The organism is Caballeronia sp. LZ001 (assembly GCF_031450875.1).
Taxonomy (GTDB): domain Bacteria; phylum Pseudomonadota; class Gammaproteobacteria; order Burkholderiales; family Burkholderiaceae; genus Caballeronia.
This window is the reverse complement of the sequence record NZ_JARTVX010000004.1, coordinates 4,792,259-4,845,896: the sequence shown is the minus strand read 5'-3', so window position 1 is coordinate 4,845,896 and position 53,638 is coordinate 4,792,259. Positions and strand designations below refer to the sequence as shown.

Sequence of the window (53,638 nt, the reverse complement as noted above, 5' to 3'; positions counted from 1 at the left end):
GAACTCCATCTGGACCCTGGTCAAAAACCTGCCGCTGATCCTGCTCGCATTTCTCGCGAAGGCGCTCGCGGTCATCGCGATCGCGCTGATGACGATGATCTTTGTGGTGGTCGTGCAGTTCGGCTCGTTTCTGCTCGACATTGCCTTCTGTCTTGGGCCGGTGCTGATTCCGTGGTATGTCCTGCCCGCCAGCGATTTCCTCTTTGATGGCTGGCTTCGTTTCACGATTTCCGCAGGACTCTTCAAGGTCGTCGCGTGGCTCATGATGGCGATCGTCGACAGCGGTGTATTGCCGGGTATCCAGAGCCTCGTGCAGCAGGCTGCAGCACAAAACGGCACGAACAGCGACGCCTATTACGCGACGAACTACCTCGCGATGCTCGCGCTCGCGCTGGTCTGCGGCGTCGGGGCCTTCATGATGTGGCAGGTGCCTGACATAGCTAAAGGACTTGTGTCCGGCGGCGGGGGTGCGGGATTGGGCAATTTTGGCAAGGGCGCGATTGGGCGTCGCGTAACGCCCAATGCCTTTAAATGATATCGGGATCAGCGATGGTGACGATGCTTATTCGCTTGCTGAATCGAATAGAACGTGTTCCAGTCGTCAGTCGATCTACGTCGCTGCAAATCGTCCGCGAGCCACGACTCTTCCCGCTCTTTCGGTGTGGTACTGATCCACGACCAGGCGATGAATGCGATTGCGCCCGCGAGCATCATCGCGACGCCAAAATGCTGTGCGCCGACCTGATACAGGACGAACGCCGCGAAAAGCAGGATCGGCAGCACGAAATACAGCAGGATGATCTTGAACTTTGCCATGGCTGCCCCTTCGCAGCAGGTGAACTGGATCCCAGTGTAGCACTGCGGGCACGCCCGTGCCGGAGGGACTAGGCGATGCGCAAACGCGTGCAGCCCTCTTCGGGCACCGGGATATCGGGTACCGATCTCCCGCCTCCACCGAATACGGGTGAGGCGGTCTCAGCCTGGTTTGCGGCATTCCAGCGTCCCATCTGGGAAAAGCGGCTCGCGATCAAGGTAGCTGTCGCGTTCGCGCTGATTGCCGCCGGCGAATCTGCCGCGCTGATCGTGCAGAGCGCACATAGCGGTCCCCGCCCCTATTTTGTTGAGCACGACGAGAAAAGCGGCGCAGTGTGGGTGTCGGACCGCTATGCGGAAACGTATTCGGTCACCGCGGCGAACAAGCGTTATTTCCTCGTGAAGTGGGCCTCGCGCGTGTTCACGATCGAGGCGGACAGCCAGGACACCCTCACCCGTCAGATACCGGCAGCGTTTGGCTGGACGTCGGGTGCCGCGACGCAGGAACTCGAAACGTACATCACCGCAACCGATCCGGTCGCGCAGCGCGTCGTGCAGACGCCGGGGCTCACGCGCGAATTCGTAGAGAACTCGACGTCGTTCTCGCCGGACGGTCAGGTCGCTTACCTGATCTTCACGCTGATCGAGAGCGTGAACGGCAAACCATCCCGACCGAAACAGATGCTGCTCACGGCCAGCTTCCTGCTCGCGCCCGAGACGCTGAAACCCGGCGAAGAAAAGGACAACCCGATCGGGCTACGCATCACCCACTTCAGCCTCACGCCCTATGTGGGCGTCAATCCGGGAGCCACGCAATGAATCCTGTTGTCTATGCTGCGTGCGCCGCAGCGTTGTTCACCGCAGGTATCTGCCCAGCCTCGGCGCAGGTCGCAGCGTCAGAATCAACACCCCCCGCGCCGCTTCCCGCGAGTGCGGCGCCAGCGATTGCACCGCAGCCGACGTTGGATACGGGGCACGCGTCCGCGCCGCGTCTACGAGCCCCGAGCCCGTCGACATCCCGCTCATCTGCGTCCCGGGCCCATATCAATGGCCCGTACCCTGCCCCCGACGATTCGTCGCTGGTGGTCTATGACTATGATCCGGACTACCGGTATCCGGTCCTCGTACGAACGAACGAAGAGACCCATCTGGTTTTCGGTCCCGACGAAGAAATCGTTGGCGTCTACCTGTCCGACACTGGCAAGCGCTGGCTCGAACATACCGCCCTCACGAAGCGCGACGTATTCATCGAAGCGCGCCTGCCCTCACTCGACAATGCAGCGACGGTCATCACGACGCGGCGGCGCTACGAACTGGACCTCCGTTCGTCGGACCATGACGCCGCGTATCAGCGCGTCTCCTGGCACTATCTGGATACCGACGCGCAGATGACCGCGGGACAGGTCTCGCCCTTCGGCATCGAATACCCGGCCAACGTTCCCGGCGCGAATACCATAACGCAGGCAGATGGCGGCGCACCGGCGGACTCACCCGTGTCAGGTGACGTGCGCGCGGCCGGTCCACGTATCCCCCTCGATCACGCAAACTTCGACTATCGAGTCGAGGGCAGTGCGCCGTTTGCTCCGGTGACCGTGTTCGACGACGGGCGCTTCACCTACCTGCAGTTTCCTCACCACGCCGAGCTGCCCGCCATCCTCGTTATGGATGAAAAAGGCCAGGCCGAAATCGCGAGCTTCATCCCGCTCGGGGACGACTTCTTTGAAGTGCAGCAGATCACAACGTACGGTCTGCTGCTCAAACGCGGCAAGGAGGAAGTCCGGGTCTTCAACGGTCGCGGTCACGGCTGTGGCCTGTTCGGCTGTGACTCGGCCCGCATGAAGAACGTCTACGGGAAGTCGTGACCATGGCCGCTCCCGAAAACAGCAGCGCCCCGCTGACGCAGGAGCCGGCGAAGCTCACGCGTATTCGCCGCAATCTCGCGAAAACGCTGCTGGTTGTCCTGTGCTCGGCGCTGCTCGCGATCGTGCTCGTCCATGCGCTGTCCCATCCCCACGAGACCGCGGCCGAACGGCGCGAGCGTGAACAGATCGAGGCGGACGCCCGGCAGCCCAAGGCTTCGCCCGATGCGATCCGCAAGCGCCTCGAGGACCAGCGCAACCTGGCACTGGCTCGTGCGGGTGATGCGGCATCGGGCGCGAGCGCCCCGCTGGGCGGCACGCCACTCGACGGCATCCCCAAAGGCGCGCCCGGAGACGATAGCGGCCCACTCCCCCGCAACTACCGGAATGGTGGGGAAGCATCGGGAACGGGCGACGCCGATCGTCTCGCCTTGCAGCGGCAGATCGAAGCCATGCAGAGCCAGTCGCTCGTCGCCTACGAAGACACTGGCGGCGGCTCCGCCAACGCGCCCGCCGGCAACGTCTCGCCGCTCGATCGCGTCGCGGACAACCTGTCGCAACACCTGGACCAGCAGACGGCGGCGGCCCGCGCCGCTACGAGCGGCGGCGAATCGCCCTCATCGGGACCGTCCTCCGTGAGCGTATCCAGTGCGACCGATCATCGGAACGCCGACTGGATCAGGCAGCAGGGCGAAGGAAACGACGACAGTGCCCCGCTGGTCCCGGTCCCTGTCGGTTCACCCTACATGGTGATGGGCGGTACACCGATTCCCACCGTGATCCTGCAGGGCGCGAAGAGCGATATGCCCGGTACTTTCCGCGCGATGGTCGATCGCGACATCTACGACAGCATCGACGGAAGCTGCCTGCTGATTCCGAAGGGCACCCGGATCCTGGGTCGCACGAATAACGATGTGGCGATCGGTCAGGACCTGATGCTGATGGCCGCCACGCGGATGATCTTCCGCCACGCCTCGATGCGGCTCGACGGCCTGACCGGCAACGACCCCGATGGTGAAGCCGGTGTCAGCGCCGACGTCAACAATCACTTCTTCAGGATCTTCGGATCGACGTTCCTGATTGCAGGCGTCGCGGCCTGGATCGGCCACAACCAGAGCCAGTCGAACGGCACGACGATCAACATCAACGGCGGCGTGTCGACCGATCTGTCGGAGGCAGCCGCGCAATCGCTGTCCCAGACCACGCAGACGATCCTTCAACGCAACATGAACATCCAGCCAACGCTGCGGCTGGAACCGGGTCAGCACATCACGTTCATCACGCAGCGCGACATGCTGCTGCCGCCCGGCACCACCGACGGGAGTTGTCACCAATGAAACCGTTCACTGCCCTGTGTTCTGCAACCGTGCTGCTCACGGCCTGTCTGCTTCAGTCAGCCTGCGCTGAACCACCGACCGCAGCGGGTCTGGTCTACCATTTCGACTGGGATCTGGGCGGTGACACCGCAGTCCGGCCATATCAGGTATTCGACGACGGCCAGCGGATCTACCTGCAGTTTGACGATCCGAAGCGCGTGCCCGCCATCCTGGCGGATACGCCGGGCGGACCAGTGCTTCTGCGTTGGCGCCCTGACCCGCCCTACGTTGTGGTCGACCACATGGAACCCGCACTCCTGTTCCGGGAAGAAAACCGGACAGCGCATGCTGTGTGCGCAATGTCCAATGGACCGCCTGCCAGCGCGCATTTCGGCGCAGCGTTACCTGCGTCGGCAACAACGTCGGGTTCGCCCCGCCGCCTCCACGATTCACCGGACAAGTGATACCGATGTCGGCCGGATACGCAGGGCGAAATTTTTGGCGCGAGAGAAAGAGACTGCGTCCTGCCCGACGATCGTGATATTCAGCCGAGCGTGGCCAGCGCAGACTTCAGGACGGCACTTTTGAATTCCCTGGGGCGCCGCGTCAACGATGAGAAGGGCCTCAGTACATGGCTATAGGCGACGGTTTTGCTGATGCCGTTTGCCAGCAACATGAACATGATCTCAGGATCCTGTTGCGGAACCTCGCCTGCATCAATGGCATCGATGAGCAAGGGTACAAACACGTCATGAAACGGCCGGACCACCCGTTCGATCAACAGGTCGAGGCGCTCCCCGGTTTCGGTAGCGGCGGTCGAAAAAAACATGCCGACGTCGGGCGTCAAAAACACCTGGTCAATCAGGATCGATACCGCGGTCTCCACTCGCGCGCGCGGTCCGAGCCCGGCTGTCTGACGCAGGTCTGCGGTCTTCGCGATCATGGGCGCCGCCTCATCAGCGATCTGATCCACCACCGCAATCCACAATGCGGCCTTCGAGCCAAAATGATGCGCGACAAGTGCAGGATCGACACCGGATTCCCTCGCAATTTCGCGCACGCTGGTCGCGTCGTACCCGCTCCTTGCGAACGCGCTGCGAGCACTCCGAAGCAATGCCTCCGCGCCGCCCGCGTCGCTATACGCAGGTCGACCACGCGCGCGGCGCGGGGCGATGAATGCAGTAGCAGGGGCAGCGTTGTCGGTCGGATGTTTCATCAGCAGCGACGGATTTCAGTGAGAGTGAGTTGAAAGTTTAACCGGTACCCTCGCGCACGTGCCACCCAGTGCCACGTTTGACATGTTTCTGACAGCGCCGTAGTATCGCTCTAATTCATCACTCGTAGAATATTTGATAATGGGTCAAGTCCCCCGGATCGTCATCGTGGGTGGCGGCATCGCCGGTCTCCTGCTGGCAACACGCCTGGGCGATACGCTCGGCCACGACGGCCGCGCCCGCATCACCCTGATCGACAGGAGCGCGACGCACGTCTGGAAGCCCATGTTGCACACCATCGCGGCTGGCACGCGCGACGTCCGGCAACAGCAGGTCATCTACCTTGCGCACGCCCGGGAGCATGATTTCGACTATGAGCCTGGCGAGATGCATGACCTGGATCGGGACACCCGCGAGGTGAAGCTGGCCGAACTCAGGGCGCCCTCGGGCGAAGTCGTGATCGGTCCACGCGCGGTCGGCTACGACGTGCTGATTCTCGCCTTGGGCAGCCGCGCCAACGATTTCGGCACACCCGGCGTACTGGACCATTGCCATTTCATCGACAGCCAGGCGCAGGCCGAAGCCTTCAACGAAAACCTGCGCGTCCGCGTCTTCCAGAGCGTGGTGGCCAATCGCGCGCTTCGCGTATCGATTGTGGGGCCGGCGCGACCGGTGTCGAACTCGCGGCGGAGCTGAGTCGCCTGCTCGAAGTTGCTGCAGGTTATGGCGATCCTGATATTCGCTCGCGGCTCGATCTCACGCTTTACGAAAGCGCGCCTCGGATACTGGCGGCATTTCCACCGGCCGTCTCCGAATCCAGCGAGGCACAGCTGCGCGATATCGGCTTCACCGTGCGAACCGGCACACGCGTCACCTCCGCGGAGGCGGATGGACTCCAGCTTGAGGACGGCAGCAGGCAGCCGACCGATCTGATGGTATGGGCGGCAGGCGTCAAGGCGCCAGATTTTCTTGGCAGGCTGAAGGGAGTCACAGTGAACCGTTCAAACCAGATCAGCGTCCGGCCTACGCTGCAGGCACTGGACGACGACCGCATTTTTGTTCTTGGCGACTGTTCAACGCTGACGCCCGCAGGTCACGAACGACCTCTTGCCCCAACCGCACAGGTCGCGACACAGCAGGCGGAATTTCTTGTGAAACACTTGCCGGAATGGCTGGCGGCCCGGGCAGCACTGCCAGACTTTGCGTTCAGGGACCTGGGTGCACTCGTGTCACTGAGCGATTACAACGCTTTCGGCACGCTCGGCCAGTTCGGATTCTTTCGTGGCGGATTCATCAAGGGACGGTTCGCACAACTGAGCCATGCCATGCTCTACCGCCGGCATCAACAGGCGCTGCACGGTTTTCGTAAGGCCTCACTGCTGTGGACAGCAGAACGGCTCAACGGCATGGTGCAGCCCAAAATACGATTGAGTTGAAGATTCATGTCGTCGTTGACAGGAGTACACATTTGGACCGGAACACGACGGAGGGAACCGCATGGCAGCGCGCCATTGGTCAACTTGATGCCGGACACGTGCATCAACTCGCGAATAGCGTGGCGCATTCAATCGATTCGCATGTAAGTCAGGTGTCGAACACCAACAGAGCCATTGCGATCGCCTTGCTCGATCGGATCAGTCCGCGAACGGCGACGGTCTCATGGAGCGATCCGCAGGGCTGTAAGTACGGCGAGCAGGTATGGCGGCTCGCCACCGCCAGACGAACGGGCGTATGCGCACTATGTGGACAACGAATCACCGCAGGCGATGCGATCTATCGTCCCGCGAAGACGAAGCCGCCTCCCGCTAACGCCGCAGCGATGATGCTTGCGATCGCGGTCGATCTCGCCCTGGCTGAACCATGTGGCTAACACTTGTGGACACGAAATAGTCCGGGTTCATCCGTTGAAATGATGCGCCATGTGCGGGCTTGCACTGTCGTCCTGCGCCGCGTGCGATAGGCCGGCATCTGTAGCAAAGCCGTGCTCCCGTCTGCATCGGGCAAACACCCGGTAACAGAAACGCCGTCGCTGAACTCCACCAGCATTTCATCGCCCGACGACAGCGGTGCATAACCTGGCGATTCCAGGCTGTGCAGAAGTGCCCCAGGGTAGAGGTGCGTGTGACGGGGTAGTGAAACGCCAGAGCATAAGCAAGTCTCCGTTGTGCCCAGCGATGATTGGGACGGATCGGGCCATCTGGAGCCTACGTCAGCGACTTTCATGAAGTTATAACCGTAAGCGCGGATCAGACGCTCACGCGGGCAATGACCGTCGGCCATAGGGCTGCCAATGGGACTTCTGATGGCAGCTTCCCGATCCACGTCCTTTGCATGCTCCTGCCTGTTGGGATAGTCCGGTCACACGGTATAGCTTCCACGCGACGATTTTACCTGGGAGGCCGCACGATGCACACGCCAGTGAGCTGGCGCGACGTCTGAAGACGCTAGAAGGCTGGACCCTCGGGCGGCTGTTCCCGTACCGCAACGGCTATTGAGCTGGCAACAATCAGCACGACCCCGATGAGGGCAAACATCCCCAGCGTCTCACCCCATACGATATACCCGAACAGCGTCGCCCAGATGATGCTGGTGTATGTGTACGGAGCAAGGGTTGCCGCGGCAGCCTGACGTACAGCTACGGTGAATAGCAGTTGCCCTGCCGTCGCAAAGACGCCAAGCAATGCCATGACGGCCAGGTCCGTCGCGGACGGCGTGCGCCATGCAACAACCAGCGTAACCCCGGTTATCAGGGTGCCGAGGCACGTGAAGAAGAGAACTGTCGTGCCCGAGTCATCGCTCTTGCGAATGCGTCGTATCTGGATCATCGACAGCGCACCGAATACGGCGCTGGACACCAAAAACAGCGGACCGATCCAGCTTGCCTGACTGCTGTCAGGTCGGACGACCAGCAACACTCCGACAAAGCCAACCAGCGCAGCAATAGCATTTGTGGCAGACAGCCGCTCCTTGAGCAGGACAGGCGCCAGAACGATGACAAACAGCGCCTCCGAATAGACGATAGCCACCGCTTCGCTCAACGGGACATACGGCAAACCGGCGAAGAACAGTCCGGATGCGCCGAGCAGCGTCAACGCTCGAACCGTCTGGCCGCGAACGTCCATAGACCTCAGGCGCGCAAGGACGGATCCGGACCGTAGATATACGGCAAGCGCGGGCACGATACCGAAGAGCATGCGGAAGAACGTGACCTCGTTCGGAGGATATCGCAGCGCGACAGCCTTGCCGAGCGCATCGACAACCGCAAAGCAGAACATCGATATCACTACGAGGCCGATGCTGTGAATTGCTGTCTGTCTTTTTTCCTTGATCGAGACAAAGCACATACGCCCTCTTCTGTTTCTACATCAAAATGCAAAAAGGGGATTTTCGCATACGCGCATATGTGTCGGCGCGAGGACACCGCAGTGCTGTACCACGGCAGGCTCCGCCGCGTACGGAAATCGCTCCCGCGCTTCAGGCAGGTACCGGATCGCATCCTGTTGCTCTGCTACAGATCGGCTGAATACAATATTCCCTTGCTGGCAGTCTTGAACTTCAGTTAAAAACCCCGCGGACTACAAATATGCTTCCCTCGCTCGAAGACAGGACAGGAACCTCACGAAAGCCGCGGATTCTCGTTCTGGAGGTTCGGGCACGAGAAAAGCCTGATGGTCCAGTTATCGTCCGTCTCCTCGTCGAACGCCTGGAACAGTACGAACGATATCCAGACGGCACGCTACGCCAGGCGGATCTAGAGATCGCATACCGGGCGCTCGACAGGCAGGTCCATACGGCGAATGGGCGTGGAGAATTTCGGGCGAGCTTTTCAACGTTCGACGCGCGTGCGTCTGTCACGCGCCACGGCGTCTGGGAGCATGGTTTCGTTACGCTCGATTTGCCGGGCCTTGAGGGAAACCGGATCGGGTCCTACCTGATGGATGAAATTGTTGCCTGGCTCGGGCAGTGGCCTGACGCAGACGTCAACGATATCGAGTTGCTTAAGGCGCAGGGATCCGGGACCAACAGGGCCCGCCGCAACCGGTTCTACGAGCGATACGGCTTCGTCTTCGATTACGATGATCCCGAGCAAAGGAGCGGCCGTTCCCAGCCACTGAAAGTCCGTGACCTGCACGCTGTCGAAAGCTGGAAGAAGAACATCAGGGAACGACAGCTTCCCGAGTATATAAGCGAGCTGATGCAATCAGAGAATCAGGCCAGGGCAGAAATACGAAGGCTCTCCCGCGCCCTACGGGAAGAACTGGACCTGCGCAGAAACGCGGAAACCCATCCGATCCTCAGGGTCACGAAGCTGATCTGCCTTCGGCTCTTTCATGGCGGTCTGGGCTGGGTCCTTGGCGCATTGATTGCCTTCATCGCGCTGGCGGCTTATCGTTTTCGTGCCTGAAAATCGAGTCGGATACTGGCGCTATGGGCAGATTGAATGTCCATCAACGCAACGGCTCTTAAGTGTCATCGCCGAGCCTACCTGGAATATCCATCTGCTGATGCAGGATGCGGACTATATCGATCAACGCAGACGATTCCCGGAAAAACACGACATGCATTCCAACCAGTGCTTTCCTGTAGCCTTCGCGCACGTCTGCGGCGGACAGACTTGGCTGGCTGCCGTCGGCCAGAGCGACAATGGTGCTTTCGATGCTCAGGATGTAACGCTCCGCCTGCACCTCTCCCCATCGGGCGACCGTGTAATCCCAGATTTCATCAAGGTCGCGTTCGGCCGCCGGTGAGAGAACAAACGGCCTCATGCTGCCCGGTTCCGCTTACCCGCGACGAATTTGCGAAAATCAAACGGACGCGACGGCCCGGACTGCTCGCCCTCGATAAGGGCTTCTCGCAGCGCCTCCAGCCTTGTCTCCTCGGTCTCGAGCAGGCGCAAGCCGGCACGGACCACGTCGCTGGCTGTGCTGTAACGACCGCTGCGCACGCGGTCATCTACGAACTCCGAAAAATGCTCACCCAGCGTGAACGATGTGCTTTTGCTCATGACGCGCACCTCCTGCCCTCAAGAATACCAATTTCTGGTAGTCGCTACCAGCAATTCGGCCTTGCGAAGGCGGGTTCCTATAGTTCACGTATGATCAGACCCTTTTATCGTGTCTGCCCCATCTAAAAAGCACACGCTGAGAGGCTGCAAACCACACACTAAAGGACTGAGGTCCAAAGTTGCGGTTCAACCTGTCGCATCGTGCAGTGCACGGGCCTGAAGTCCAGCCAGTTGAGCAAGCGCATCATCAGCCCGGTCTGCTGGTACGAAAAGATGATCGTGAAAGGCCGCAGCAACGACGTTGCAACTGATCCTCGCCCTGGTCAGTGCCTCGGCCACTGCGGCAGTCAGTCCTACCGCCTGCAGGTCGGAGTGGACCGTCAACGTGATCCACGCCGCTCTGAATAGCACGGGCAATCCTTCGCGCAGCGCCGTAGGCTCATCGATGATGACCGTCAGACCCTCGCGCTCACGAAACGTTGCGATGGGCGCAAGGCTCGGGACATCCCTACCGGGCTGAACCGACGAAAAGACATAGGTACCTTCGTTCAGCTCTGGCTGCATCGAAGCCAGCAGCAATGCAAGATCCGAAACCGGTTGGCTCACGGGGTTTCCTGTCGGACAAGGTCAATCGGGGGACGTCAACCGGCGCCCAAGGCAAAGTAGTAGTCGAGCTATTGTGACTGACTCAGGAAATTGTCACTCATAGTACGTGCAATCATAGAGCGTGGCCTCAAACAGGTCAAATCCGTAGGCTTCGATATCTTCCTCACTGAGATGTCGATGCAGTACGACCCCCTTGCCCTGTTTGGGAAACGCCTGATTGCACTGCGCAAGGCGCGCGGCTGGTCACAGGAGCGTCTCGCGCTCGAAAGTGGCCTGGCCCGATCGTACATTGGTGGCATTGAGCGCGGTCAGCGCAACATCGCTCTGTATAACATCTGTGTGCTTGCCTCCACACTCGGCATCTCGCCTGCTTCCATGCTCGATTTTGATGAGAGTGCGTGACATCGCATTGTTGCCCTTTTCAGTTCACAGCGAACCGTCGACGCGGCGCACGTGTAACCGGCAGATGAGCGCCGGCGCGGGGTTGGCATTGAAGGTCTTCCCGAAGCGCTCTTCCGCAATGAAGCGTTCGGTCGCGTCCTGGACCACCCAGCACCAGGGACTGCGGTTCATCGGCCGCGTCCGTCAGCACGAGACTGCGAACCTGATGCACGCGCCGGAAATCCGCCTCCACGATCACGTCCTGGAAGGTTTCGCCTGCCAATACCCGTTCGGCCGGGTATTGCTCCGGAAGAAGCAGATGTGGATAGCGCCAAGCGGCATCGCCGGTCGGTTTACCGACCATCTTGGCCGGTCGAGCGGGTAATTGTCGTTCGCTATCGCTACCTGAAGGAACCCTCAACGGCGGCGCTCCCATCATTGATAATCGGTTGCAGACCCGACTGCCGGTTGTCGGCCACGCCAGTGGAGTGCCAGGTATCCATCCCACGACATCTACGCTACGATCAGGATGGCCTCACCGGTGTGCTGCACCGAGCGGTCAATTGCGGTCCTTCCCGCTCATGACAGTCTGCCGGTTTGTCGAGCGACGGGAGCAACGTGCGGTCTCGCCCTCTGTATCCCAAACTTATACTGTCCGGAAAGATAGCCTTGGCCATGAGTGCATGGCAGGAACAATGTGGATGAGTTGCCGATGGACAGCATGCTGATGGCCCCCAATCTTTCCGATGACGGGTCCGTGCTCACCTTCACTATCGTTTTCCGGGGGCGCGTTGTTCAGTGTGGCATTACCCGGGACGCACTGGTGCAGTACTTCCGGGTTCCGGCTGATGCCGTGGAACAGCGGTTTCTGCGGGCATATGAGAATGGCCGCCAACGGATCCATGCTATCGCCGAACGTAAAATCCGTGCGTCAATGCACGAGCCGGTAATCGTCTCGGTGTCGGATTTCGCGCACAGATAAGAAAAACCAGCTGCGGGCGGCGCTACCGTTGCCGAAGCCGCCCTCCGGATCGACGACATGACGGTCTCCGTACGCCGCTCCACTGGCGGCCGAGCCAACGCATGCGCATCTTTCGTGAAGCGAGCGGTGAAAGCGTCACCACTATCAGATGCGGCGGCGTGTCGAACGAGCGACAGCGCGCCGTCGCGTTCTGAAGCCACAAGCAAAAATGTCGACCTGGACAGCAGGAAACCGAAGGCGACATTGCCGACCTTTTTGCCGCGCGGGCCTACACGAGACCGCAACGCTCAGGCGCATCCGCCTGTCGAACTCACCAACTGACCGCTCGAACCCGCCACTTGAATTCACTCATGACCGTTACTATCTTGGCATCGTGGTCGACCTGGTCATCCCGGGTCGTGTTCTGTCCATACGCAGGCGACGGCTCGGCAGTCGCTCGCGTGCAGGGCTTCGCCTGCCTTTTAATGAGGTGAAAAAATGGACTTCAGGAATCTGATTCCCTGGAACCGCGATCGCAACGTACCGGTCGTGCGTCAACGCGAAGACGATCATCCGGTGTTCGCACTGCATCGCGAAATGAACCGTCTGTTCGACGACTTTTTCCGCGGATTCGATCTACCCGCCCGCTTCGGCTCGTCGTTCGGCGCATCGTCTGGCTGGCCGAACATCGAACTCAACGAAAGCGACAAGGAGATCAGGGTCGTTGCTGAACTGCCCGGTCTCGAACAGAAAGATGTCGACGTGTCACTCGATAATGACGTCCTTACCATTCGTGGCGAAAAGAAGGGATCGTCGACGGGCGCGGTCTACAGCGAGCGGTGGCAAGGTACCTTCCAGCGCTCCGTGCAATTGAGCCCCGACGCCGATCCAGAGAAGATCACAGCTGATTTTCGCAATGGTGTGCTAACCGTGACCATCGCGAAGCGACCCGATGCGCAGACCCGCGTGCGTCGCATTCCCGTCAACGGGTAAGCGGTAGGTGGCCGGCTCGGTCCCGCATTTACCGGGGCATGTGCCGGCCGCCCTGCACGTTGTCAAATTGCAGCATCGACGCAGTATGTCGGACGCGACAATTTGCGATGCGGACCCAGGCTGTGATGAAGCAGCCTGCAAAGCGCTGCGAGGGTGTTCTTTTGCTATCGGAGGCACTATGCAAACGGAAGACGTCATTTACCGCGGCTGCGTGATCCGTCCGCTCGTCACGACAGCGGAAAACGGCCGCTATACAGCCGCAGCGGCTGTCACGGACCGGGAGGGCGAAACGCGGACGCTTGGCGTCGAGGGCGATTTCGCCGAGCCGCAGGAAGCCAGGGACCAGGCAATGGAACTGGCAATTGCCTGGATCCATCGCCGTAATGTTGTCTCCGACCATTATGTCCGCCGCGGATAATATTCACGCGTCGTTCGGTAACGGCGAACCGAACGACGCATCTCCCGGCTTCCTTTCAGGCAACGGGTAATTTCACGCGGACGTCTGCCGTGAACACTTCTCCGGATGAAATGCATCGAGAAGCGACCGCCCCCGATCTGTCAGCTTCGCGCGACGATACCCTTCAGCGCAGCGCTCCAGCATGACAAGTTGTCGTTCGAGCAGTGCGTCAAGCTTTGCACGGTTCATGTCGATCTGGTCCGGCGCATGCCGGACCAGCATGAGGGTTGCAAATTCGTGTGGACTAAGCATTGTTGTCTCCCAGTAACAATCAGGCCGTAACCAGGGGCACGGTATTGAACGAAGGCCAGTCACGCCCGTATCGACTGGCCGAACCATCAGGCTGCAAGACCAACGACCGGGCCTGCCTCGCCAAGGCGCCCCGAATCGATCGCATGGACCGCATAGTCGAGTGACTCGCGGTGCGCTTCGTCGGCACTCGACCAGCGCTGTGCATTTTGCGGCAGATGCCAGTCAGCGACCGGCTCGCTTTCCCGTCCGATTCGCACGAGCGCAATGTACGTGGCGGGCAGGGCTCCCGGCATGCCACAGTGCCATACCGGGAACGCCCGCGTTTCGATCGTGAAGCCCTTCCAGCTTTGCTGCCGTATGTCACTCATTGCCATTCTCCGGAAACATGCGGGGCCGCCCGGTGTATAGCGCACCGATGTACGGTCCCGCAGAACCCGATACGTTTTCCCGGACGTCTTAACCGGTCGTCACCTCGATACGACGCGGCTTTGCTTCGTCTCGACGCGGAATCGTCAGCTTCAGCACACCGTCGCGCAACTGCGCATCGATGCGCGACGCGTCGAAGTCCGGGCTCAGCGTAAAGGCGCGTGCAAAGCGCGGTGCACGGATCTCCGCATGGTGTACGCGAAGCGCGTCCGGCATCGGCACGACGGCTTCACCTTCGATGTAAAGGCTGCCGTCCTGCACGCGCACGTCGAGCTTCTCGCGCGGCACACCGGGCAGGTCCGCATACAGTGTGATCTCCTGACGATTTTCGAATACGTCCACAGCTGGGGTGATGCGCGGCTGGCGGGCGTCGCCGTCGCCGCTGCGCGCAGCCTGCGGCGCGGTGACGGCAGTGCCCGATGCCGGAGCACGTTCGGCCAGTTCGGTACGGTCGCTCATGATGTTCTCCTTGATGGTGGTTGCCGGTTAGCGGAATGTCGCATCGCATCGCCGGTTACTGGATGGTGATCGCGCGCGGCTTCGATGCCTCGGAGCGGCCAACGCTGACCGTCAGGCAGCCGTTCACATAGCGGGCCTGCACCTTGTCCGGGGCCGCGTGACGTGGCAGCTCGATCACGCGACGGAACGCACCGGTAAAACGCTCCTGCGCATAGACGCGTGTGTCCTCGGCCGGGCCGGCATCCACTGCCTTGCGCTCGCCGCTGATCGTAAGCAGCCCCTTGTCGATCGATACATCGATCTTCGATGGATCGAGTCCCGGCGCGAATGCGACGATCTCGACCGAGTCGTCGGTGCTGCCGATGTTGATGGGTGGAAAAGCGCCGATGCGCGCGGCACGCAGGCTCGACGGTGAGCCGGTGAACAGGTTTGCCATCTGCCGTTGCAGACGGTCGATTTCGCCGAACAGGTCGGCATTGAAGAATGGATCGCTCATGATGGGCTCCTTGTGGGGCCCGCCCGAACGGCAAACCGGACTACGCGCTCCAGCCCGCCTGCCCGGGACGCACCCCTCGACAGACAAATCGAAACACGCAGCGCGCTTGCGAAGACAACTCGCGCGACTGCTCAGCGAAACCTAAAATAGGTCAGGCCAAAAGAATTTCAAGACCCCTGCTACACATCTTTCCGCATTCGACGAAAAGGAGGCTTCATGGATCTTTTCGACACGCTGCAACGGCAGATCGATGGGATGCGTCTACCGCTTTATGCGGTCACGGTGACTACGGTCGCGCGCGTCAACACCCCGCTCGTGGCAATCCTTCACTGGCATGGTTTCCGCCGCTCAACACCCTTGCGCTACCCCGCATCGAGTTGCCGCGACGCCCCGTGCCAGGCAGCGCGCTTCAGATCGACGAGCCGTGGTTCACGTTCGATCACGTCGAGTGGGCGCTACTCGACGCCGCGTGGCGCCTCGGCGCGTGGGATCTCGAACGGCTCGAACACCGCGCATGCAATCAGATCGGCGCATCGGTGCGCGAGGCCCTGGCGTGTCGCCAGGCCTTCGGCGACTACGGCGATCGCAATGAGCATGACCTGCACCTCGTCGATGGTGCGCCCGAGCGCGACGCACTGATGCGGCTTGCAGCCGACCGCGGTTATGTTCGCTGGCAGTTCCGTCCGGTCAAGGGCGGACTGTGGCGCACGCTCGAAGAGCCAGACGACACGCTCGACGCAGACGGCGGCCGCCGCCAGCCCTGCCCGGTTGGGCCCTTGCCGCGCCGGGCGGGACGTCACGGCCGCACCGTCTACCAGCTCGGCCGCGTCGGGCGAATTCTGCTCCCGTGAGTCCGGCTTCCGGCAAGCGTATTCGCGAAGAAGCGCAAGAAACAATTTGTTACAAGGTCAGTCCGGGATGGCTCTTGAAGCATTTTCAGGCCGCCACTATTTCGCTTTCCGCCAGTCATTGGCCCGGCTGTGCACGGGGCGATTCCCGTTGCCCGCAGACCTCCGCAGCCGGATTCCTTTTTGGTGATCTGTTATCGCTCAGGAGATGGAAATGCAGATTCGTCCCCTCGACGACCGGGTTATCGTCAAGCGGATCGAGCAGCAACGCACGACGGCGTCCGGCATCGTGATTCCCGACTCGGCTGCCGAGAAGCCCGAACAGGGTGAAGTCATTGCGGTCGGCAGTGGCCGCCTGCTCCAGGATGGCACGCAGCGACCGCTACAACTGAAAGTCGGTGACCAGGTTCTCTTCGGCAAATACTCAGGCCAGACCGTCAAGGTGGACGGCGAAGAACTGCTCGTGATGCGTGAAGAGGACGTGATGGGGGTGCTTGAGCCCGAAGCGGCCGCTACGAAGAAAGCAGCCTGATTCCGCTGGATCCCTGGTTCGTCCGCGAATCGCCAGTCGCGTTCTGGCGTTCGCGACGTCCCGTTCAACGACTTTTCCCGCAGCAACAACATGAGTGCGAAAGACGTAAAGTTTCATGACAGCGCCCGCAGCCGGATCGTCAAGGGCGTGAACGTGCTGGCCGATGCCGTGAAGGTGACGCTCGGCCCGAAGGGCCGCAACGTGCTGATCGAGCGCAGCTTTGGCGCGCCGACCATTACGAAGGATGGTGTGTCGGTCGCGAAGGAAATCGAGCTGAAGGACCGCTTCGAAAACATGGGGGCGCAGGTGGTCAAGCAGGTCGCGTCGAAGACGGCTGATGTCGCCGGCGATGGCACCACGACCGCTACCGTGCTCGCGCAGGCAATCGTGCAGGAAGGCATGAAGCATGTCGCGGCTGGCATGAATCCGATGGACCTCAAGCGCGGCATCGACAAGGCGGTGACCGCCGTGCTTGACGAACTGCGCGGCCTGTCAAAGCCGATCTCGACTAACAGGGAAATTGCGCAGGTCGCGTCGATTTCGGCGAACGCCGACGAGTCGATCGGCAGGATCATCGCCGAAGCAATGGAGAAGGTCGGCAAGGAAGGCGTGATCACGGTCGAGGACGGCAAGTCGCTCGACAACGAACTGGGCGTGGTCGAAGGCATGCAGTTCGACCGCGGCTACGTGAGTCCGTATTTCATCAACGATCCCGATAAGCAGGCCGCGTATCTGGACGACGCGTTGATTCTGCTGCACGACAAAAAGATTTCGGCGATCCGCGATCTGCTGCCGGTACTCGAAGCGACGTCCAAGGCCGGCAAGCCGCTGCTGATCGTGGCCGAGGATATCGAGGGAGAAGCGCTTGCGACGCTCGTCGTCAACGCAATGCGCGGCATCCTGAAAGTGGCCGCCGTGAAGGCACCGGGCTTCGGCGACCGTCGCAAGGCGATGCTCGAAGACATTGCGATCCTTACGGGCGCGACCGTTATTTCCGAGGAAACCGGCAAGCAGCTCGAGAAGGCCACGCTTGAAGATCTCGGCCGCGCGAAGCGCATTGAGGTGCGCAAGGACGACACCATCATCATCGACGGCGCGGGCGACGCCGAACGCATCAAGGCGCGCGTCAAGGCGATCCGCACGCAGATCGAGGAAGCGACGAGCGACTACGACCGCGAGAAGCTGCAGGAACGCGTGGCGAAGCTCGCCGGCGGTGTCGCGGTGATCAGGGTCGGCGCGGCGACCGAGGTCGAGATGAAGGAAAAGAAAGACCGTGTGGACGATGCGTTGCACGCGACGCGCGCGGCCGTGGAGGAAGGCATCGTCGCTGGCGGCGGCGTCGCGTTGCTGCGCGCGCGGGCCGCGGTGTCGAATCTCAAGGTCGTGAACGGCGACCAGGACGCGGGCATCCGCATTGCACTGCGCGCGCTCGAAGCGCCACTGCGGGTGATCGCGGCGAACGCGGGCGACGAGCCGTCGGTCGTAATTGCGAAGGTGCTCGAAGGCAAAGGCAACTTCGGCTACAACGCAGCCACAGGCGAGTATGGCGATCTGGTCGAAAACGGCGTCGTCGATCCGACCAAGGTGACGCGTACCGCGCTGCAGAACGCGGCCTCGATCGCCGGCCTGATCCTGACGACCGATGCGACCGTCGCCGAGGCTCCGAAGGAAGAGAAGACCGCGCCCGCGACGGCACCTGAACTTGAGTATTGACGGACGTTGCTTCCGGATACGCTCACGCGCCGGCTTCGGCAGGCGTGGTTCCGGTCCGGTCGCATGTATCGCGGGACCGGACCGGCCAGAAGCCCCAAACAAATTTGATCGGCAATGGACCTGACACTGACGATTGATGGACGCAAGCTGAGCATCGAACTCGACGATGTCGTCGTGGGCCTGCTGGCTGCACGCCTGGATTTGCCGGCGGGCACCGACCAGCGCGAAGCCGTCATGCGCTATCTCGGCGAAGTCGGAAGCCCGTGGATGCTCGACGAAAGCCATATGCGCAAGCGGATCCTGCGCCGTCTGATTCTGGACATCGCGGATCCCGCGCTGATCGTGCGCCACCTGATGGCCGATCAGCCACAGCGGTGAGCACCGCGCTGAGCCTGGTCTTGAAAAAATATGTTGTTTTACTAATGTGTTATCCAAAAGGTGGTGCATGGCTGCGTGGTGCGCCATGCGCCGTGTGATCTGACAGACTTGTACCTGTAGCGGGAGTGACGGACGAACCCGAACCGCTCGAATCTCGCCCTCGCTCCGAAGGAGGAAATGATGAACGGTCTGCGTTTTGACTCGAATCAACCCGGCATGCTGGATCGTATTCTTGGCAAGGCAGTATCGCGGTACGGCAACTGGGGGCCCGCATTACGGAGCCGATACCAGACGCTGCGCGAGAGGGTTGCGAACGCGTGGTCGGCGGTCCGCGCATGGGTCGATGACATGCGGCCTTTCTGAGGAACGACGGACGGAGGCGTCAATGGACAGCACGAGGACAGAACGTTCGATGGCTATGACATTCACGTCAAGGCAGTGATGTGGTTCATCAGGGCCGCGGCACCCTCGCCCCGGGGGGATTCAGGACGATCGGTACGTGCCTCTTGTCCCGATCCAAAGGACGGTAAGGCATACGTCGAGTGGCATCGACCGAAGCAGTGCAGGCTGCGCGCTACCCGGCAGCACGACGAAGAAGACGCGCTCGCGTACGCATCGCGGCTCGCCGGCCGACCGCCATTTGACGGGCCGATCGTGGCGTGAGACTGCACGCGACGACCGTCCCCGTCGTAAATGCCGGCAATCATTACCGAGGATAGCCGCCGTCGGGAGCCACGCTGGCGGCTGTCTGTAGATTGGCCCGTCGTGCCTTGTGCAGGCTGCACGACGGGCTGCACGCAGCAGGAATACCCTCCTCGTCCTGATCGACAATTCCTTCGGCCGCCCGACCGACCCGCCGTCGTGCGCATGGCATCGGCACCGTCTGTTTCCGCAGCCCGTCGGCCACGCCTGCGGCCATGACATCGTGAGGCAGCGTGATATAGCCTCCTCGTTCGTGATATTGATCAGGAGTACAGATAATTTCCTTCCTGGAAATGCTTGATTTTTCCATATTCCTGCCTATGATTCCGGACTGAAGTCGCCCGCTGGAGCCTGTCCAGCATCTTTTGCAGTACCGTCGCGCGTGCGACACCTTTTGCGGTTGTGCTTCGTCCCGCCGTCTGGACCGCCGCAGGTCATCCGACCGGAAGCTTCCTTGCTGACCCGTCTGGGGAATTGTCATTCCCCGACCCGGGTATTGGCGATTCCCTTTTTTCGTTCTGGAGAATCGTCATGAACCAGTCTGTCGAACCCCGCAAGTATTTCGATCTTCATCTGCGCGGCCTCGGGTATCTCTCCCGCGTCCGCGATGTCACCTCGCGTGGCAATGGCCGCAGCAAGGCCAAACCCTTTCTTGCATGCTCGATCTCCGCGTTTCATGGCGATCCAAACGTTGATAACGGCATCGTCTATCTTCCCCTCGACCTGATCGTCTCCGGCGAAAAGGCAAAAGAAGCAGTTCGCTCCGTCATGGACGACGCCAATGATCGGGACGTGAAGGTGCTCGTCGCCTTCCGGTCCGGTGATCACTATATCCGTACATTCGAACGCACAGGCAACCGTGCGGGCGAAACGGGCTCTGTCCTCAAAGGGCGTCTCCTCAAGCTCTTCTGGATTAAGGTCGACGGCCAGGAAGTCTGGCGCGACGAAGGCGACGACGCTGACGCTGGCGTCGATACGTCGCGGGAAGTTGTCGACGCACACGAGCCGTCCCCGGAACATCGTGACGGCCATGACACGCCTGCGGCCGGAGAACCTGTCGACGGCGGCAATAGTGGAGAGGTCAGCAACGACGCATCTGCACCTGGACGCGCCTCGCCGCGCACCAACCGCCATCCACCGCTGCGCCGTCAGGGCGGCGGCAATGTCCGTCAACCTGCTGCCGGCGACCGGTAGCCGGTAACCTCCCCCCGTTCCGCTCGGGGAACTCCCTCTTCACGCCGGGTCGTCACCCCGGCTTTCCGGAGCGACTCGTGACGTGTCGCTCCGGAAAGCCGGCCTCGCTCCGCAGATCACCTGACCGGATCCACGGTGATCCTACGCGCCGTGCCGTTTGCCGCGGACCGACTGTCCTGTGGCAAACATGAGCCTGGCAGCTCTGCCGCTGCCAGGCGTCATGCGTCATTCGCCCGAAGGCCAATGACGCATGACGGTTTCACTGCCGGCCTGCCAGTTGCGGCCCCGTCCATCGCGACGTCACAGCGATACCCTTGCAGCCCATTCCGGTGTCATCGTCTGCACGGCTGCGCCCGGTTCGTTACGACACCGGGTACGGAAAATCTCTTTTCCCCTTGGGGCGTTCTCGCCCCTGGGCCCGGATGCCCCTTTTTTTCATCAAGGACGCAACCGATGAAACATCCAATACCACCCGGCAAATCCATTCCGGACCGCCGCAATGAAATCCAGCAGGAACTCGCCCGATACGGTTACCGGGTGGAGTACGACGCCGGTGCCATTCCGGGCGAAGGCCACAACCTGGTCAGCCTCGACACGGGAGAAGCCGTCGATGACGTGCCCGAATTGATCCTTGCTCTGGCCGAAGAATGGTCGCGGCTCACCGACGATATCGAAAGCTCCCGATAGCGGCCACGTGCCTCGGTGGTTTTCACCTCAGGAGATCATCGACTACCGACCATTGCACTACTGGAATCGCGCTGTTCAACCCACGCGGGGAATGCTTTCCCCGCCCGGGAAACCGTCCTCCGCATTTTTTCTGGAGGATGTTATGAACCAGGCTGCTCAAACCCGTTCCATCGTCGCCACCCTCGTGCCCGAGGAACGCCGTATGGAAATCCTGCCGCGTTACCTTGGCAGGCACATGATCCGCGGTGAAATTGCCGTCTACACAGCAATGGAATCGCTTTGCGACACGTACCACGGCGGGTTCTGGGACTATGTCGAGCTGTCCAACGGCGCGTTCTACATGGCGCCCCGCATGGATGGTCCTCTTAACATCAGTTGTGACGGCAACGGCTACGCGGGTGAGATGAGTTGCGATGCGGCCGGTATTGTCGCGACGCTCTTCGCGCTGAACGCGATGGCGTGGTCGACCGAAAACGAGACATTCACCGATCTCTATCACAGGCTCATCGCATTCGTGCCATCTCACTCCGAAGCACGCGAGATCTTCGCTGCCATCGACTGACACCTGATTATCCCTCACTCCTTGCGGAACGCAGCCCGCAGGGGTGCGTCTCCGCGTTCCCCCGGAGACAACCATGCCAACCTGTGCACTCCTGATCACCCGACCACGCCACACGCAACCCGTTCTCCGCGGCCACAGCACACTGGCCCATGCGGTGAACTGGCCTGACGACAACAGCGATTCACCACAGCGGGCCTTTGAGTGCCGCGACGGTCGAACGCTACCGCGCTACGCCGAACAGAACGCCGATCTTCGCGACGGCCTTTATCTTGGCCTCTTCAACGGCCGCGACGAACCGTTCGCCGCATCTCCTGCGCCCGGATTTGATGGCCCGCTGATCGGCCGGCTGCGTCACTGCCACACGGTCGAGGCGCGCGAAATGAAACTCGAATTTCTCGATCCGTTCGAAGGTCGCCTGTTCTTTCCCGAGATGGAGATGATCGCGGGTCCTGACGGCTACGTCCCCACAGGCAGGATCGCGCTACCGATCCAGTTCGGGCTGAGCACGGGCGCGATCGTATTCGATGGCCGGTACTTCGCCGACTGGACCGTTTTCATCATCAGCTCGGTGCGCACCGTCATCGGTCGCGACCTTCGCTCACAACAGAGAATGTGACGGCGGCACCTGCCGCTATCTCACAACACGCCTTTACCAGCACCGGCTCAACGGTGCGTTCCCCGCGGGGCATCGTCCCCGCCCCGGGGTGATGCTCTGCTTCACTTCACGAGGTGCATCATGGGATGGCTTTTTGGACATGGGCAGACCCGCTCGCAACTGATCGGACACCTGACCCGCGATGAGGAAAACAACGGAACCACACGGCATTGCCTGCGTCATTGTTCGAGCGGAAACGTGCTCTGGACGGTGTGGGAGATTCGTCGCCCGAATGAGGCTCCGTTCCGTTATATCGGCTGCGACCTGATGGCCTACGACAAAAGCTGCGCCGGTTGGGGCTACAAGGATCTTTGCGAGGAGATGGAGCCGCTCTACTACTCGTGCCCCCTTGCCTATCTCGATATGGTGCCGCCTGCGGCACCCGCCTGGAGCGATCAGGTTCGTGCGTGGCATGCGGCGCGCTCGCGACCGCTGGCCATCGGTGACACGCTGACATTCAGTGGTCTTTCCATCATCGAGGCGGTGGTCGTCGGAAAACGCGGCCGGACCTGGATCATGGCATGCGACGGCGCCCTCTACGCACTACCGCCGAGAATGCTTCGGCACATCGTTGACCAGCGCCCGGCTTCCGGCCCGCAGCCCCTGACTTCGAACTGAAACACGCTCATGTGCGCCTGGCCAACGGTCCAGGCGCCATTCCGAAGCCACTCAGACTGGAGACGCTTCGGAATGGCATTACCGCTGGCCTGCCGGATGCAGGTCCGCCTGTCGCCGCGTAGCGCGACTCCCTTGCAGCCATCTTCCGGCGCCTTGTCTGCGCGGCTGCATGTCCGGCACGCGACATCCGGAATCTCTCCCATCCCCAACCGGCGGGTCATCGTGCCCGCCAGGGGCAGGACCTGCCTCTTTCCGTGGAGGCATCATGATCACGATCCCCGGCACGCTCGACGTGCGCACCATCAAGGGCAGCAACGGTCCGTTCCAGGTCGGCGAACTAACTACATCCGTCGGCGAGTTCAAGGTCAAGGACAAGCTGCTCGAACAGTTCGAGGCGGGCGCCTACACGGGCACCTTCCTCATCGACAAGATCTATCCGCACAGCTATGTCTGGTACGGCAAGGTGACAGTCGAAATCCGCGCCCGCCTCGCCGACGTGCAACTCGACAACGACGAACCGCTCGGCGATGCCGACGCTGCGCAGCCCTCGATTGAGCCCGATCCGGCGGACGAGGAACGTCGGGCCGCGGCGGATGCGGCGATGGGCACCGCGTCACCCGCAGAGGACGTCGTCGAACAGCCCACATCGCAAGCGTCTGGCGACCTGTACCTGCCCGATCTCTTCGGCGTGGAGCTGGCCGACGCGATCCTGGCCGGCGAGCCCGTCAAGCTCGACTCCACTGTCGAACGCAGCCTGCTGCGCCGTCAAAGCGAGGAACTCGACGCGTACGGCTACGCATTCCAGGCGTCGACCCAGACGTGGTTCAAGTCCTGATTCATTTCAACGTCGGGGATGGGCGCACGGCATCGCGCATCCCTGATTCCCGTTTTCGGAGGCTTGCATGGCCCTCATCTTTCCCCGTCTCGCGAGAAATTTCGTGAAGAACGGATATTTTCCGACCGACGCCGTCACGCTCGACCGCATTGTTCACGCCCTGGCGCTGGCCGACCCTGACAGCCCTGTCCGGCTTCTCGATCCCTGCTGCGGCGAAGGTGCGGCATTGCACGACCTGAAGCAGGCGTTTTGCGTACAGAGCACATCGCCCGAGTCCGTGCGCGCGTATGGAGTCGAGTACGACCAGGAGCGGGCATGGCATGCGAAGGGCGTGCTGGATACCGTAGCTCACACGGATGTTCACGATATGTTCGTCACGGCCCGCAGCATGGGGTTGCTCTTTCTCAACCCGCCTTATGGAGATGTCGTTTCCGACAAGGCACAGACCGCTGGGCGCCAGTTAAACCGGCTCGAGAAGGTCTTCTACCAGAAGTCTGTCCCGTGGCTCGCTTTCGGCGGCGTGCTCGTGCTCATCGTCCCGTACTACGTGATCGATCGCGAATTCGCGACCATGATCGCGCGCAACTTCTCGCACGTCGAGGTGTTTCTCGCCCCGGACCAGACGTTCAAGCAGCTCGTGCTGTTCGGCATCAAACGACGTGCGGACGGTGTCGACGCGGCAGTCATGGCGATGCTCACGAAAATCTCCGACGGGGAACTTCCGCCGGTGCTTCCTGAACACTGGGCCACCTCAAGCTATGCCATCCGGTGCGCGACTGGCGAATGTGCATTCGTTGCCACCCGTATTGACGCTCCCCAGCTCGAACGGGAAGTCGAACGGCTTGAACATGCCACGCTCTGGCCGCAGTTCGCATCGATGTTTGTTCCGGAGCCCGTCGCGCCGCGACGGCCGTTGCGCGACCTGTCCGACTGGCATCTCGCGCTTGCGCTTGCCGCCGGTCAGATCACCGGCGTCGTCACCGGACTGGACGGTACGCGTCTGCTCATTCGTGGCGACACGATCAAGCGCAAGGAGCAGGAAGTGCAGATCGAGGAAACGGACAAGGGCGATATCCGCACCACGATCCTGATGCGGGACCGGTTCGTACCGACCATCGCCGGCATTGACTTTACCCCCGGCCCGAACCTGGGCCGGATCGTGACGATCCGCTAACGCGGCGTCGATTTTCTTCACCCCGCGGGGCCGCGCCCCGCAGGGGCAGGCTCCGCCCTCGACAGGAGAACACCATGAACACCCTGCCCGATAGCGCCGGGGCAAACCTCACCACATTCATGGTCGGCTACACGCTTGACCAGACGCATCGTGTCGTCGTTGGTATGCACGCAGCCAGCGCCGAAGCGGCATGCGCCATCGCACGCGCAGCATTCAACGCCGGAACGCTGTGGGATAACCCGCCTGACCTTCCACTGCTATATGACGACCATGAGGAACTCGATGGACAGACCCTGCGGTTCGATGCGACCGCCGTTCCTTCGTGGCCCGCGGCACATACCTCGGTACGTGCCGCCAGACTGCGCACGACGGCAGACCTCCTGCTCGAATTTGCGCGGCTCGTCGATAACCGTGCTCCGGGCGCTGACGTCATCGCATCGTGGCATCCGGAAACGCTAGTCGGCATGTCCCTTACCGCTCGCCAGTTGCACGAGCTACGCAGGCTGCTCGCCACCCTGGCGGATCTCTGAACTTTCACCGGCAAGACCGGCCACGGGCACCCCATGCGGGGTGCTTTCCAGATACATCGTGCTGATGAGCGTCATCGTGTATCTGGAAAGCACACTGTAAAAACATTCGCAGAATTACCGCTGGTTTGCCGGTCGCAAACCCGCCGTCGCACGTCACGCGACGCCCCGATGCAGCCCTTTCCGGCGCCTTCGTCTGCGCGGCTGCAGTCCACCTGGACACGGAACGCCATCAACCCCTCCGGGATCGCACCCGGTGGGTGCGCCCGGAGTCCTCCGAGGAGCCCGCCATGCTGTACCCCATCCTGGAACTGCAGGACATCTTCGTCGATGCCTGCGTACGAACCTCCACTGGCGAACTGATGTTTCTCTCGGCCTTCGGTCGCGACGGTTCGCTGCAACAACTCTATGCCTCACTGCACCTCGGTGCGCAGGAAGGAGGCATCCAGCAGGTCACGATACTCGACCCGACGACCCGCCAGCCCATTGCCTCCGCGTCCGTCGGCGACTCCAGGCGGCTCGACAAGTTCAGTGGTCGCCTGCCGAAAGAGAACCTGTTCGGCAACCTCGTGCATACGTGGATCTTCGACGCATCCCTGACGACATCGGCGAAGTCCACAGGCATAGCCTGGCTGCTGATAGACCGGCACTTGCAGGCCGACGATGCCAGCTCCATTGCCACCCGTGCGTGGTCGCTCATCGCGCAACTGAGTCCTGTTCCCCTGCTGCCGCACTGGCGCGATCGCGTACTCAGCACCCTGGGCAGTGAAACCGTAACCGACCTTGCACAGACCGCCTGCGCACCCGTCGGCCGGCTCCATGCGTCGCAGATTGCGCTGCCCGAAGCATTCAGCGAAACGCTCTCCGAACTCGTGCGCAACGGCGATCTTCTCCTCGAGGACGACGTCAGCGCGGACTGATGCTTTCGCCTTTTCCCAACCGGCGGGCATCGTCTGTCCCGCTGGGACGGCCGCCCGCTCATTCAGGAGGCTGTCATGGCCAACAACTATTACGACGCCACCGGTGTCCTCGTTCTGGACCGTGTCACCCCGGTCATTGCTGCACTGTTCGGTGCATTCCTGCTCGACGCCGACTGGCCAGGCAACGGCCACGCCTACATCGCACGGATCTCCGAAACGAATGATCCGCACTGGACCGATATCCGCGACGGACTGATGCGCCTCGCGGCACAACTCGACCTGCCCTGTCCCGGGGAGGAGGACATCACCATCGATACCCTTTTCGGACTGCTCGCGGACCACTTCGATGTCAACGACGATAATCGTTTGAACACGCTGGTCGACGCCCATCCCCTTGAGGATGCCGCCAGTCTTGAGGCGTTGTTCATGATCGCACTTTGCTTCAACGATGGCCACGGCCTGCGTGCCATCCAGTTCGAAGGCTGCTGGAATTGCAGCCAGCCACGCCTGTTCGAATTCGGAGGCGACGGTGCCTTCATCAGCCGGGAAGTCATCCATTACGGCGACAGTCGCCAGCCAGTCGAATTCGGCGTCGGCCTGCGCGAAGCCCTGATAAAAAACGATCTCGATAGCGCAACGGCAATGCTTGCAACGATGGTGAGACAAACGCTCGCCGGAATCAGCGACACCGGAGCGCGCCAATCGCTCGCCGTCCGGCTGGCCGCTTTGCTTCATCAAATGGGCACCAGCGCCCGAACCACGCCGCTCTCAAGCGGCCAGTAAACGTTCCTTCTCAACCCACGTGGGGATACACCGTCCCTGCCCGGGTTTTGGTGTCTCCCTACGTCTATCCATCAGACGAGGTACACCATGCAAACCCTTCAACCATCACTGGAAACCAGCGGCAACATTGCAGAAGCCGATGTCACTGTCGCCGTCGCTGATGACGACACATCCGTCATCGCCCTGCCCGACTTCATTGCAAACTTCGGTACCGGTCTGCTTGAAGCCGTGCGCGAACAGAATCCCTCCGTCTATGACGGACGGCGTGACCCACGCTGGGACGCACTGCTCGACACCCTCTCGCGTCAACCGTTCCCCGCGCAACGCGAAGTCATTCACGCAATCACCACCCTGCTCACACAGCACGCGCCGGGCGGCATCATCAATGCAGAGATGGGGACCGGCAAAACGCTGATGGGAATTGGCGCCGCCGTACTGCTCCATCATCTCGGGTTTCCGCGCACCCTCGTCATTGCGCCGCCGCATCTGGTGTACAAGTGGCGTCGCGAGATCAAGACAACGGTACCCGGCGCACGCGTGTGGATTCTCAACGGGCCCGACACGCTGCGCAAGCTACTCCAGTTGCGCGCGATGCACACGCGGCCATCCGTGCCGGAATTTTTCATTCTGGGTCGCGTGCGTATGCGCATGGGCTTTGACTGGAAGCCTGCCTTCGCGCGACGCGTCGCCACCCTCGACATGGAAACCGACGCGATCACGCGCGTCTTCGCCTGCTGCCCCTCATGTGGCGAATTCGTCTGCGACGAGGACGGCAATCCGCTGACACCCACGCAGGCCCGCTCAGCGCTCAACGAGAAGCGACGCGCTTGCAATTGCGGTGAACGCCTGTGGACACTTGCCCCGAAGGGCCAGGGTATGCGATCCATGCGTGAGCTTGTGAAGACCGCGCTGCTCCAGATGCCGACCGTTGGCGACAAGACTGCCGAACGGCTGTTGTCCCGGTTCGGCGAATCAATGCTTGCCGACATGCTCCAGGACAATGTCTATGAGTTCATCAACCTCATGGACGACAAAGGTCAGCTCGTCTTCTCTGACCGGCAGGCGAAGCGCATGGAACGTGCTCTTGCCCACACGGAAATCTCCTTTGGGCAAGGCGGCTATCAAGCCTCCGAGTTCATCAAGCGGTATCTTCCACAAGGCTACTTCGGTCTGCTGATCGCAGACGAAGGTCACGAATACAAGAACGAAAACTCCGCCCAGGGCCAGGCAATGGGCGTACTGGCCCGCAAGGCGTCCCGGACACTGCTACTCACCGGCACCTTGATGGGTGGCTACGCGGACGACCTCTATCACCTGCTCTATCGTCTCAATCCGTCGATGCTGATCGAGGACGGCTTCAACTACAGCGCGAGCGGCTCGATGGGCAGCGCAACGACGGCATTCATGCGTGAGCATGGCGTGCTGATCGACATTCACAAACAGACCGACGAAGGTTCGCATCGCACAGCAAAGGGCGAAAAACGGACCGTCTCGACCGTCAAAGGTCCTGGCTTTGGTCCCAAGGGGATCATGCGGTACGTGGTGCCGTACACCGCATTCCTCAAGTTATCGCAGATCGGCCAGAACGTTCTGCCTCCCTATGACGAATCGTTGCTTCCGGTATCGATGACGGACGACATGGCAGCCGCGTACCGGACGCTGGAATTCAGTCTGACGTCCGAACTGCGGGCAGCGTTGAGGCGCGGTGACAAGAGCCTGCTCGGCGTCGTCCTCAACGCGCTGCTCGCGTGGCCGGAATGCTGTTTCCGTCCCGAGATCGTGCGGCACCCGCGCACGAAACAGATTCTCGCTTCAGTCCCGGCCCTACTGCGCGAGGACGAACCCGGTCCCAAGGAGGCCGCATTGCTCGGCATGGTTCGCGGCGAACTGCTCAACCGCCGGCGCACGCTCGTCTACACCACTTACACCGGAACGCGCGACACCTCGGTGCGACTAAAGAATCTTCTCGATGCAGTCTGCGTGAAGGCGTCGGTGCTGCGCGCCAGCGTCGCTGCGGAAAAGCGTGAGGACTGGGTCGCCGACCAGCTCGAACGTGGTGCGGAGGTCATCATCACCAACCCCGAACTGGTCAAGACCGGACTCGACCTGCTCGAATTTCCGACCATCGCGTTTCTTCAGTCCGGGTACAACACATACACACTCCAGCAGGCCGCACGCCGCAGCTGGCGCATCGGCCAGACGCTTGACGTCACCGTACGATTTCTTGCCTATGAGGGCACGGCGCAGATGCGCTGCCTGAAGCTGATGGGTCAAAAAATCGCGGTTTCGCAATCCACTTCCGGCGACATGCCGGAATCCGGCCTCGACATCCTCAATCAGGGTGGCGAGAGCATCGAAGTCGCGCTGGCAAGACAGCTCATCAGTCAGGCGTAACGCCCCGCGCGCCCTTCACTGCTATTGCCATTGATCCAACCGCCAGGCACAGGATCGCCCAGGCGTTCACGTTGTCTTTACAACGGCCATCCCCTGCCTGGCATTCACATCGAACATGAGGTACCCGAAATGATCCGATTTCTCGCTGCAGATTTACATCCCGTCATCACCGAAGCTCGCAACCACGACTGCGACATTCTCCTTGTCAAGGATCAGGGCGTCTACATGATGTCCCAGAAAACCGATGACCAGAAAGAAGGCCAGTCGCGCCTCGTTGCCTATGCGGTGGAATGCAACCCTGACTTCCTTCCGTTCGATGATTGGTGGGACCGGGCCAAGCAGGAATTTGGCGGAGACGATTTCGTCGAGCATCTCAGCCACGACGATGGCGTCTTTACCCGCGTGCTGAAGGATGGATACGATCTTCAAATGAGCGCTGACGAGAAGCATCTTTATATCAACGCAGTACCACCGACGCGGAGATAACGCCTTCCCCGAAGATGGTACCAGCACCTTTATCGGGATTCTTTCTCCGGTAGAGGTGCTGCATCGGATTCAAGAATGGTCGGCACGCGGCCTGACGAGTGCCTTGTAGTACGCAAAAGGAGCATTGCAATGGAAATTATCCCGCACCGTAAAGATTCCGGTGGAAGCCCGCCGGAATACAGGACGGAGACACGAACTGACGCCGACCACGATGACATCCCGCCGTGCGTCGCCTTCCAGATCGATCGTGATACGGCGTTCGAAATAGTACGTCTTGCCGAAATAGTGAAAGCTCGCGGCCTCTACAAGGTCGAGAAATTCGATTACCGCGCCCGATGGACCGATGAGAATGACGAGCAGATCAGCATGGATGCGGAAACGCTCAACGTGACCGGCAAGGATTTCTGGTTCTCGGGGTACATCAAGCATACGAACGTCGAGGTGCTCAGTGCCCGTCAGCGCATTGCTGACCTTGCGCAGCACTTCAACCTCCAGACCAGCCCGGATCAAGACAGTCCGAAGCCTTGATTGCATGCTAACCGGTTCAATCCGCCCGCCACTTGACCGGGCGGGCTTTTTTTTCGACGGTCGAGCGATGACATCACTCGAACGGTGCAAAAGGTACACCCCTGCCGGTTACCAACGATGTGCAGTCGTCGTAGCGATCAGCACGAATGCAGAGCACACACACTATTGAGGTCGGTCGTCAATCGTGGAGAGCAATGGCCTAGGCTGCGAGTTGCATCTTATAAAATCGTTGGGTGAAGGCGGCAGGAGACAGATAACCAAGACGGGCCTGCTTTCGCTGCCGGTTGTAAAAGATCTCAATGTATTCGGTCACGGCCTGTCGAGCCTCAGCGCGTGTCGCGAACCGGCAGTGATGCACGAGTTCGTTTTTGAGCGACCCCCAGAAACTTTCCATTGGTGCGTTGTCGTAGCAATCGCCCTTGCGGCTCATCGACATCGTCATGCTGAACTGTTTTGTCAGATCCCGATAATCGTGGGAGCAGTATTGAGCGCCGCGATCGGAATGAACAATCAGTCCCGCCTGTGGCCGTTTGAGCGACACCGCGCTGAAAAGCGCTTGCATCACCAAGCTGCGAGTCATCCGTTCGCTCATGGCGTAGCCGACCAATTCGCCGTTGAAGAGGTCCTTAATGCCAGCAAGATACAACCACCCCTCATCGGTCCATAAGTAAGTGATATCACTTACCCAAGCCTGGTTCGGAGCGCTCATGTCAAATTTGCGTTCTAGCAAATTCGGTGCGACTGGCAGATCGTGCTTGGAATCGGTTGTATTTCTAAACTTGCGCTTCTGCTTGCAGCGAAGTCCCAGTTTAGAGCGAATGCGCCTGATGCGATGAAGACCAACGCGCACGCCGTGATCTCGCAAATCGGCTTGCAGCCGCTCGCGTCCATAAGTGTGCCGAGTTCGTTCATGGGCTGCAGCAATTTGGACTTCAAGCCTTGCGTTCTCCTGTGCACGTGGCGACTCAGCACGTCGACGCCAAGCGTAATAGCTGCTGGCTCCCACCTCGAACACTCGACATAGCACTGCGATCGGATAGTCATGTCGCATCGCTTCGATCCGGTCGTATTTCACCGCGACTCCTTCGCGAAATAGACCGTCGCTTTTTTTAGAACATCTCGCTCCATCGTGACTGTTGCAAGCTCTCGCTTCACCCGCGCCAACTCCGCTTCGAGCTCGCTTTGCGGCTTTTGCGCTTCACCGACTTTGGCCAACGTACCTTTGCGCTCAGCAACAACCCAGGCACCCAGTGTCTTGACCGACAAAGATAAACGGCTGGCCGCTTCGCGCTGCGTGAGCCCTTCAACAACCACGAGCCTCACCGCCTGCTCGCGAAATTCCTTCGTGTAGGTGCCCTTCAGTACTCGATTCATTTGATCTCCGTTTCGCTCATTCTACGAGACATTGATCTCCAATTCTTTCAGCCTAACTCATATCGCCTCTACAGATAGGGCAGTTCATCCTTCTTTCCGGGAAGTCCTCAGCTTTGCAAGTACTTCGCTGTATGTCTGATGAAGCTCCGGGCCATTCCGGTGTGCGTCAAGGCTTTGGGCATCCAGCCTCCCTTCCATGATCGCCAGCCGCACATTGGGATGCGCATGCCCAACCGACGCGAGCCAGCCCGCACACGGAATCTCGCGTCCCTCAACCGACTGATGACAGGCAAACCACGGGGCACCATACGACGGCCCCACGTTATTCTCATCAGGACACGTCGCCGCGAGGTTTTCAGCCTTTTCGAGACTGAAACCTGGAATGTCGTGGGCATCCTGATCCAGCCGCCAAGGGCAGGACGGACACGGTGATGCCAGGGCCTTGATCTTTTCTCTCTGATTCATCGTCGTTTTCTATACGATACGGCGCGCGTCGCGTGCTGCCGAACGGATCCGCCTTGCAGCGTCTTTCAAGGTGTCGGAGACACAGTTCCAGTCGTGATGCCACCATGCATGATACCGGCAGCTTCATTGAGCGTACGCGCTGCAACGACATCCTTCATTTCGCTCGCCACCGCATCCCACCAGGCGGCACCCTCTCCATCTCCTACGCGCGGATCGATCGCCTCGCGATAGATCGCTTTCGCAACCTCGAACGTGATAGCCATACCTGTCCTCGTCACAGTCAGACCCAGCTCCGGGTCCCACACCCTCTCACCGGCTGGATTCACGCATCGATCCACAGCAGCTCTTCGATCGCATCAGCCTGTCGAAAAACTCCCGGCCATCTTCTCCAGCGCCTCATCAACTGCCATCTGAACCTCGTTGTCATCGCCCGGCCGGTACCGATCCCTCGCCTGCCCGGAGGGCAGCACCACGACCGGCGGCCAGCCAAACTGAGTTAGGCTGAAAGAATTGGAGATCAATGTCTCGTAGAATGAGCGAAACGGAGATCAAATGAATCGAGTACTGAAGGGCACCTACACGAAGGAATTTCGCGAGCAGGCGGTGAGGCTCGTGGTTGTTGAAGGGCTCACGCAGCGCGAAGCGGCCAGCCGTTTATCTTTGTCGGTCAAGACACTGGGTGCCTGGGTTGTTGCTGAGCGCAAAGGTACGTTGGCCAAAGTCGGTGAAGCGCAAAAGCCGCAAAGCGAGCTCGAAGCGGAGTTGGCGCGGGTGAAGCGAGAGCTTGCAACAGTCACGATGGAGCGAGATGTTCTAAAAAAAGCGACGGTCTATTTCGCGAAGGAGTCGCGGTGAAATACGACCGGATCGAAGCGATGCGACATGACTATCCGATCGCAGTGCTATGTCGAGTGTTCGAGGTGGGAGCCAGCAGCTATTACGCTTGGCGTCGACGTGCTGAGTCGCCACGTGCACAGGAGAACGCAAGGCTTGAAGTCCAAATTGCTGCAGCCCATGAACGAACTCGGCACACTTATGGACGCGAGCGGCTGCAAGCCGATTTGCGAGATCACGGCGTGCGCGTTGGTCTTCATCGCATCAGGCGCATTCGCTCTAAACTGGGACTTCGCTGCAAGCAGAAGCGCAAGTTTAGAAATACAACCGATTCCAAGCACGATCTGCCAGTCGCACCGAATTTGCTAGAACGCAAATTTGACATGAGCGCTCCGAACCAGGCTTGGGTAAGTGATATCACTTACTTATGGACCGATGAGGGGTGGTTGTATCTTGCTGGCATTAAGGACCTCTTCAACGGCGAATTGGTCGGCTACGCCATGAGCGAACGGATGACTCGCAGCTTGGTGATGCAAGCGCTTTTCAGCGCGGTGTCGCTCAAACGGCCACAGGCGGGACTGATTGTTCATTCCGATCGCGGCGCTCAATACTGCTCCCACGATTATCGGGATCTGACAAAACAGTTCAGCATGACGATGTCGATGAGCCGCAAGGGCGATTGCTACGACAACGCACCAATGGAAAGTTTCTGGGGGTCGCTCAAAAACGAACTCGTGCATCACTGCCGGTTCGCGACACGCGCTGAGGCTCGACAGGCCGTGACCGAATACATTGAGATCTTTTACAACCGGCAGCGAAAGCAGGCCCGTCTTGGTTATCTGTCTCCTGCCGCCTTCACCCAACGATTTTATAAGATGCAACTCGCAGCCTAGGCCATTGCTCTCCACGATTGACGACCGACCTCAAACTGGTCCGCAGTGATGTCTGCGACAAACATGGTGCCGCTACCGGAAAGACCCTCGACCCAGTAGTGTCCGAACCAGTTGCCTGAAGGATCAGCGGCCCCGCCGTCCAGATCTCCGTCGCCGCCCCGGATGACGGTTTCGCAGCCGCCAAACTTGTCCAGCGACTGCTGCAGCAGAATCGAGGCGTACAGACAGGAGCCCGAAACGTCATCGAGATCACTCGCCTGAAGGATACGCATGAATATCCCCCGCAGGCTCGTGCAAAGCGCGATCACCTGATCCAGATCTTCCATTGCCGTCCTCGCAACCTACGCAACGCCCTGTTCCTGCGGATCATCTTCCTGCGTCCAGTACGCAAGCTCCGGCCAGGCAGGACGCTCTCGCCCCGCGCGGACTGCGCAGAATCCTGCGTGTGCCAGACCGTGAATTCCGATATACGCATGCAACTGAAGCGCGAGGCGAATGCCTGCTCCTTCACCGTCGTATTCGTCATCCTGGATAATTGCTTCGTGGGCCACCCCTAGCGCAATGCCCGCGGACCAGGCCCAGGCCGTGGCCTCCGGATCCGAGCACTGAATGACCGTCCTGTAGAGAGGTGCATCGGGATGCAGGTTCATCTCGTCCACTGCCCTGAGCATTGCGCGTTGTCCCGCAAAGAGGTTTCCGTCCATCCACGACCGGAAGCACACCGGCGTGATCGCAGATGGCCCGCATCGTGCAACAACGTCGAAATGCGGCACGCTGGATCCACTGCCAGCTTGCCCTGATCGATCCTCACGCCGGGTGAAAAACCGTTTGCACCGTGCTCAAAATGGGCTGGAATGCCAATCCGATTGAGAAACGCCACCGTGCGCGCAAGCAGCTCGACAGCGTCGTCCCGCATACCGCCCTGCCCATCCGAAAGCACCGTCACTGTTCCCCCGTCACTGGATATCCGACCGGTCTCCACATGTCCATGACCCACCCTGTGACGTCAGTGCCAAAGGTGGTCCAGACGCAGCATTATAGGGCTCCGGCTCACCAGGCTTTCCGCAAAAAACATCCGTGGCGCCCGTGGATTCAGAACGGTAAAGACTGGCATTTCTGGTCAGGCCAACGACAATGAACCTGTTGCGTCGATCGTGAATACGTACCCGACAGGTCAACATGAACCAGGCCATCCGCCGACTGTCCTCGAGCTACGCACCGCGCATGTGGAGGTTCTGCCGGCACCTGCCGGTTCCCGCGGCTGTAACCGGCACAGCCGTGGCATGCATCGCCTGGTATCCGGGCAACCACCTGATCGGCCTTCTGGCGTTACCTGCAGCGTGGGCGATCAGCGGGAGCAGACAGGACGCGCTCGCGCTATTTGCGTTCTACTATCTCGCCGGTGCACGCGACATTCCCGTCGTGACCCAGCGGTTCTTTACCGGATACGGTGAACTCGGTCATGACGTTGCGCTGGCGCTCGGGGTCGGTTTCTGGCTTCTGCAGGCATTCGCGCTGGCGCTGCCCTGGGTTATCCTGAAACCACCGTTGCGGGCTACCGCGTACGACCGCGCGTGCCGGTCAATACTCGCCACGCTACTGGTTTCTGGGCCTCCGCTCGGCATCGTCGGCTGGCTCTCGCCGGCGCATATAGCCAGCGCGCTGTATCCAGGCTGGCAATGGGCCGGCATGGTACTCGGTCTGATCGCCCTCGGTGTCGCCGCAACCATTCGTTCTGCGGCGAAGACCTGGCCTGTCAGCCTGCTGATGATTGTATTGTCGCTGTACGCACGTGGATCGAATACCCAGCGTCAACCACCGGCAGGGTGGATAGCCGTCAATACCGCGTTCGGGCGCTTCGACCAGTCGAACTACCTGTCGCTGTACGAACGAACTATTCGAATCCAGATAGCAGTAAAACGGGCAATTGATGACGGCGCCCAGGTCGTGATTCTCCCCGAGGAAATTGTGGGGCTTTGGCGACCTGCGATGAGCCTGTGGTGGCACGACGATATCGAACGCATGCGAGCGACCGGGCGGACGCTGGTTATCGGAGCCGATCTGGTCGTCTCTTCAGCGCCGTTCCACTACACCGACAGTGCAGTCGTGACGGGCGCGGGGTACGGCCGGTTTGACAGCCGGCAACCCGTACCCGCCGCCCTCTGGCGCCCCTGGGCTGAAGTCAGTGCCATACGGGGCAACATTCAGCAGCCCGACATCGTCGTAGCCGGTCGGCATGCCGCTTTCTCGCTGTGCTACGAGGACCTGCTCTGGTGGCCGCACTGGCGGACGCTTTTCATACAACCAGATGTCATTATCAGTATGTCCAACGACTGGTTCGGCCCGGATCTGGCGCTCCCCCGTATCCAGCAGCAATCTATCGAGTCCGTGGCGCGTCTCGCGGGCACGCCGCTGCTGCGTGCCACGAACCGCTAGCTGTCAGCTTATCGAACCGGGCCGTTGACAGCATCCTTGAACGCCTTGCCCGCTGTGAACTTCACCGTCCTCGCAGCAGCAATATTGATGACTTCGCCCGTCGACGGGTTACGCCCGGTACGTGCTGCACGCGCACCCTGGCTGAATGACCCGAAGCCAACCAGTTGAAGGTTATCGCCCTTTGCAACAGCCTTCGTAATCGCCTCGATCACGGCATCGATCGCCTCGCCCGTCACCGCTTTGGTCGACCCCGTGGCCGCCGCTACCGTATCAATCAGTTCCTGCTTGTTCATTCAGTTCTTCCTCTGTCAAAGTTGGACAATGCTGGATATTCACGTCCGATCGACTGGCCAGCCATGAAAACAGCATGGCGTACCGTACAGCATGGACTGCCGCGCGCACAAGCCCCCGGATCCGGGACAGGACGTCTGACTGTCGGTATTCCACCGGCCACTATCGTAAAATCCGCAACAAAACTCCGGTCTTCAATCTGTCCGTTTCCGATGTCCCGCTCATCATCTTCAAGAAAAAGCCGCAAGGTGCACCATCCCCGAGCGATGCTCCTGCCGTTGCCCAGTGCATCGGTGGACAGACGCTCACTCAAATTCCACGCATGTCTTGCAACCGTTCGTGCTGGCTGCGGTACGGCCGAACATCTGGTTCAACTCGCCAGCCTCATGTACATCGCCTACTTTCTGGAACGCGATGGATACGGCGATCCAGCCTTGGACCAATTCCACGATGCCGAGCAGTTCATGGAATTGGCCAACCGTCGGGGCGCTGAAACTGACACCTGGTCCCTCGACGAGGATGCATATCCACTTTTCCAGCGCATACTGGCACTACACGACGAGCAGATGCTCGAGGCCCCAGCGCATGCGATTATCGAAGCCGAGGACGAATTGATGCGGTTCATTGCTGGCGACCGCCCGTCTCCCCTACCACCCCGCTTCCCCTGACGCACATTCACACGGTACCTGCGCCGTCGCGACGCCACTTCCCGGAACGGCCGTGTCGATCAGACAAGGCGTCGCCTACGCCTGCCCGTGGCCTGCCGTCAACGTCTGCAAACGTGGCCCGGCATCCGTCCCGAAACGCCGTGCAACCCCAGAAGTAGCCTCGCACTCCCTTGATCCGGCGCATGGGTGCGCCGCAGGCAGGACAGGCCACACCTGGGGTCGATGTTCCGACCGGAAAGCCATCGACGACGGTGCCGCGCTGGTCGCGAATGCGCCCAACGAGTTGCCTGACCCAGGTCCCAAGGTCCGCTTCGAACTGCACGAGCTCAAGCTGCCCTGACTCAATCTGCATCAGACGGTCCTCCCACTCGGCAGTCAGGACCGGGTCGGCCAGTTCCGGTGCCACGCGCTCGAGCAGCGCGATCAACGCATCGCCGCGTTCAAGCGGCACGATCTGCTTTTTCTGCTTCGGATGGTTGCCGATGTAGGTCCGGTGAAACAGGTTTTCGATGATGCCGGCACGCGTCGCGTCGGTGCCAATACCCGCCTTCTCTTTCGTGCGCATGATCTTCTTCAGCCGCTCATCGACGATTTCGCGGTCGATCGACTCCATCGCAGCGAGCAGCGTACCCTCCGTGTAGCGCTTCAGCGGCTTCGTCTGTCGTCGCTCCACTTCGCACGAGACATTTGGGGCGGACTGGCCCTCCGTGACGACGGGCAACGCAGACGTTTCCGTTTTCTGCGTGTCCTGCGCTTCATCATCGGGAGCTGGCTTGCCCTTTCCGGCATCGAGTGCCTGCCGCCATCCCTGGATCGTCGGCGTCGCACCCGTCACCCGGAAAAGCTCACCTTCGCAGGTCACCTCGATCACGGTTTTCAGATATTCGTAGTCGCCCAGGTACTGCGCGAGATACCGGCGGCATATCAGGTCGTAGACGATGCGCTCGGTCCGGCTGAGCGCCGCGAGCCTGACCGTGCTGTTAGCCGTCGGAATGATCGCATGATGTGCCGTGACCTTCGCGTCATTGAACGCGCGGCCGGGGCTGTCGAGCGTCGCGTGGTCCGCGAGCGGCCGCAGCGTTGCGTCGATTGACGTGATAGCCGACAGCGTCGCCTGGGCGCCGGTGAACATCGATACGGGAAGATATTCGCAGTCAGTACGCGGATAGGTCGCCGCCTTGTGCGTTTCGTAGAGTGCCTGGCAGGCATCGAGCACGGCGGCAGCCTTCAGACCGTAGCGGGCTGACGCTTCGCGCTGGAGGCTGCCGAGGCTGAATGGCAGCGGTGCAAGCTCGCGCTCCGGCGTGGTCTCGACGCGTTCGACCCGCCCCGTACGTTCCCGCACACGCGAAGCGACTGCCTTCACCTTCGTTTCGTCCGTCGCGTGCCCTGCGTCGTCCGCCAGCGTCTGTGGGACGACCCATTGCATTGGCACCTGCATGCCCGCGAGACTGAAAACCGTACGAAGATCGTAAAAGGTCTCTGGGACGAATGCCCGGATCGCGCGCTCGCGACGCACGACCAGCGCGAGTACCGGCGTCTGGACACGACCGACGTGCCACGTACCCTCGCGCCCGCCCGCACCGAACGCCGTCGTGAGCGCCATCGTGAGATTCATGCCCGGCAAGCCAGTCTGCTCGCGCGCGACCCTGCCCCGAGTAATACAGCGACACCGTCTTTGCGCCGGGTATCAACCGGGCGAGCGCCTTGCGTACAGAGGCGGCATCCATCGCCGAGAGCCACAATCGGGAAACTGGTCCCTGGTAGCCGGCAATCTGCATCATCTCCCGCGCAATCACCTCGCCCTCGCGATCCGCGTCGGTGGCAATGACGATTTCCTGCGCCTCCTGGATCAGCCGCACGACAATGTCGAACTGTGCCCTGACCGACGGCTTGACCTGCACGGCCCACTGCCGCGGAATGACCGGCAGCAGATTGAGATTCCATCTCGCCAGTGCAGGCACATACTGCTCCGGCTTCGCCAGCTCGACGAGGTGTCCGATGCACCAGGTGACCGTCACGCCGTTCCCGGTGAACGCCCCGATGATGCGCCCGCGCGCGCCGACGTGCGGCGCCAGGTCCTTCGCCTGGGACGGTTTTTCGCAGATGAACAGCTTCATGCAGACCTCCGGATGGACAAGGCCTGCTCCCCTGGTCGCGCGCGCCGCTCTGAATGGTCGTTATCGTTCTTATAATTAACCGGACCGGCTGGTTCATTCCGCTACGTCACTACCCGATATGGAATCCTTATGATTTATATGTCTCGTCCATATCGCTCTGCATCAGCGCGTCGTCCGCGGCTTCGATGAAGGTGGCGGCCGCCGTGGCGACGATCCCGTTCCCGTAGGCGCGCAGTCGTCCCATTCGCGCGGTAGCGCCATGAGCCAGCGGGAATGTGCCGGGTTCAACTGGCCGGAACCGGCCGTCCCGGCATCCGATCCAGTCAGCATCGCGCCAGAAGCCGTTAGCCGGACCGGGAGCATGGCAAGCGCCTGTTCGCGGATCGCCACCAGTCCTGCGGAATTGCCGGCCGCGCTGTGGCCGTCGCGCGCAGGCGCAAGACTCGTCGGTGTGGCCCACCCTGCCGGCATCAGGCCCATGGCGTTGGGCTGTCCGCCCACTGCGAGCATCGCCGCCGCGCACAGGTCGTGAGGGGCGCCCCGTCGCGCCACTTCGGCCAGCGCGCCCGCGAGTGTCCGGACGTTCTTCGCGGCAAGCGCGGCGGTCGGTGTCGGCCACGCCGCAAGCATGGCGAAGTCGTTCAGGTTCGAGCCGTGGCGCGTCGCGCCCGTGCCTCCCATCGCCCGTTTGGGCTGCCCGCCGCCGCTTGCATCGCTCGTCTGCGGAGTGGGCCACGAGGCCAGCTTCGCGATCCACGCGAGATCGACCTGGCGCTTGCGTCCGTCCGGCGTTTTCCCGGTGGGTGACATCTGCCCGCCCTTCGGCATGCGTCCGCCGTTCGGACAGGTGGGTGTCGGCCAGTACCCGGGCCGGACCGCGGCGAGCTGCGCGACCATCTGCAGGTCGGTCAGCGAGACCCCTATGCGCGTGCCGCGGGCGACTGCGCGCCGCTTGCGCGCGAGGAACGCCTCCGGCGTGCCGTTCGCGTGCTGTGCGAGCGGCGTGGGCCACGAACCACAGCCGTTGCCGGATGTGCGGCGCACCGACGCCCGCAGCGCAGAGATCGACCGCCCCGACGGCGTAACCCTCTCCTTCCAGGTCAGCGTGAACAAGGTCGAGCCACTGAAGGCCGTCGCGGCTTGCAACCTGCTCGCCAAACACGACGCCAGGGCGGCACTGCGCGATGAGACGAAACCACACGGGCCAGAGATGCCGCTCGTCCGCGAATCCGAGTCCGCGTCCGGCCGCGCTGAATGGCTGGCACGGACAACTGCCGGTCCAGACCGGACGACCGTCCGGCCAGCCGGCGAGACGAAGTGCGTACGACCACGTCCCGATGCCGGCGAAGAAGTGGCACTGATCATAGCGGGCAAGTTCCTGCGGCGTGACATCTCGGATATCCCTTTCATCGACGTCGCCAGGCGCGATCAGACGCTCGGCGATCAGATTGCGCAGCCACTGCGCCGCGTACGGATCGCGCTCGTTGTACCAGGCGCTCATGGTTGGTCATCGGCAGGACCCGGCCGTGAAAGACGCTCGCGCTGCAACGGGTCATAGGCAGGATTCAGTTCGCACCCGACGAAATGGCGCCCGAGGTCCACTGCCACCTCCGCCGTCGTGCCACTACCCATGAACGGGTCGAGCACTACATCGCCGGGCCGGCTACCGGCCAACACACAACGTCGCGCGATCTCAGGCGGCATCACCGCGAAATGCGCGCCACGGTATCCGGCCGACGCGACAAACCAGACGTCGCGCATCATCACGGGTTGCATCGCCGCCTGCGGGTCTGCGGCCCATCGTTCGTTGAACCCGGCGTGCCGGCGCGAATGCCCGCGCTGTTTGTCGGCAACCACTTCCCTGCGGTCGTCACGGGTGGTCCAGTGCTGCCCGCTACGGCTCCCGCCGACGGCACGCATCGGGCGCGATGCGCGCGTGCCACCGTTTGCCCGATGGCTGCCAGCCTGCGCCTGCACGTCCTGGGCAAGGCGTAGGAGCGTCGATTCTCGCGGTGGCGTGCGGATCGCATCGAAGTCGCTGTAATACCGCGCACGGCGGGATAGCAGGAACACGTACTCGTACGAAGAGGTCGGTCGATCCGACTGGCTGCCCGGCATGCCGTTGGGCTTCGCCCAGACGATCGCCGAGCGCAGATACCACCCGTCGTCTCGCAGCGCAAAGGCAAGCATCCACGGAATGCCGATCAGATCTTTGGCCTTCAGGCCAGGCGGAACCGCACTGGCGCGACCCGCGATACCCTGAGCCGGACCATGCTTGCGACCGCCGGGCGTGCTGGAGACCTGCCAGGAACGGTTAGCCGCATAGCTGTCGCCAATTGACAGCCAGACCGTACCATCGTCGGCGAGCAACGCGCGGACATGCCGGAAGACATCTACCATCCGGGTCACATATTCGCGCGGCGTGCGTTCGAGCCCGAGCTCGTAATGCCGCGCGGGCGCATCCTCAGGCAAATATGACCGCAGTCCGTAGTATGGGGGACTTGTCACCACCGTCTGCACGCGGATTCCGTCCGCCGCCATGCGTGCCATCAGCATGCGGCAGTCGCCGAAGTGACAGGCATCGATCCAGCACGCGCCGTTCATCGCGCCACCTCGTCGTCGGCAGGACATGCAATCTTCCAGGTGAAACGTGCCCACACCTCGCCTGCATCGGAACGAATGTCGACGTGCGTCGTATTCCGGAATGCGCCGTCATGCCAGACCCGTACGCGCCAGCCACGAAAGTGAACCGCATACACCCCGTACTGGATCGCGGCCATACGGGCGACGCCCTCGCGCACCAGCGCCCGCAACATCCTGAGTTCCTGCGCGTCCGGCCAGACCGGCCACGCCACGTTCGTGTGCTCCACGTCATCCTCCTGCGGGTAGCCGCGCACGCAGCGTTTAGCTGCCGTGTGCGCAATGACAACGAATTGCCACGTGGACTACCGCGTCGAGGCACTGGATGCGCGACGCGACCGCCGGCCAGCAGACTGGCCCGATGCGTTCGCCTCTTCGCGTGTTGCATCGCCCTGTGAAGGATCGGATTCCGGGGGGTGGGCGTTTTCGGCGGAATCGTCGTCCTGGTTGCCCGATGCATCACCATCCTGGGACTGCTCGCCAGTCTCCCGGGGTTGACGCGCCCGGTACACCACCTGATCGATGCGTACGAGGTTCAGCGAGATGGATTCCGCGTCGATGTGGGCACCGGCATCGGCCTCATTCTCGCGGTTGACCCACGGGCTCACATAGAAGTCGCCACGCACGACGACACTGGCACCAGTGCGAATATGCTGCAGTACACGCTCGGTGAGACGTTCGTTCCAGATTGTCACGTCGACGGGAAAGGTGCGCCCATCGCGCTGTTCCAGCGTGCCATCGTCGAGGCGCCGATAGCTCGCAGACATGACGCGCAATTCGACGATGCGTCGCGCACCGCCAGCGGTGTTAACCTGTTTCATCGTCGGCGATGCGAGTACGTTGCCGACCAGTTCTGCGTAGATGCCCATTGCGGACTCCGTTCATCAAGGGTGGCCCTAGTGAATCGAACGCGCTGTCCACTGCCTGCTATTGTCAACGGCTGCTCTGCGTCAGCCTGAACGTCCTGCCGCTATTCCATCGGCGAATGTCGCCGTACGGGTCAGGTGTCGTCCATCCTGCGAACCTTGACGGTGCCGTGCTCCAGATACATTGCGAGCTGGCTGGCCGCATAACGGAACACTGATTCGAGCGCATTGAGTTCTTTCGCGCGCGAATGGCACTGCTGCAGGTAAGCTTGCAACGGTGCCGGTATCCGGCTGAAACAGGACTGCACCTGCGAGTACGGCACCGCGTGCGGCTCGCCTCGCATGAACCAGTCGAGACGATGACGCGTCGCGCCGCTCGCGAGCGCTACGCGCACGCAGCGCAGCGACACATCGAGCCCCGCGGTCGCGCTCTCCTGCGCGAGCGCATCCATCGCGGTCACCGTCTCGTCGAGCCAGTGTTCGTACGAGCGCAGCAGCACACGGAAGCCGGATCGCCCGGCCACGCGCGAGACGTCTAGCGTGGGCAATGCGGGCAGCTCGACCAGAGGCTCCCCCTTACCCTTAAAGGCCTTTGAACGTCGATCCAGATGGGAAGGCCGGTCTGTCATTGCCGCAGTCCTCCTGTCATTGCACCAGGGTATCTGCCGCAGCTTTCGCGTCGGCACCGTCACCGTCACCGGACAGCGGCACGCTGTCGAGCAGGCGCAGCTCCGCTTCCGACAGCCGGCTGACACGCCGGCGGCTGTGGCGGGGTTCGCGCCCGCCAGTGAAGATATCCCGGGGCATCGCACCGAGCAGTGCCCGCGCGGCTTCGACCCGCCGGGTTGCGGCAGCATCCGCATTAGGCAGGAAATCGACGCGCGAAAGCGGCAGCAGCTCGGGGCGCGTGAGCACGCGCTGGCAGTGCACTGCGAAATGGAACACCGACAGGCACCGGTGTTTCGCGGAGCCGATCCGCCGCACGCCTTCACTGGAGGCCATCAGGTCCCGCAGCACGGCCGACCGCACGAGCCGCACGAGCCAGTCGATCTCGACCAGCAGCATCACGATCATGTAGCCATAGGGGGAGCCAAACCCCAGCGACACCTCGGCGGGCTCGCGCGACTGCAACACCGCGAAATCGAGCCCCTTCTCGCGCGCGGCATCCAGCAGTTGCCGTGCGTGCTGCTGCTCCAGCTCGTTGGCGCGCCGGATGCCGGTGATCCGTTCGGCAATCTCGACGAGCTTCCAGTCGGCATAGGGATTGTCGTTGCCCGAGAGAGACCAGAGCGCGCGCAGCGCCGCCGCCACGCGCCGCCCGCCTGCCATGGCATGACCGGACTCACCCGGAGCGACGGCGCGCCCCAGGAACAGGCGCATCGCATCGCGCGTATGCAGCCGCATCCGGTCGCCGCCCTCGCTCGTGAGCTGACCGATCCGGTTGATCTCGCTGGCCTCGTGTGGCCTCACAAGGGGATCGCCACCTTGACGCAGCGCATGCACCTGCTGCTGGTGATCGAGCGACTCTTCGCGTTCGAGAAAGAGCTGGTAGCGCCCGAAGAGCGGATCGGCCGGGTCGGGGTCATCCGAAGCGATCAGATGGGCGAGCGCGGCGCGCTCGGATTCCAGGTCGTAGCCATCAGCAAAGGGCGACGACGGTGAACGGGCAAAGGCGTCAACGGACGGATCGACTGACGGGTCGACGCCGGCTGGCTGCGTGTCCATAAACAGACTCCTCATGAGCAGAATCAGAATCGACGGAAAGGGTTCGCCACCGGGCTGTTACCCCGGGTAACAGACACTCATGCCGAACGGGAATCGCGAATTGCCCAACGACTGTTACCCGGGGTAACAGCGTCAATTGCCGGGCTGCGCGGAGAACGATGGGGCGATGCGTGCGCCTTGCACATCCCGGCCGCAAACCAGCTTTCGCACGATCGGCGGATAAAGGCCGCGACTGCGGAGTGTTACCCGGGGTAACAGGAGCACTGGAGGCTGTTCGCGACAGTCGCGAAAGACACACGTCACGCATGGCCGGCTCCAGCCTGCGTGAACCGCCCCTGCTTCAGCCCGGCGCGGATGGCGGCAAGGTGCAGTCGCGCCGTCTCGGGCGTCGAGGCATGTGGCCGTCCAGGCCCGCTCCCGGAACTGTCATGGTCGAAGCCGGCAGTCACCGCGCCCTCATCTGCGCGTGCACGCTCCCGCGCGGCGCGTTCGAGATGGGCCCGCGCCGGCACGAAGTCGCCTGCGAGACAGCGACGTGCAAGCCCGGCAACGTACGCCACCGGCGACTGCACAGGTCGGTGCCGGTGGCAGGCAGCCATTTCGTCGAGCAGCACCTGACGGTCCCGGAGAGGAACGCGTTCAAGGTGTGCTGCAACCAGCGGGCGCTCCGCCGCGTGCAGCATGGCGGGCCAAACGAGGCCGTCGCCGCTGCCATCGCCGGCACCGACCCCGGCATATCGCTCCATCCCTACAACGACCGGACATGCACTGCGGCTCCCCATAGCAGAGCCGGTGGTTGTCGTAGTCGAATATGTAATCCTGGTATACGCGCGCGCGTTGGAACCGTACGTTTGTCGCCATCGGTAACGCATCAAACTCTCCGACGGTAACGGCATTCCCGATTCATAACCCGGTTGGAGACTTCCAGTTGGCGGGTTTCGAAACGCGACGACGGGGCCGACGCCAGGCATGTGCACCGCCTCCGACGGGCTGTTACCCGGGGTAACAGCGATGAGTGCCTCCGCGCCTGGCATCGCGCTCTCTTCGCGTCTACTGCCCGCGATCAGCGCCTTGCGGGTTGCGAGCCGGTCACGAACATCGATGCGGGAGACCAGCCGCTCGAGCTGGTACCGCAACTCCGTCGCGTTGATCTGCGTGAACACCCGTTTGCCGGTGTTAGGGCGCGTCAGCTCGCGAATCAGGCCCTGCCGGACCAGCCGGCGCCGGGCATTCTCCTGCTGCACGCGGTTCAGCCCGAGCGAGCGTTGCCATTCCAGCCCGCTCTGTGTGAACCACGTAGCCTGCTGGTCTGCTTCCCGACGCTGAAGCTGCACCATACGCGAGAGCAGCAGCGCGGCGTTGACGTTCCCGACGAGATCGACGAAGACCCGCCGGAAGGCCACCGTCGGCCCGAGCAGTTCCTGCATCGCCCCCTCGTCCGTACGGATCGCCTCGATCGATGCGGGCAGTGGTCCAACCATCCGGCAACTGGTCCGCACCGCCATCGACATCGCCTGGACATCCAGGCGGTAATGCAGGCACGCCGGGCGCCCGCCCCGCCATTCCATGACCAGGTTCCTCTCGCGCAGACGGCGCCGCGCATTCTCCTGCTCCTCGCGCGAGAGCCCCGTTTCGGCGAACCAGTGTTCCCGGGTCTTGTGGACCCAGCCTCCGTTGCTACCGACGTCGCGCCCACGGCGCGTCCAGTAGACGAGCTGCGAGAGCAGCATGGCATCTTTCGGATGGCCCGTGATACGCGCAAGACGTGTCCCGAACGCAATGGGCCGGTACGGCTTGAGAGCAAACCACAGGTCCTCGAAGTCCTCCAGATAGGGCGGCGATCCCTGCATCATGGCTGCACTCCTTCCGGCCGCCGTGGCGGCCATGCGATGTGCGCCGTGCGCTCGGCGGCCTTCTGCCGCAACTGGGCCATGATCGCCGGCCAGAGCAGACGGTACTCATCTGCAGGCCCGGGCCCTGTTCTCCGGTGTCCAATCAGGCCCTTCACGCGCAGTATGCGACGGGCAGCCCGCTGTTGCTGCCCGGACAGCGCGAGACGTCGCTCCAGTTCCCCGGGCGTGACCGTCAGCCACTGGTCGCGACGGCCAGTCTCGCTCTCGATCGTCGACAGCTCGGTCAATACCGCTGCTGCCGGCATGTCCCCACAGATCTCAACGAAGCAGCGGTCGATGGTGACGGGCATGTCGAGCATCGACAGCATCAGTTCCGTTTCCGCGGGTGGCGGTCCGGGCGGATCATCCCAGCTTTTGCCCGGCAACAGGTTGCCCTCCGGGTCGAGGCGCATGTCATACATGATGAGACTCCCTTGAGTTCGGGGAAGGATGGATGCGGACTGGTAAGGTCGCGTCCGGGTTTGTCGCGCTGTCCAGTGCAGCAAAGAGCGAGGCAAGCGACCACGTGCCGCCGCACTCGCGATGCAACGCCAGATAACGCTCACGGACATCGGCGATGTCCCGCAGGCTGTGCCAGCGCGACAACAAAGTGTCCGTCTCGCGGGCTGCCGGTACGCGCGGTTTGGCAGGTGCAGGTACATTCATCTGCGTGCGCAGGCGGGAGATGGAGGACCGCGTCGCGGTGCGAAAGAACCGCCGGATCATCGGAGCACTCGCCTGTGCCCTGACAAACGCATGGAGCAGGCGCTCGTCATGCCACTGTCGGGTAATCAGTTCGCAGCGTCGCTGCAGAACATCAAGATCGACCAGCACGCGTAACGCGCCTGAACCAACCAGCGCATCGATCAGTGTCCCGGCACGTGCATCGGCGAGGACATGCTGCACGGCCAGGGGAAGACCTGTTTGTTCGTCGCTCCGCACACCATCCGATGTTTCACATGAAACTTCGGAATCCATATCAGTACAGTGAAATCCATTGCCGTCCATGCGTGACAGCCGGATCAGTTCCAGCAGCACGATGTGCCCGATCGCTGTGCCCGGTACCGGGAAGAAGCCCGGCCTCACGATTCCTCTCCACGCAGTAGCCGCTCGACCGCATCGAGTTCGTTCCAGCGCGGCGGGCGGAAGCGCTCGGGACAGGCAACCCGGTAGGCGCGCGCAGCGTGCATGAGCCCCGACCACCACAGGCCAATGGGTCTGTCGGGATTGAGCATGGCAGCAAACATCACGTCCATGCGGTCTGCTAGCAGAGGCTCGCCAACACAGGCATCACAGATTCGTGCCCAGTAGTCTTCATCGCGCGCCATGCGTGCGTAAACACTTTGCTTCGGTACGTGATCGAGGCCGGATGCCGTGTTCTGTCGCGACAGGCTGACCAGCCACCACCAGCCGAGATACCGGTCCAGCCCGTCGATTCCGACACGCGCCTGATCATCGAGCGACGCTTGCGCAGGTTCGGGTGCCGGTGGTTCGACCATGAAACCATAAGGCAGGCCCGGCGCTTCGCGTACACATCCTTCGAGCCCGCACATGCTCGCGAACTCGTTCAGGGCGTTGCGAAATGCCAAAGCGGCCACATCGGCGCCCGCCGACGAAACAGCCGGCAAGGACAACGACCGGCCGCCAGATCCGCTGACCAAGGGTTCATCGTTCAGCGAAGCACGCTGCTCACTGTCCTGAACAACGGCACGCGGCTCAACTGGAATGCGCGGCGAGAGCACGGGTCCCGGCTTCGCATCTGCGGGCGGCAGCTGTTGGGTCGACCGCTCCGTTTCGCCTTTCATCTCGCCAGCTTCAATTGCATGCTGTTCGCCGGCTCTCCGCAACTGGTCCGCGTCCACGTCGGGGGTATGCTCCAGGAGATGGCTCATGCGGTCCAGTCCTTTCATGGAAACTCCCAGCGCATTCGCGCAGCGTGACCGAAGGCTGGCAACGAGATTCCCGGCGTCCAGCGACGTGGCAGGGCGATCCTGAGGCGTCTCAGGCATAAAACCAGCTGCCACGCGCGACAGTTCCGGATCAATCACATGATGCTGGAGCCAGGCATCATCGAATCCCAGGCGGCGCACGATCCGTATCAGCGCGCCCATGCCGGGCTGGATCACGTCGACGAGCCCACGCCGGCTCAGGTATTCCGTAGCGGGGCCCAGTGCGGAAAGTCGATCGACGGCAAACTGGAACAGGGAAAGCAGAACGTGACTGACGGGGGCGCCCTCATCCTCTAGCAGTCGCGAAAACTCGCGCAGCGACAGCGCCGCACCCCGCTCCTTTTCCATATCGGCCTTGAGCTCGAGATAACCGTTCGCCTTGTCCCAGAAACACAGGTCTGCGCGCTGGTCGTTCTCGCGCAGGTGAGCGGCGAGCAGTCTGGCCTCTCCGGGATACGCAACGTAGACAAAATCGTAGTAGAGGAACCTCTCGTCGCCAGTCTCGTCGTAGAGCGCCGTTGCCGCCGTCACGCGCGAATTGCCGCCCTTCGCGACGACGTACAGCGTCTCACCCGGACGACGCGTCACGGTCACGATCTGCTCGATGCCATTTGCGCGAATCGACTCCTTCAGTTCAATGATGCGCTCATGGGAAACCCGCCGCGGGTTGCGTTCATAGACCATCACCTCCGTGATTTTCAGACGGATGACCGAAGCAAGTTCCGGTTCGCGTGTCAGGGGTCCGGGCGCGGGAACGTCCAGCCGTCGCGCAGCCGCGAGTTTCCGTGCCGGACCGACCGCAGCACCTGACGCGCTCATGCGACTGCCCCTCGCCGGCGGTTCGGCAGTTCCCCCGCAATGTCGACGCCATCCGCCATCGGTCCTGGAGAGCCCGCATAGACATTCGCCAGCGACGGGAACAGTTCCCAGGTCAGGCGATGCATGACGTTCCAGGCAGAATTGCTGAACCGCCGGCGACGGTCGAAATCATGAACGGGCACGCGCGCCGTCGCCGCTGCAGCATACGCAGCAGCCGAGGGCACAACCGTGTCCAGCACCCTGACTCTCCGATGGTCCGAGAAGCGCTCCCTCAGCACGCTCGCCAGCACCCTGGCATTGACGGTCCGCTCATGCGCATTGATCAGCGCGAGCAGATCGCCCGATCGGAATGTTTCACCGAAATCACTCAGCCGGTTCAGCTCATCGAGCATGGCGAGCGTGCCGGTGGCGAACTCGCCCGCACTCAGCGCGTCCGGCTTCACCGGAGACACCATGAAGTCAGCCGCCATTGCGGCGGACTTCTGCAGCTCACCCACGGCTCCTTGTGTATCGATCAGCACAACGTCATAAGTTTCCAGGAGCGGACTTCGTATCGCGCGGCGCATGATCATCAGCCGATCCTCCCGGCGGTTGAGCCATGACTGAAGTTCGGCGTCCGGCGTGTCCGAGTAAACGAGATCGAGATTCGAAAAGATGGTCCGGCTGATGCAGTCGGCAGAGGGACTGCCGCCCGAGGTAATGACAGCACTCAGGCCACGTGGTGAACGGTAATGGACGGGAAAGAACTTGCTTAGACTCGGCTGGACATCTGCATCGATCGCGAGAACCTTCATGCCGAAGGCTGCGAGCAGGCCGCCCAGATTGGCGGCGACGGTCGTCTTACCGACGCCGCCCTTGGTGGAAACGAAGGAGATGACAACCGGCACGGTATAGATTCCAGTGCAACATCATGACGTGAACTCAGGATTCGCGTGTTGAAGTACAGCGTGATACGGAAATGTCCGGCAGAGGTGCCCCGTCCACCAGCGACGTTTCATCGGCATCGGACCGCGTCATCTGCGACGCAATCCACCTCTCGAATTCGTCGACCGGGAAAAGGCGCCGCCGTCCGATGCGGATTGATGGAGGCATCGGTTGCCTGAGCGTGAGCCGGTTGCGCACGGTAGCTGGCGCGATGTGCAACTCGCGTGCGATCTCCTCCAGCGTATAGAAGCGCGTCACCGTCAATGCCTCCTGGCAGTACATCAGATGCACAACCTGTCCATTGCTTACGTTGCTGTTCCAGGCACGTCCAGACTTGTCCATTACTCAATGGTGCCTATAATCAAGGCACGGATTCACTCTAGAAACGCAGGGCAGACATGTCAAGCGCCGTTGATCCAGTTGACTACCATCGACGCCTCGCGCACGTGCGCGAATACCTCGAACTGTCGCAGGAAAAGATGGCCACCCGTCTCGGTACATCACTGCGTGCCTACGCGAATTACGAGCGGGGTGAGCGCGCCATTCCTATCGACGTTATGCGTGCCCTGTTTGACAAGTGCGCAGTGGATCCGGTCTGGCTGCTTACTGGCGAAGGCGGCATGATCCTCGATCGTGACGTTCGATTCCGCCTTGATCCGCGGACACTGGAGGCCGTCGTCGCGACCGTGGAACAGATCGAGAAAAAGCTCGGATCATCGCTTTCAACAAAAAAGAAGGCACGGCTCATCGGGCTCCTGTATGAGCAATGTCAGCTTCTCGGCGAGAATGCCGGCGACATCCTCAGCAATGCGCGGGTCGACCGTCTGGTCCGGTCGTCACGTTGACGTGAGCGGCGCGCAAAAATGTTAAACACGGGTTACTTACCCTATTTAGGCGCTAATCTTCAGACGTGGTGGTTGTATCGAACACGCGGTGTCTTGTGCCACACCGCAGATGCCGACTTGGGGAGAATCATGAGCCGTCTGGACGAGGTGCGAAAGGAAATCGAACAGCTTTGCGAAGAAATTGAGCAAGACGCTCTGCGTTCGCGCCAATCTCCTTCCGCCGGCGACAAAGCCACTGCTGCACCACCCGTCTGTATCGACGTAATCCTGTCGAGAGACGTACCGTGTGTTCGTCTCAATATCGCACTTCAACAAACCGAGGATAACGAACGCCACTAATGTGCCTGCCTCAACTCTGCGCGCAAGCTCTCTCAAAGAAAAGAGATTCGACCTCGACAATCTCGTGACTCGTTCCGTAACACATCGAGGCCTGTGCAACGATCCGCCAGTTCCCCCGACCCACAGCCGCGTCGCAGAGTGCCAGACGATCTCGGGGCTGGATTCAATACCGGCCGAACCACAGCGCCAGGCGACGCGTCGATGCGCGTCTGTTCACAGATTTCTAGCCCTCGTGAATCGATCGGGCGTCGCCAAAGGTCGGCCTGACGTTTGTTGTTTGCACGCATCCCTCCTGATCGCACCAAATCGCCCTGAGGACCACTTTGCAGGCAATGACCCATCCTGCATTGCGATTTCAATTCTTGAACATCGTGCAAATTTCATGAACGCACGACATCAGCGCCTCCTTGTTTTCTAAGATGAAAATCCGTCTGCTGCCAGCGGTGTGCGTCAAGCGACGACCGTTGTTGCCGCAACTATCTAGATCAACGTTTCAGACGGAGGCCGCACATGACGAATCGTGCCATTGTCCGGGACCAGGATCTCATTCGCTCGGCGTTCCAGAACTGGAACGCCGTACATGAAGAGATGACCGCCCCCAACGCATTGCGTGTGGTCGCAGACATCACGTTCGACTGGCTCAGCATCGCAGGCGCGATGCTGCTCTTCCATCGTGCCGGATGGTATTCGGCACCGGCGGTGATCGCGTGGATCGGCAACCGGCAACGTGCGCTAGGCAATCTCCTGCACGATGCCGCTCACCGTAACCTCGCGACCTCGCGTCAGCTCAATGATGCATTGGGCCGGCTCCTCATCGCGCCGCCGCTACTTAACAGCCTGGCCATTTACCGTGAATCTCATGCTCACCATCACGCATGGCTCGGTGACCCGCAAGCCGACCCGGACTACATTCACGTCGGTCCAGCGCCCGGTGACGGCTGGTGGAGGCCATATATGACGGTACTGGTTACGCCACGCACATGGGCAGCCTCGATCTTCGGACACCTTCATTCTCCGAAGGCGCCGCTTGCGCGAAAGGCCCGCATCGTCACCTGGTGGATCGCCGTGCTGGGTGCCGTGACCCTTCTCGCGGGGATTCACGTTGCGGCAGCATTCATCAGCCTGTGGATACTGGCCAGGGCGACCACGTTCCATCTGATTACCACGTTCCGCGAGTTCTGCGATCACTTTGGCAGACAACCAGGCGGGATCTTCAACTATACACGCGACATCTCGGCGCGCAGTATCTGGCGCCGGATCATCCACCCGCGCAACAACGGATATCATCTCACCCATCATCTGATGCCCTCGGTGCCGTACCATCGTCTGCCCAAGGCGCAGCGAAGACTGTTCGAGGCGCCGTGCTTTTCCGGAACCGCGAAGGTGTGCGATTCTTACTTTGCCGGTCCCGACGCTGTGATACGCGAATGGGAACTTCGGCGGGGAGAACCGGTGTGATCGATCAACGCCCAGGCGCCGTTCGCGTCGCGGCGCTGCTCGTATCGGCAAGCTGTGGAATCGCATTCCTGCTCGGTTCCGGTGAGACGGCCGTTCACTCCGGTATGGCAGGCAGCCTTTATGCGATCGTGACGGCATTGGGCATGTTCGCGCTCGGCGTCATCGCGAGAAAGCTCTGGCATATCGGCGTACCAATCTGGGAGGCCCTCGGAAACCAGTACGGCCCAGTTGTCCGCAAAGCTGTCGCGCTTCTTTCGCTTGTATGGATGTCCGGTGTACTCGCAGCGCAAATCCATGGCAGCGTCGCGGTACTCTCGACTGCAGGA

At 61.5% G+C, this 53,638-nt stretch carries 65 protein-coding genes and 5 pseudogenes (2 of these 70 cut by a window edge); 37 read left to right on the top strand and 33 right to left on the bottom strand.

The annotated features are described in order from the left end of the window. A protein-coding gene (locus P9292_RS33750) for a type IV secretion system protein (RefSeq protein ID WP_309963500.1) crosses the window boundary here: on the top strand, positions 1 to 535 show its 3' portion. It extends 224 nt beyond the left edge of the window; only the last 535 of its 759 coding nucleotides appear in the window; its start codon lies off the left edge, out of view; it ends in the stop codon at positions 533 to 535. An 8-nt stretch (positions 536 to 543) separates the two neighbouring features. Here P9292_RS33750 and P9292_RS33745 read toward each other — a convergent pair whose 3' ends face one another. Beyond that, positions 544 to 816, bottom strand: coding sequence for a hypothetical protein (locus tag P9292_RS33745; RefSeq protein ID WP_309963498.1), 273 nt, complete (start codon positions 814 to 816; stop codon positions 544 to 546). A 75-nt stretch (positions 817 to 891) separates the two neighbouring features. Here P9292_RS33745 and P9292_RS33740 point away from each other — a divergent pair, with 75 nt between their 5' ends. From P9292_RS33740 to P9292_RS33725, 4 genes are all read left to right on the top strand, one after another. After that, on the top strand, positions 892 to 1,632 hold the full coding sequence (locus P9292_RS33740) for a VirB8/TrbF family protein (RefSeq protein WP_309963496.1): 741 nt from the start codon (positions 892 to 894) through the stop codon (positions 1,630 to 1,632). A gap of 263 nt (positions 1,633 to 1,895) precedes the next feature. Then, positions 1,896 to 2,675, top strand: coding sequence for a TrbG/VirB9 family P-type conjugative transfer protein (locus P9292_RS33735; RefSeq protein WP_309963494.1), 780 nt, complete (start codon positions 1,896 to 1,898; stop codon positions 2,673 to 2,675). A gap of 2 nt (positions 2,676 to 2,677) precedes the next feature. Next, positions 2,678 to 4,009, top strand: coding sequence for a TrbI/VirB10 family protein (locus tag P9292_RS33730; protein ID WP_309963492.1), 1,332 nt, complete (start codon positions 2,678 to 2,680; stop codon positions 4,007 to 4,009). Then, positions 4,006 to 4,452 carry a TrbG/VirB9 family P-type conjugative transfer protein gene (locus P9292_RS33725; RefSeq protein ID WP_309963490.1) on the top strand — a complete coding sequence of 149 codons (447 nt, stop codon included), beginning with the start codon at positions 4,006 to 4,008 and terminating at the stop codon, positions 4,450 to 4,452. Before P9292_RS33730 ends, P9292_RS33725 begins: the two co-directional genes overlap by 4 nt. A gap of 80 nt (positions 4,453 to 4,532) precedes the next feature. On the opposite strand, the gene P9292_RS33720 is transcribed toward P9292_RS33725, so the two are convergent. Continuing rightward, the gene (locus P9292_RS33720; protein WP_309963487.1) at positions 4,533 to 5,204 is read right to left on the bottom strand and encodes a helix-turn-helix domain-containing protein; all 672 of its coding nucleotides are present in this window, start codon (positions 5,202 to 5,204) and stop codon (positions 4,533 to 4,535) included. 139 nt (positions 5,205 to 5,343) lie between these two features. Here P9292_RS33720 and P9292_RS33715 point away from each other — a divergent pair. Together P9292_RS33715 and P9292_RS33710 are read left to right on the top strand one after the other, a co-directional pair. Next, positions 5,344 to 6,638 (top strand): annotated as a pseudogene (locus tag P9292_RS33715) (NAD(P)/FAD-dependent oxidoreductase). A gap of 32 nt (positions 6,639 to 6,670) precedes the next feature. After that, positions 6,671 to 7,072, top strand: a complete 402-nt coding sequence (locus tag P9292_RS33710) for a DUF3331 domain-containing protein (RefSeq protein WP_309963485.1) — start codon at positions 6,671 to 6,673, stop codon at positions 7,070 to 7,072. A 574-nt stretch (positions 7,073 to 7,646) separates the two neighbouring features. Here the strand turns inward: P9292_RS33710 and P9292_RS33705 are convergent. Beyond that, positions 7,647 to 8,546 (bottom strand): DMT family transporter, encoded by a 900-nt coding sequence (locus P9292_RS33705; RefSeq protein ID WP_309963483.1) that lies wholly within the window; start codon positions 8,544 to 8,546, stop codon positions 7,647 to 7,649. Positions 8,547 to 8,785: 239 nt separating this feature from the next. Between P9292_RS33705 and P9292_RS33700 the strand changes: the two genes are divergently transcribed. Continuing rightward, positions 8,786 to 9,607 (top strand): hypothetical protein, encoded by an 822-nt coding sequence (locus P9292_RS33700; RefSeq protein WP_309963481.1) that lies wholly within the window; start codon positions 8,786 to 8,788, stop codon positions 9,605 to 9,607. Between the two features lie 58 nt (positions 9,608 to 9,665). Here P9292_RS33700 and P9292_RS33695 read toward each other — a convergent pair whose 3' ends face one another. From P9292_RS33695 to P9292_RS33685, 3 genes are all read right to left on the bottom strand, one after another. Then, positions 9,666 to 9,968, bottom strand: a complete 303-nt coding sequence (locus tag P9292_RS33695; protein ID WP_309963479.1) for a type II toxin-antitoxin system RelE/ParE family toxin — start codon at positions 9,966 to 9,968, stop codon at positions 9,666 to 9,668. Continuing rightward, entirely contained in the window at positions 9,965 to 10,207 is a 243-nt protein-coding gene (locus P9292_RS33690) for a type II toxin-antitoxin system ParD family antitoxin (protein WP_309963477.1), read from the bottom strand. Before P9292_RS33690 ends, P9292_RS33695 begins: the two co-directional genes overlap by 4 nt. A 186-nt stretch (positions 10,208 to 10,393) precedes the next feature. Continuing rightward, positions 10,394 to 10,813 (bottom strand): ACT domain-containing protein, encoded by a 420-nt coding sequence (locus tag P9292_RS33685; RefSeq protein ID WP_309963475.1) that lies wholly within the window; start codon positions 10,811 to 10,813, stop codon positions 10,394 to 10,396. Positions 10,814 to 10,990: 177 nt separating this feature from the next. On the opposite strand from P9292_RS33685, the gene P9292_RS33680 reads away from it, so the two are divergent. After that, positions 10,991 to 11,215: a helix-turn-helix transcriptional regulator gene (locus P9292_RS33680; protein ID WP_309963473.1), complete on the top strand. Its 225-nt coding sequence runs from the start codon at positions 10,991 to 10,993 to the stop codon at positions 11,213 to 11,215. Between the two features lie 54 nt (positions 11,216 to 11,269). On the opposite strand, the pseudogene P9292_RS33675 reads toward P9292_RS33680, so the two are convergent. Further along, positions 11,270 to 11,498, bottom strand: a pseudogene (locus tag P9292_RS33675) (helix-turn-helix transcriptional regulator); the annotation flags it as partial. A 408-nt stretch (positions 11,499 to 11,906) separates the two neighbouring features. On the opposite strand from P9292_RS33675, the gene P9292_RS33670 reads away from it, so the two are divergent. The 3 genes from P9292_RS33670 (at position 11,907) to P9292_RS33660 (ending at position 13,566) form a co-directional block, all read left to right on the top strand. Continuing rightward, positions 11,907 to 12,176, top strand: a complete 270-nt coding sequence (locus P9292_RS33670; RefSeq protein ID WP_309963470.1) for a DUF1488 family protein — start codon at positions 11,907 to 11,909, stop codon at positions 12,174 to 12,176. A gap of 477 nt (positions 12,177 to 12,653) precedes the next feature. Further along, positions 12,654 to 13,148 carry an Hsp20/alpha crystallin family protein gene (locus P9292_RS33665; RefSeq protein ID WP_309963468.1) on the top strand — a complete coding sequence of 165 codons (495 nt, stop codon included), beginning with the start codon at positions 12,654 to 12,656 and terminating at the stop codon, positions 13,146 to 13,148. 178 nt (positions 13,149 to 13,326) lie between these two features. Continuing rightward, positions 13,327 to 13,566 (top strand): hypothetical protein, encoded by a 240-nt coding sequence (locus tag P9292_RS33660; protein ID WP_309963465.1) that lies wholly within the window; start codon positions 13,327 to 13,329, stop codon positions 13,564 to 13,566. Positions 13,567 to 13,638: 72 nt separating this feature from the next. Here P9292_RS33660 and P9292_RS33655 read toward each other — a convergent pair whose 3' ends face one another. From P9292_RS33655 to P9292_RS33640, 4 genes are all read right to left on the bottom strand, one after another. Further along, complete coding sequence (locus tag P9292_RS33655) at positions 13,639 to 13,857, bottom strand: hypothetical protein (protein ID WP_309963463.1); 219 nt, start codon at positions 13,855 to 13,857, stop codon at positions 13,639 to 13,641. An 86-nt stretch (positions 13,858 to 13,943) separates the two neighbouring features. Continuing rightward, positions 13,944 to 14,225, bottom strand: a complete 282-nt coding sequence (locus P9292_RS33650) for a hypothetical protein (RefSeq protein WP_309963462.1) — start codon at positions 14,223 to 14,225, stop codon at positions 13,944 to 13,946. 88 nt (positions 14,226 to 14,313) lie between these two features. Next, entirely contained in the window at positions 14,314 to 14,742 is a 429-nt protein-coding gene (locus tag P9292_RS33645; RefSeq protein WP_309963460.1) for an Hsp20/alpha crystallin family protein, read from the bottom strand. Between the two features lie 55 nt (positions 14,743 to 14,797). Continuing rightward, positions 14,798 to 15,238, bottom strand: coding sequence for an Hsp20/alpha crystallin family protein (locus tag P9292_RS33640; protein ID WP_309963458.1), 441 nt, complete (start codon positions 15,236 to 15,238; stop codon positions 14,798 to 14,800). Positions 15,239 to 15,454: 216 nt separating this feature from the next. Here P9292_RS33640 and P9292_RS33635 point away from each other — a divergent pair. The 4 genes and pseudogenes from P9292_RS33635 to P9292_RS33620 all read left to right on the top strand — a co-directional run bounded on the left by P9292_RS33635 (position 15,455) and on the right by P9292_RS33620 (position 18,709). Beyond that, positions 15,455 to 16,089, top strand: a pseudogene (locus tag P9292_RS33635) (diguanylate cyclase). A 211-nt stretch (positions 16,090 to 16,300) separates the two neighbouring features. Further along, the gene (groES, locus tag P9292_RS33630) at positions 16,301 to 16,618 is read left to right on the top strand and encodes a co-chaperone GroES (RefSeq protein ID WP_309963456.1); all 318 of its coding nucleotides are present in this window, start codon (positions 16,301 to 16,303) and stop codon (positions 16,616 to 16,618) included. Positions 16,619 to 16,708: 90 nt separating this feature from the next. Beyond that, the gene (gene groL, locus P9292_RS33625) at positions 16,709 to 18,331 is read left to right on the top strand and encodes a chaperonin GroEL (RefSeq protein ID WP_309963454.1); all 1,623 of its coding nucleotides are present in this window, start codon (positions 16,709 to 16,711) and stop codon (positions 18,329 to 18,331) included. A gap of 114 nt (positions 18,332 to 18,445) precedes the next feature. Further along, the gene (locus P9292_RS33620; protein ID WP_309963452.1) at positions 18,446 to 18,709 is read left to right on the top strand and encodes a hypothetical protein; all 264 of its coding nucleotides are present in this window, start codon (positions 18,446 to 18,448) and stop codon (positions 18,707 to 18,709) included. Positions 18,710 to 19,415: 706 nt separating this feature from the next. On the opposite strand, the gene P9292_RS33615 is transcribed toward P9292_RS33620, so the two are convergent. Then, positions 19,416 to 19,721, bottom strand: coding sequence for a hypothetical protein (locus tag P9292_RS33615; protein ID WP_309963450.1), 306 nt, complete (start codon positions 19,719 to 19,721; stop codon positions 19,416 to 19,418). Between the two features lie 221 nt (positions 19,722 to 19,942). Between P9292_RS33615 and P9292_RS33610 the strand changes: the two genes are divergently transcribed. From P9292_RS33610 to P9292_RS33550, 13 genes are all read left to right on the top strand, one after another. Next, positions 19,943 to 20,605, top strand: coding sequence for a DUF3577 domain-containing protein (locus tag P9292_RS33610; RefSeq protein ID WP_309963448.1), 663 nt, complete (start codon positions 19,943 to 19,945; stop codon positions 20,603 to 20,605). 453 nt (positions 20,606 to 21,058) lie between these two features. After that, entirely contained in the window at positions 21,059 to 21,292 is a 234-nt protein-coding gene (locus P9292_RS33605; protein ID WP_309963446.1) for a hypothetical protein, read from the top strand. Positions 21,293 to 21,434: 142 nt separating this feature from the next. Next, positions 21,435 to 21,854, top strand: a complete 420-nt coding sequence (locus tag P9292_RS33600; RefSeq protein WP_309963444.1) for an antirestriction protein — start codon at positions 21,435 to 21,437, stop codon at positions 21,852 to 21,854. 73 nt (positions 21,855 to 21,927) lie between these two features. After that, positions 21,928 to 22,470 (top strand): hypothetical protein, encoded by a 543-nt coding sequence (locus P9292_RS33595; protein ID WP_309963442.1) that lies wholly within the window; start codon positions 21,928 to 21,930, stop codon positions 22,468 to 22,470. A gap of 120 nt (positions 22,471 to 22,590) precedes the next feature. Beyond that, positions 22,591 to 23,127: a hypothetical protein gene (locus P9292_RS33590; RefSeq protein ID WP_309963439.1), complete on the top strand. Its 537-nt coding sequence runs from the start codon at positions 22,591 to 22,593 to the stop codon at positions 23,125 to 23,127. 265 nt (positions 23,128 to 23,392) lie between these two features. Beyond that, positions 23,393 to 23,962 carry a DUF3275 family protein gene (locus tag P9292_RS33585; RefSeq protein ID WP_309963437.1) on the top strand — a complete coding sequence of 190 codons (570 nt, stop codon included), beginning with the start codon at positions 23,393 to 23,395 and terminating at the stop codon, positions 23,960 to 23,962. Positions 23,963 to 24,029: 67 nt separating this feature from the next. Continuing rightward, entirely contained in the window at positions 24,030 to 25,136 is a 1,107-nt protein-coding gene (locus P9292_RS33580; RefSeq protein ID WP_309963435.1) for a DUF6094 domain-containing protein, read from the top strand. A gap of 74 nt (positions 25,137 to 25,210) precedes the next feature. Next, on the top strand, positions 25,211 to 25,666 hold the full coding sequence (locus tag P9292_RS33575) for a hypothetical protein (protein WP_309963432.1): 456 nt from the start codon (positions 25,211 to 25,213) through the stop codon (positions 25,664 to 25,666). A gap of 287 nt (positions 25,667 to 25,953) precedes the next feature. Continuing rightward, positions 25,954 to 26,583 (top strand): hypothetical protein, encoded by a 630-nt coding sequence (locus tag P9292_RS33570; protein ID WP_309963430.1) that lies wholly within the window; start codon positions 25,954 to 25,956, stop codon positions 26,581 to 26,583. A gap of 75 nt (positions 26,584 to 26,658) precedes the next feature. After that, positions 26,659 to 27,366: a hypothetical protein gene (locus P9292_RS33565; protein WP_309963428.1), complete on the top strand. Its 708-nt coding sequence runs from the start codon at positions 26,659 to 26,661 to the stop codon at positions 27,364 to 27,366. 87 nt (positions 27,367 to 27,453) lie between these two features. Next, positions 27,454 to 29,760: an SNF2-related protein gene (locus P9292_RS33560; protein ID WP_309963425.1), complete on the top strand. Its 2,307-nt coding sequence runs from the start codon at positions 27,454 to 27,456 to the stop codon at positions 29,758 to 29,760. A 129-nt stretch (positions 29,761 to 29,889) separates the two neighbouring features. Next, positions 29,890 to 30,246 (top strand): DUF3085 domain-containing protein, encoded by a 357-nt coding sequence (locus P9292_RS33555; protein ID WP_309963423.1) that lies wholly within the window; start codon positions 29,890 to 29,892, stop codon positions 30,244 to 30,246. A 129-nt stretch (positions 30,247 to 30,375) separates the two neighbouring features. Further along, positions 30,376 to 30,774, top strand: a complete 399-nt coding sequence (locus P9292_RS33550; RefSeq protein WP_309963422.1) for a hypothetical protein — start codon at positions 30,376 to 30,378, stop codon at positions 30,772 to 30,774. Positions 30,775 to 30,973: 199 nt separating this feature from the next. Here P9292_RS33550 and P9292_RS33545 read toward each other — a convergent pair. The 3 genes from P9292_RS33545 to P9292_RS33535 form a co-directional block, all read right to left on the bottom strand. Beyond that, positions 30,974 to 32,148 (bottom strand): IS3 family transposase gene (locus tag P9292_RS33545; RefSeq protein ID WP_309961939.1). Its coding sequence is split into 2 segments (ribosomal slippage): positions 30,974 to 31,875 and positions 31,875 to 32,148, totalling 1,176 coding nucleotides; the frame shifts between segments, so codons are not numbered across the junction. An 84-nt stretch (positions 32,149 to 32,232) separates the two neighbouring features. Further along, positions 32,233 to 32,613, bottom strand: a complete 381-nt coding sequence (locus P9292_RS33540; RefSeq protein WP_309963420.1) for a DUF6283 family protein — start codon at positions 32,611 to 32,613, stop codon at positions 32,233 to 32,235. A gap of 65 nt (positions 32,614 to 32,678) precedes the next feature. Then, a complete protein-coding gene (locus tag P9292_RS33535) occupies positions 32,679 to 32,876 on the bottom strand; it encodes a hypothetical protein (RefSeq protein WP_309963418.1) in 198 nt (65 codons plus the stop codon). Between the two features lie 289 nt (positions 32,877 to 33,165). On the opposite strand from P9292_RS33535, the gene P9292_RS33530 reads away from it, so the two are divergent. Continuing rightward, positions 33,166 to 34,340 (top strand): IS3 family transposase gene (locus P9292_RS33530; protein ID WP_309961939.1). Its coding sequence is split into 2 segments (ribosomal slippage): positions 33,166 to 33,439 and positions 33,439 to 34,340, totalling 1,176 coding nucleotides; the frame shifts between segments, so codons are not numbered across the junction. Here the strand turns inward: P9292_RS33530 and P9292_RS33525 are convergent. After that, positions 34,337 to 34,666, bottom strand: a complete 330-nt coding sequence (locus P9292_RS33525) for a hypothetical protein (protein ID WP_309963415.1) — start codon at positions 34,664 to 34,666, stop codon at positions 34,337 to 34,339. The genes P9292_RS33530 and P9292_RS33525 overlap by 4 nt on opposite strands. A gap of 15 nt (positions 34,667 to 34,681) precedes the next feature. Beyond that, positions 34,682 to 35,113 carry a hypothetical protein gene (locus P9292_RS33520; protein ID WP_309963413.1) on the bottom strand — a complete coding sequence of 144 codons (432 nt, stop codon included), beginning with the start codon at positions 35,111 to 35,113 and terminating at the stop codon, positions 34,682 to 34,684. 406 nt (positions 35,114 to 35,519) lie between these two features. On the opposite strand from P9292_RS33520, the gene P9292_RS33515 reads away from it, so the two are divergent. Next, positions 35,520 to 36,776: a conjugal transfer protein TraB gene (locus P9292_RS33515; RefSeq protein WP_309963411.1), complete on the top strand. Its 1,257-nt coding sequence runs from the start codon at positions 35,520 to 35,522 to the stop codon at positions 36,774 to 36,776. A gap of 8 nt (positions 36,777 to 36,784) precedes the next feature. Here the strand turns inward: P9292_RS33515 and P9292_RS33510 are convergent, their stop codons facing one another. Beyond that, a complete protein-coding gene (locus tag P9292_RS33510) occupies positions 36,785 to 37,069 on the bottom strand; it encodes an HU family DNA-binding protein (protein WP_309963409.1) in 285 nt (94 codons plus the stop codon). 384 nt (positions 37,070 to 37,453) lie between these two features. On the opposite strand from P9292_RS33510, the gene P9292_RS33505 reads away from it, so the two are divergent. After that, positions 37,454 to 37,735 carry a hypothetical protein gene (locus tag P9292_RS33505; RefSeq protein WP_309963407.1) on the top strand — a complete coding sequence of 94 codons (282 nt, stop codon included), beginning with the start codon at positions 37,454 to 37,456 and terminating at the stop codon, positions 37,733 to 37,735. A gap of 7 nt (positions 37,736 to 37,742) precedes the next feature. Here P9292_RS33505 and P9292_RS33500 read toward each other — a convergent pair whose 3' ends face one another. Together P9292_RS33500 and P9292_RS43335 are read right to left on the bottom strand one after the other, a co-directional pair. Then, positions 37,743 to 39,353, bottom strand: coding sequence for a DNA topoisomerase (locus tag P9292_RS33500; protein ID WP_309963405.1), 1,611 nt, complete (start codon positions 39,351 to 39,353; stop codon positions 37,743 to 37,745). A gap of 208 nt (positions 39,354 to 39,561) precedes the next feature. Further along, positions 39,562 to 39,813 (bottom strand): annotated as a pseudogene (locus P9292_RS43335) (DNA topoisomerase III); the annotation flags it as partial. On the opposite strand from P9292_RS43335, the gene P9292_RS33495 reads away from it, so the two are divergent. Next, positions 39,737 to 39,934 carry a hypothetical protein gene (locus tag P9292_RS33495; protein WP_309963402.1) on the top strand — a complete coding sequence of 66 codons (198 nt, stop codon included), beginning with the start codon at positions 39,737 to 39,739 and terminating at the stop codon, positions 39,932 to 39,934. The pseudogene P9292_RS43335 and the gene P9292_RS33495 overlap by 77 nt on opposite strands. Positions 39,935 to 40,017: 83 nt before the next feature. Here P9292_RS33495 and P9292_RS33490 read toward each other — a convergent pair whose 3' ends face one another. The 13 genes and pseudogenes from P9292_RS33490 to P9292_RS33430 all read right to left on the bottom strand — a co-directional run bounded on the left by P9292_RS33490 (position 40,018) and on the right by P9292_RS33430 (position 51,012). After that, entirely contained in the window at positions 40,018 to 40,899 is an 882-nt protein-coding gene (locus tag P9292_RS33490) for a hypothetical protein (protein WP_309964318.1), read from the bottom strand. Between the two features lie 13 nt (positions 40,900 to 40,912). After that, positions 40,913 to 41,356, bottom strand: a pseudogene (locus P9292_RS33485) (DNA cytosine methyltransferase); the annotation flags it as partial. After that, on the bottom strand, positions 41,353 to 42,459 hold the full coding sequence (locus P9292_RS33480) for a site-specific DNA-methyltransferase (protein ID WP_309963399.1): 1,107 nt from the start codon (positions 42,457 to 42,459) through the stop codon (positions 41,353 to 41,355). The pseudogene P9292_RS33485 and the gene P9292_RS33480, both read right to left, overlap by 4 nt. After that, a complete protein-coding gene (locus tag P9292_RS33475) occupies positions 42,456 to 42,725 on the bottom strand; it encodes a hypothetical protein (protein WP_309963398.1) in 270 nt (89 codons plus the stop codon). The genes P9292_RS33480 and P9292_RS33475 overlap by 4 nt, the downstream gene beginning before the upstream one ends. A 75-nt stretch (positions 42,726 to 42,800) precedes the next feature. Then, entirely contained in the window at positions 42,801 to 43,364 is a 564-nt protein-coding gene (locus P9292_RS33470; RefSeq protein ID WP_309963396.1) for a single-stranded DNA-binding protein, read from the bottom strand. A 131-nt stretch (positions 43,365 to 43,495) separates the two neighbouring features. After that, positions 43,496 to 43,909 (bottom strand): hypothetical protein, encoded by a 414-nt coding sequence (locus P9292_RS33465; RefSeq protein ID WP_309963394.1) that lies wholly within the window; start codon positions 43,907 to 43,909, stop codon positions 43,496 to 43,498. 97 nt (positions 43,910 to 44,006) lie between these two features. Continuing rightward, on the bottom strand, positions 44,007 to 45,086 hold the full coding sequence (locus P9292_RS33460; RefSeq protein ID WP_309963392.1) for a PFL_4669 family integrating conjugative element protein: 1,080 nt from the start codon (positions 45,084 to 45,086) through the stop codon (positions 44,007 to 44,009). Positions 45,087 to 45,385: 299 nt separating this feature from the next. After that, positions 45,386 to 46,939: a hypothetical protein gene (locus tag P9292_RS33455; RefSeq protein ID WP_309963390.1), complete on the bottom strand. Its 1,554-nt coding sequence runs from the start codon at positions 46,937 to 46,939 to the stop codon at positions 45,386 to 45,388. Further along, a complete protein-coding gene (locus P9292_RS33450) occupies positions 46,936 to 47,400 on the bottom strand; it encodes a hypothetical protein (protein ID WP_309963388.1) in 465 nt (154 codons plus the stop codon). The genes P9292_RS33455 and P9292_RS33450 overlap by 4 nt, the downstream gene beginning before the upstream one ends. Then, positions 47,393 to 48,064, bottom strand: a complete 672-nt coding sequence (locus P9292_RS33445; RefSeq protein WP_309963386.1) for a hypothetical protein — start codon at positions 48,062 to 48,064, stop codon at positions 47,393 to 47,395. Before P9292_RS33445 ends, P9292_RS33450 begins: the two co-directional genes overlap by 8 nt. Then, the gene (locus P9292_RS33440; RefSeq protein ID WP_309963384.1) at positions 48,061 to 49,746 is read right to left on the bottom strand and encodes a chromosome partitioning protein ParB; all 1,686 of its coding nucleotides are present in this window, start codon (positions 49,744 to 49,746) and stop codon (positions 48,061 to 48,063) included. The genes P9292_RS33445 and P9292_RS33440 overlap by 4 nt, the downstream gene beginning before the upstream one ends. Beyond that, the gene (locus tag P9292_RS33435) at positions 49,743 to 50,633 is read right to left on the bottom strand and encodes a ParA family protein (RefSeq protein ID WP_309963382.1); all 891 of its coding nucleotides are present in this window, start codon (positions 50,631 to 50,633) and stop codon (positions 49,743 to 49,745) included. Before P9292_RS33435 ends, P9292_RS33440 begins: the two co-directional genes overlap by 4 nt. 34 nt (positions 50,634 to 50,667) lie before the next feature. After that, positions 50,668 to 51,012: a helix-turn-helix domain-containing protein gene (locus P9292_RS33430; RefSeq protein WP_309963380.1), complete on the bottom strand. Its 345-nt coding sequence runs from the start codon at positions 51,010 to 51,012 to the stop codon at positions 50,668 to 50,670. A 56-nt stretch (positions 51,013 to 51,068) separates the two neighbouring features. On the opposite strand from P9292_RS33430, the gene P9292_RS33425 reads away from it, so the two are divergent. The 4 genes from P9292_RS33425 to P9292_RS33410 all read left to right on the top strand — a co-directional run. Further along, on the top strand, positions 51,069 to 51,515 hold the full coding sequence (locus P9292_RS33425; RefSeq protein WP_309963378.1) for a helix-turn-helix transcriptional regulator: 447 nt from the start codon (positions 51,069 to 51,071) through the stop codon (positions 51,513 to 51,515). 129 nt (positions 51,516 to 51,644) lie between these two features. Then, positions 51,645 to 51,854: a hypothetical protein gene (locus P9292_RS33420; protein WP_309963377.1), complete on the top strand. Its 210-nt coding sequence runs from the start codon at positions 51,645 to 51,647 to the stop codon at positions 51,852 to 51,854. A 510-nt stretch (positions 51,855 to 52,364) separates the two neighbouring features. Continuing rightward, the gene (locus P9292_RS33415) at positions 52,365 to 53,312 is read left to right on the top strand and encodes a fatty acid desaturase family protein (RefSeq protein ID WP_309963375.1); all 948 of its coding nucleotides are present in this window, start codon (positions 52,365 to 52,367) and stop codon (positions 53,310 to 53,312) included. Beyond that, positions 53,309 to 53,638 carry the 5' end (the start) of a sodium:solute symporter gene (locus P9292_RS33410; RefSeq protein ID WP_309963373.1) on the top strand. 909 nt of this gene lie beyond the right edge of the window, so 330 of the gene's 1,239 nt are visible here — the first part of the coding sequence; the start codon lies at positions 53,309 to 53,311; its stop codon lies off the right edge, out of view. Before P9292_RS33415 ends, P9292_RS33410 begins: the two co-directional genes overlap by 4 nt.

Excerpts from the sequence above, each read along its gene's own strand:
- P9292_RS33745 (WP_309963498.1), bottom strand. The coding sequence starts at position 816 with ATGGCAAAGTTCAAGATCATCCTGCTGTATTTCGTGCTGCCGATCCTG.
- P9292_RS33740 (WP_309963496.1), top strand. The coding sequence starts at position 892 with ATGCGCAAACGCGTGCAGCCCTCTTCGGGCACCGGGATATCGGGTACC.
- P9292_RS33730 (WP_309963492.1), top strand. The coding sequence starts at position 2,678 with ATGGCCGCTCCCGAAAACAGCAGCGCCCCGCTGACGCAGGAGCCGGCG.
- P9292_RS33725 (WP_309963490.1), top strand. The coding sequence starts at position 4,006 with ATGAAACCGTTCACTGCCCTGTGTTCTGCAACCGTGCTGCTCACGGCC.
- P9292_RS33720 (WP_309963487.1), bottom strand. The coding sequence starts at position 5,204 with ATGAAACATCCGACCGACAACGCTGCCCCTGCTACTGCATTCATCGCC.
- P9292_RS33705 (WP_309963483.1), bottom strand. The coding sequence starts at position 8,546 with ATGTGCTTTGTCTCGATCAAGGAAAAAAGACAGACAGCAATTCACAGC.
- P9292_RS33700 (WP_309963481.1), top strand. The coding sequence starts at position 8,786 with ATGCTTCCCTCGCTCGAAGACAGGACAGGAACCTCACGAAAGCCGCGG.
- P9292_RS33695 (WP_309963479.1), bottom strand. The coding sequence starts at position 9,968 with ATGAGGCCGTTTGTTCTCTCACCGGCGGCCGAACGCGACCTTGATGAA.
- P9292_RS33690 (WP_309963477.1), bottom strand. The coding sequence starts at position 10,207 with ATGAGCAAAAGCACATCGTTCACGCTGGGTGAGCATTTTTCGGAGTTC.
- P9292_RS33680 (WP_309963473.1), top strand. The coding sequence starts at position 10,991 with ATGCAGTACGACCCCCTTGCCCTGTTTGGGAAACGCCTGATTGCACTG.
- P9292_RS33670 (WP_309963470.1), top strand. The coding sequence starts at position 11,907 with ATGGACAGCATGCTGATGGCCCCCAATCTTTCCGATGACGGGTCCGTG.
- P9292_RS33665 (WP_309963468.1), top strand. The coding sequence starts at position 12,654 with ATGGACTTCAGGAATCTGATTCCCTGGAACCGCGATCGCAACGTACCG.
- P9292_RS33660 (WP_309963465.1), top strand. The coding sequence starts at position 13,327 with ATGCAAACGGAAGACGTCATTTACCGCGGCTGCGTGATCCGTCCGCTC.
- P9292_RS33655 (WP_309963463.1), bottom strand. The coding sequence starts at position 13,857 with ATGCTTAGTCCACACGAATTTGCAACCCTCATGCTGGTCCGGCATGCG.
- P9292_RS33650 (WP_309963462.1), bottom strand. The coding sequence starts at position 14,225 with ATGAGTGACATACGGCAGCAAAGCTGGAAGGGCTTCACGATCGAAACG.
- P9292_RS33645 (WP_309963460.1), bottom strand. The coding sequence starts at position 14,742 with ATGAGCGACCGTACCGAACTGGCCGAACGTGCTCCGGCATCGGGCACT.
- P9292_RS33640 (WP_309963458.1), bottom strand. The coding sequence starts at position 15,238 with ATGAGCGATCCATTCTTCAATGCCGACCTGTTCGGCGAAATCGACCGT.
- groES (WP_309963456.1), top strand. The coding sequence starts at position 16,301 with ATGCAGATTCGTCCCCTCGACGACCGGGTTATCGTCAAGCGGATCGAG.
- groL (WP_309963454.1), top strand. The coding sequence starts at position 16,709 with ATGAGTGCGAAAGACGTAAAGTTTCATGACAGCGCCCGCAGCCGGATC.
- P9292_RS33620 (WP_309963452.1), top strand. The coding sequence starts at position 18,446 with ATGGACCTGACACTGACGATTGATGGACGCAAGCTGAGCATCGAACTC.
- P9292_RS33615 (WP_309963450.1), bottom strand. The coding sequence starts at position 19,721 with ATGGAAAAATCAAGCATTTCCAGGAAGGAAATTATCTGTACTCCTGAT.
- P9292_RS33610 (WP_309963448.1), top strand. The coding sequence starts at position 19,943 with ATGAACCAGTCTGTCGAACCCCGCAAGTATTTCGATCTTCATCTGCGC.
- P9292_RS33605 (WP_309963446.1), top strand. The coding sequence starts at position 21,059 with ATGAAACATCCAATACCACCCGGCAAATCCATTCCGGACCGCCGCAAT.
- P9292_RS33600 (WP_309963444.1), top strand. The coding sequence starts at position 21,435 with ATGAACCAGGCTGCTCAAACCCGTTCCATCGTCGCCACCCTCGTGCCC.
- P9292_RS33595 (WP_309963442.1), top strand. The coding sequence starts at position 21,928 with ATGCCAACCTGTGCACTCCTGATCACCCGACCACGCCACACGCAACCC.
- P9292_RS33590 (WP_309963439.1), top strand. The coding sequence starts at position 22,591 with ATGGGATGGCTTTTTGGACATGGGCAGACCCGCTCGCAACTGATCGGA.
- P9292_RS33585 (WP_309963437.1), top strand. The coding sequence starts at position 23,393 with ATGATCACGATCCCCGGCACGCTCGACGTGCGCACCATCAAGGGCAGC.
- P9292_RS33580 (WP_309963435.1), top strand. The coding sequence starts at position 24,030 with ATGGCCCTCATCTTTCCCCGTCTCGCGAGAAATTTCGTGAAGAACGGA.
- P9292_RS33575 (WP_309963432.1), top strand. The coding sequence starts at position 25,211 with ATGAACACCCTGCCCGATAGCGCCGGGGCAAACCTCACCACATTCATG.
- P9292_RS33570 (WP_309963430.1), top strand. The coding sequence starts at position 25,954 with ATGCTGTACCCCATCCTGGAACTGCAGGACATCTTCGTCGATGCCTGC.
- P9292_RS33565 (WP_309963428.1), top strand. The coding sequence starts at position 26,659 with ATGGCCAACAACTATTACGACGCCACCGGTGTCCTCGTTCTGGACCGT.
- P9292_RS33560 (WP_309963425.1), top strand. The coding sequence starts at position 27,454 with ATGCAAACCCTTCAACCATCACTGGAAACCAGCGGCAACATTGCAGAA.
- P9292_RS33555 (WP_309963423.1), top strand. The coding sequence starts at position 29,890 with ATGATCCGATTTCTCGCTGCAGATTTACATCCCGTCATCACCGAAGCT.
- P9292_RS33550 (WP_309963422.1), top strand. The coding sequence starts at position 30,376 with ATGGAAATTATCCCGCACCGTAAAGATTCCGGTGGAAGCCCGCCGGAA.
- P9292_RS33540 (WP_309963420.1), bottom strand. The coding sequence starts at position 32,613 with ATGAATCAGAGAGAAAAGATCAAGGCCCTGGCATCACCGTGTCCGTCC.
- P9292_RS33535 (WP_309963418.1), bottom strand. The coding sequence starts at position 32,876 with ATGGCTATCACGTTCGAGGTTGCGAAAGCGATCTATCGCGAGGCGATC.
- P9292_RS33525 (WP_309963415.1), bottom strand. The coding sequence starts at position 34,666 with ATGGAAGATCTGGATCAGGTGATCGCGCTTTGCACGAGCCTGCGGGGG.
- P9292_RS33515 (WP_309963411.1), top strand. The coding sequence starts at position 35,520 with ATGAACCAGGCCATCCGCCGACTGTCCTCGAGCTACGCACCGCGCATG.
- P9292_RS33510 (WP_309963409.1), bottom strand. The coding sequence starts at position 37,069 with ATGAACAAGCAGGAACTGATTGATACGGTAGCGGCGGCCACGGGGTCG.
- P9292_RS33505 (WP_309963407.1), top strand. The coding sequence starts at position 37,454 with ATGTACATCGCCTACTTTCTGGAACGCGATGGATACGGCGATCCAGCC.
- P9292_RS33500 (WP_309963405.1), bottom strand. The coding sequence starts at position 39,353 with ATGAATCTCACGATGGCGCTCACGACGGCGTTCGGTGCGGGCGGGCGC.
- P9292_RS33495 (WP_309963402.1), top strand. The coding sequence starts at position 39,737 with ATGCACCAGGTGACCGTCACGCCGTTCCCGGTGAACGCCCCGATGATG.
- P9292_RS33480 (WP_309963399.1), bottom strand. The coding sequence starts at position 42,459 with ATGAACGGCGCGTGCTGGATCGATGCCTGTCACTTCGGCGACTGCCGC.
- P9292_RS33470 (WP_309963396.1), bottom strand. The coding sequence starts at position 43,364 with ATGGGCATCTACGCAGAACTGGTCGGCAACGTACTCGCATCGCCGACG.
- P9292_RS33460 (WP_309963392.1), bottom strand. The coding sequence starts at position 45,086 with ATGGACACGCAGCCAGCCGGCGTCGACCCGTCAGTCGATCCGTCCGTT.
- P9292_RS33455 (WP_309963390.1), bottom strand. The coding sequence starts at position 46,939 with ATGATGCAGGGATCGCCGCCCTATCTGGAGGACTTCGAGGACCTGTGG.
- P9292_RS33450 (WP_309963388.1), bottom strand. The coding sequence starts at position 47,400 with ATGTATGACATGCGCCTCGACCCGGAGGGCAACCTGTTGCCGGGCAAA.
- P9292_RS33440 (WP_309963384.1), bottom strand. The coding sequence starts at position 49,746 with ATGAGCGCGTCAGGTGCTGCGGTCGGTCCGGCACGGAAACTCGCGGCT.
- P9292_RS33430 (WP_309963380.1), bottom strand. The coding sequence starts at position 51,012 with ATGGACAAGTCTGGACGTGCCTGGAACAGCAACGTAAGCAATGGACAG.
- P9292_RS33425 (WP_309963378.1), top strand. The coding sequence starts at position 51,069 with ATGTCAAGCGCCGTTGATCCAGTTGACTACCATCGACGCCTCGCGCAC.
- P9292_RS33420 (WP_309963377.1), top strand. The coding sequence starts at position 51,645 with ATGAGCCGTCTGGACGAGGTGCGAAAGGAAATCGAACAGCTTTGCGAA.
- P9292_RS33415 (WP_309963375.1), top strand. The coding sequence starts at position 52,365 with ATGACGAATCGTGCCATTGTCCGGGACCAGGATCTCATTCGCTCGGCG.